45 protein-coding genes (1 of these 45 running past the window's edge) are annotated in these 57,671 nt (G+C 60.4%); 29 read left to right on the top strand and 16 right to left on the bottom strand.

The annotated features are described in order from the left end of the window. Both HX801_RS28870 and HX801_RS28865 read left to right on the top strand, forming a co-directional pair. Positions 1–1,151: the 3' portion of a M10 family metallopeptidase C-terminal domain-containing protein gene (locus HX801_RS28870; RefSeq protein WP_177008370.1), read on the top strand. It extends 346 nt beyond the left edge of the window; the window shows 1,151 of its 1,497 coding nt (coding positions 347–1,497); its start codon lies beyond the left edge, outside the window; its stop codon occupies positions 1,149–1,151. Between the two features lie 389 nt (positions 1,152–1,540). After that, positions 1,541–3,580: a M10 family metallopeptidase C-terminal domain-containing protein gene (locus tag HX801_RS28865; RefSeq protein WP_177023209.1), complete on the top strand. Its 2,040-nt coding sequence runs from the start codon at positions 1,541–1,543 to the stop codon at positions 3,578–3,580. Positions 3,581–3,737: 157 nt separating this feature from the next. On the opposite strand, the gene HX801_RS28860 is transcribed toward HX801_RS28865, so the two are convergent. Next, positions 3,738–4,934 carry an MFS transporter gene (locus HX801_RS28860; protein ID WP_032899318.1) on the bottom strand — a complete coding sequence of 399 codons (1,197 nt, stop codon included), beginning with the start codon at positions 4,932–4,934 and terminating at the stop codon, positions 3,738–3,740. 178 nt (positions 4,935–5,112) lie between these two features. Between HX801_RS28860 and HX801_RS28855 the strand changes: the two genes are divergently transcribed. Beyond that, complete coding sequence (locus tag HX801_RS28855; RefSeq protein WP_003210601.1) at positions 5,113–5,727, top strand: DUF5666 domain-containing protein; 615 nt, start codon at positions 5,113–5,115, stop codon at positions 5,725–5,727. A 177-nt stretch (positions 5,728–5,904) separates the two neighbouring features. Here the strand turns inward: HX801_RS28855 and HX801_RS28850 are convergent, their stop codons facing one another. From HX801_RS28850 to gcl, 8 genes are all read right to left on the bottom strand, one after another. Continuing rightward, complete coding sequence (locus tag HX801_RS28850) at positions 5,905–6,909, bottom strand: sulfate ABC transporter substrate-binding protein (protein ID WP_003210600.1); 1,005 nt, start codon at positions 6,907–6,909, stop codon at positions 5,905–5,907. Positions 6,910–7,016: 107 nt separating this feature from the next. Beyond that, positions 7,017–7,841 (bottom strand): ion transporter, encoded by an 825-nt coding sequence (locus HX801_RS28845; RefSeq protein ID WP_177008368.1) that lies wholly within the window; start codon positions 7,839–7,841, stop codon positions 7,017–7,019. Between the two features lie 31 nt (positions 7,842–7,872). After that, complete coding sequence (locus HX801_RS28840; RefSeq protein ID WP_177023208.1) at positions 7,873–8,748, bottom strand: urea transporter; 876 nt, start codon at positions 8,746–8,748, stop codon at positions 7,873–7,875. Between the two features lie 129 nt (positions 8,749–8,877). Then, positions 8,878–10,293 (bottom strand): pyruvate kinase, encoded by a 1,416-nt coding sequence (pyk, locus tag HX801_RS28835; RefSeq protein WP_003210597.1) that lies wholly within the window; start codon positions 10,291–10,293, stop codon positions 8,878–8,880. Beyond that, positions 10,283–11,578 (bottom strand): glycerate kinase, encoded by a 1,296-nt coding sequence (locus tag HX801_RS28830; protein WP_003210596.1) that lies wholly within the window; start codon positions 11,576–11,578, stop codon positions 10,283–10,285. Before HX801_RS28830 ends, pyk begins: the two co-directional genes overlap by 11 nt. 178 nt (positions 11,579–11,756) lie before the next feature. Continuing rightward, positions 11,757–12,647, bottom strand: a complete 891-nt coding sequence (locus HX801_RS28825; protein ID WP_003210595.1) for a 2-hydroxy-3-oxopropionate reductase — start codon at positions 12,645–12,647, stop codon at positions 11,757–11,759. Positions 12,648–12,823: 176 nt separating this feature from the next. Next, positions 12,824–13,606 carry a hydroxypyruvate isomerase gene (gene hyi / locus HX801_RS28820; protein ID WP_008432625.1) on the bottom strand — a complete coding sequence of 261 codons (783 nt, stop codon included), beginning with the start codon at positions 13,604–13,606 and terminating at the stop codon, positions 12,824–12,826. 10 nt (positions 13,607–13,616) lie between these two features. Beyond that, a complete protein-coding gene (gene gcl, locus HX801_RS28815; protein ID WP_003210593.1) occupies positions 13,617–15,392 on the bottom strand; it encodes a glyoxylate carboligase in 1,776 nt (591 codons plus the stop codon). Positions 15,393–15,659: 267 nt separating this feature from the next. Here gcl and HX801_RS28810 point away from each other — a divergent pair, with 267 nt between their 5' ends. Continuing rightward, positions 15,660–16,100 (top strand): heme-binding protein, encoded by a 441-nt coding sequence (locus HX801_RS28810; protein WP_003210592.1) that lies wholly within the window; start codon positions 15,660–15,662, stop codon positions 16,098–16,100. 115 nt (positions 16,101–16,215) lie between these two features. Here HX801_RS28810 and HX801_RS28805 read toward each other — a convergent pair whose 3' ends face one another. Continuing rightward, positions 16,216–16,674, bottom strand: coding sequence for a transposase (locus HX801_RS28805; protein ID WP_087694459.1), 459 nt, complete (start codon positions 16,672–16,674; stop codon positions 16,216–16,218). Between the two features lie 206 nt (positions 16,675–16,880). Then, positions 16,881–17,486: a TetR/AcrR family transcriptional regulator gene (locus HX801_RS28800; RefSeq protein ID WP_177023207.1), complete on the bottom strand. Its 606-nt coding sequence runs from the start codon at positions 17,484–17,486 to the stop codon at positions 16,881–16,883. Between the two features lie 241 nt (positions 17,487–17,727). Here HX801_RS28800 and HX801_RS28795 point away from each other — a divergent pair, with 241 nt between their 5' ends. From HX801_RS28795 to HX801_RS28765, 7 genes are all read left to right on the top strand, one after another. Next, a complete protein-coding gene (locus HX801_RS28795) occupies positions 17,728–18,855 on the top strand; it encodes an efflux RND transporter periplasmic adaptor subunit (RefSeq protein WP_177023206.1) in 1,128 nt (375 codons plus the stop codon). Between the two features lie 13 nt (positions 18,856–18,868). Beyond that, positions 18,869–21,931: an efflux RND transporter permease subunit gene (locus tag HX801_RS28790; protein WP_177023205.1), complete on the top strand. Its 3,063-nt coding sequence runs from the start codon at positions 18,869–18,871 to the stop codon at positions 21,929–21,931. A 5-nt stretch (positions 21,932–21,936) separates the two neighbouring features. Next, positions 21,937–25,062: an efflux RND transporter permease subunit gene (locus HX801_RS28785; protein ID WP_177023226.1), complete on the top strand. Its 3,126-nt coding sequence runs from the start codon at positions 21,937–21,939 to the stop codon at positions 25,060–25,062. Beyond that, positions 25,059–26,480, top strand: a complete 1,422-nt coding sequence (locus tag HX801_RS28780; protein ID WP_177023204.1) for an efflux transporter outer membrane subunit — start codon at positions 25,059–25,061, stop codon at positions 26,478–26,480. Before HX801_RS28785 ends, HX801_RS28780 begins: the two co-directional genes overlap by 4 nt. Positions 26,481–26,547: 67 nt before the next feature. Continuing rightward, the gene (locus HX801_RS28775) at positions 26,548–27,453 is read left to right on the top strand and encodes a DUF808 domain-containing protein (RefSeq protein ID WP_003210585.1); all 906 of its coding nucleotides are present in this window, start codon (positions 26,548–26,550) and stop codon (positions 27,451–27,453) included. 34 nt (positions 27,454–27,487) lie between these two features. Beyond that, positions 27,488–28,471 carry a GlxA family transcriptional regulator gene (locus tag HX801_RS28770; protein ID WP_134327091.1) on the top strand — a complete coding sequence of 328 codons (984 nt, stop codon included), beginning with the start codon at positions 27,488–27,490 and terminating at the stop codon, positions 28,469–28,471. 71 nt (positions 28,472–28,542) lie between these two features. Further along, positions 28,543–30,534, top strand: a complete 1,992-nt coding sequence (locus HX801_RS28765; RefSeq protein WP_177023203.1) for an FUSC family protein — start codon at positions 28,543–28,545, stop codon at positions 30,532–30,534. Positions 30,535–30,564: 30 nt separating this feature from the next. Here the strand turns inward: HX801_RS28765 and HX801_RS28760 are convergent, their stop codons facing one another. Together HX801_RS28760 and HX801_RS28755 are read right to left on the bottom strand one after the other, a co-directional pair. Then, positions 30,565–31,353 (bottom strand): VacJ family lipoprotein, encoded by a 789-nt coding sequence (locus tag HX801_RS28760; RefSeq protein WP_003210582.1) that lies wholly within the window; start codon positions 31,351–31,353, stop codon positions 30,565–30,567. Next, positions 31,346–32,644, bottom strand: coding sequence for a hypothetical protein (locus HX801_RS28755; protein WP_003210581.1), 1,299 nt, complete (start codon positions 32,642–32,644; stop codon positions 31,346–31,348). The genes HX801_RS28760 and HX801_RS28755 overlap by 8 nt, the downstream gene beginning before the upstream one ends. A 236-nt stretch (positions 32,645–32,880) precedes the next feature. Between HX801_RS28755 and HX801_RS28750 the strand changes: the two genes are divergently transcribed. Beyond that, positions 32,881–33,249 carry a hypothetical protein gene (locus HX801_RS28750; protein WP_003210580.1) on the top strand — a complete coding sequence of 123 codons (369 nt, stop codon included), beginning with the start codon at positions 32,881–32,883 and terminating at the stop codon, positions 33,247–33,249. Positions 33,250–33,347: 98 nt separating this feature from the next. On the opposite strand, the gene HX801_RS28745 is transcribed toward HX801_RS28750, so the two are convergent. Continuing rightward, positions 33,348–34,901: a glycosyl hydrolase family 17 protein gene (locus HX801_RS28745; protein ID WP_177023202.1), complete on the bottom strand. Its 1,554-nt coding sequence runs from the start codon at positions 34,899–34,901 to the stop codon at positions 33,348–33,350. Positions 34,902–35,231: 330 nt separating this feature from the next. On the opposite strand from HX801_RS28745, the gene HX801_RS28740 reads away from it, so the two are divergent. From HX801_RS28740 to HX801_RS28730, 3 genes are all read left to right on the top strand, one after another. Then, positions 35,232–36,083: a glycine betaine ABC transporter substrate-binding protein gene (locus HX801_RS28740; protein ID WP_008433997.1), complete on the top strand. Its 852-nt coding sequence runs from the start codon at positions 35,232–35,234 to the stop codon at positions 36,081–36,083. Positions 36,084–36,321: 238 nt separating this feature from the next. Next, positions 36,322–36,633 carry a DUF485 domain-containing protein gene (locus HX801_RS28735; protein ID WP_003210577.1) on the top strand — a complete coding sequence of 104 codons (312 nt, stop codon included), beginning with the start codon at positions 36,322–36,324 and terminating at the stop codon, positions 36,631–36,633. Further along, entirely contained in the window at positions 36,630–38,288 is a 1,659-nt protein-coding gene (locus HX801_RS28730; RefSeq protein ID WP_003210576.1) for a cation acetate symporter, read from the top strand. The genes HX801_RS28735 and HX801_RS28730 overlap by 4 nt, the downstream gene beginning before the upstream one ends. A gap of 165 nt (positions 38,289–38,453) precedes the next feature. Here the strand turns inward: HX801_RS28730 and gltA are convergent, their stop codons facing one another. After that, entirely contained in the window at positions 38,454–39,743 is a 1,290-nt protein-coding gene (gltA, locus tag HX801_RS28725; RefSeq protein WP_003210575.1) for a citrate synthase, read from the bottom strand. Positions 39,744–40,106: 363 nt separating this feature from the next. Between gltA and sdhC the strand changes: the two genes are divergently transcribed. The 10 genes from sdhC (at position 40,107) to brnQ (ending at position 53,234) form a co-directional block, all read left to right on the top strand. Next, complete coding sequence (gene sdhC, locus HX801_RS28720) at positions 40,107–40,481, top strand: succinate dehydrogenase, cytochrome b556 subunit (protein ID WP_008433998.1); 375 nt, start codon at positions 40,107–40,109, stop codon at positions 40,479–40,481. Then, complete coding sequence (gene sdhD / locus HX801_RS28715; protein WP_003210573.1) at positions 40,475–40,843, top strand: succinate dehydrogenase, hydrophobic membrane anchor protein; 369 nt, start codon at positions 40,475–40,477, stop codon at positions 40,841–40,843. The genes sdhC and sdhD overlap by 7 nt, the downstream gene beginning before the upstream one ends. A 3-nt stretch (positions 40,844–40,846) precedes the next feature. Next, complete coding sequence (gene sdhA, locus HX801_RS28710) at positions 40,847–42,622, top strand: succinate dehydrogenase flavoprotein subunit (RefSeq protein WP_003210572.1); 1,776 nt, start codon at positions 40,847–40,849, stop codon at positions 42,620–42,622. An 11-nt stretch (positions 42,623–42,633) separates the two neighbouring features. Continuing rightward, positions 42,634–43,338, top strand: a complete 705-nt coding sequence (locus HX801_RS28705) for a succinate dehydrogenase iron-sulfur subunit (protein WP_003210571.1) — start codon at positions 42,634–42,636, stop codon at positions 43,336–43,338. Positions 43,339–43,600: 262 nt separating this feature from the next. Next, entirely contained in the window at positions 43,601–46,432 is a 2,832-nt protein-coding gene (locus HX801_RS28700; RefSeq protein WP_003210570.1) for a 2-oxoglutarate dehydrogenase E1 component, read from the top strand. A 44-nt stretch (positions 46,433–46,476) separates the two neighbouring features. Next, complete coding sequence (gene odhB / locus HX801_RS28695; protein WP_008434003.1) at positions 46,477–47,709, top strand: 2-oxoglutarate dehydrogenase complex dihydrolipoyllysine-residue succinyltransferase; 1,233 nt, start codon at positions 46,477–46,479, stop codon at positions 47,707–47,709. A 95-nt stretch (positions 47,710–47,804) separates the two neighbouring features. Further along, the gene (gene lpdA / locus HX801_RS28690; RefSeq protein WP_003210568.1) at positions 47,805–49,241 is read left to right on the top strand and encodes a dihydrolipoyl dehydrogenase; all 1,437 of its coding nucleotides are present in this window, start codon (positions 47,805–47,807) and stop codon (positions 49,239–49,241) included. Positions 49,242–49,455: 214 nt separating this feature from the next. After that, positions 49,456–50,622: an ADP-forming succinate--CoA ligase subunit beta gene (gene sucC, locus HX801_RS28685; protein WP_003210567.1), complete on the top strand. Its 1,167-nt coding sequence runs from the start codon at positions 49,456–49,458 to the stop codon at positions 50,620–50,622. Next, a complete protein-coding gene (gene sucD / locus HX801_RS28680) occupies positions 50,622–51,503 on the top strand; it encodes a succinate--CoA ligase subunit alpha (protein WP_003210566.1) in 882 nt (293 codons plus the stop codon). Before sucC ends, sucD begins: the two co-directional genes overlap by 1 nt. A 417-nt stretch (positions 51,504–51,920) precedes the next feature. Further along, a complete protein-coding gene (gene brnQ / locus HX801_RS28675) occupies positions 51,921–53,234 on the top strand; it encodes a branched-chain amino acid transport system II carrier protein (protein WP_003210565.1) in 1,314 nt (437 codons plus the stop codon). 149 nt (positions 53,235–53,383) lie between these two features. Here brnQ and HX801_RS28670 read toward each other — a convergent pair whose 3' ends face one another. Continuing rightward, positions 53,384–53,626 carry a hypothetical protein gene (locus HX801_RS28670; protein ID WP_003210564.1) on the bottom strand — a complete coding sequence of 81 codons (243 nt, stop codon included), beginning with the start codon at positions 53,624–53,626 and terminating at the stop codon, positions 53,384–53,386. Positions 53,627–53,783: 157 nt separating this feature from the next. Between HX801_RS28670 and HX801_RS28665 the strand changes: the two genes are divergently transcribed. The 4 genes from HX801_RS28665 (at position 53,784) to HX801_RS28650 (ending at position 57,498) form a co-directional block, all read left to right on the top strand. After that, entirely contained in the window at positions 53,784–54,260 is a 477-nt protein-coding gene (locus tag HX801_RS28665; protein ID WP_003210563.1) for a PaaI family thioesterase, read from the top strand. Then, positions 54,257–54,709 (top strand): PaaI family thioesterase, encoded by a 453-nt coding sequence (locus HX801_RS28660; RefSeq protein WP_063028212.1) that lies wholly within the window; start codon positions 54,257–54,259, stop codon positions 54,707–54,709. The genes HX801_RS28665 and HX801_RS28660 overlap by 4 nt, the downstream gene beginning before the upstream one ends. An 89-nt stretch (positions 54,710–54,798) precedes the next feature. Continuing rightward, positions 54,799–56,703 carry a molecular chaperone HtpG gene (gene htpG / locus HX801_RS28655; protein WP_003210561.1) on the top strand — a complete coding sequence of 635 codons (1,905 nt, stop codon included), beginning with the start codon at positions 54,799–54,801 and terminating at the stop codon, positions 56,701–56,703. 66 nt (positions 56,704–56,769) lie between these two features. Beyond that, on the top strand, positions 56,770–57,498 hold the full coding sequence (locus HX801_RS28650) for a dienelactone hydrolase family protein (RefSeq protein WP_008434010.1): 729 nt from the start codon (positions 56,770–56,772) through the stop codon (positions 57,496–57,498). The last annotated feature ends 173 nt before the right edge of the window (positions 57,499–57,671 follow it).

Raw genomic sequence — 57,671 nt, 5'->3', positions numbered from 1 at the left:
CCACATCACCTACACGCTCCAACACCAGCACGACCGCGACGATAGGCACGCTGAAAGCAGGGAGCAGACCTGGCCTGGGCAGCCACTTTTCGGTGACCGCGGTACATGAAATCGGGCACGCCATCGGCCTGCAGCATCCAGGCAACTACAATGGTGGCGGCTCTACCTACAACAGTGGCGCGGTCTATGCCGGGGATACCAAGGCGCGCAGCGTCATGAGCTACTGGTCGGAGAAAAACCAGGCCGGCCACGACTTTCAGTCTTCGAATCCATCCGCTCCAATGATGGACGACATCGCGGCAGCGCAGCGGTTGTATGGGGCCAATCACCAAACCCGCAATACCGACACCACGTATGGTTTCAACTCCAACACCGAGCGGGAGGCGATGACGCTCAAGAGCGCCACGGACAAACCCGTTTTTTGCGTATGGGACGGCGGCGGTGACGATACGTTGGACTTTTCAGGGTTCTCACAGAACCAGAAGATCAACCTCAATGCCGAGTCGTTCTCTGACGTGGGCGGCTTGAAGGGCAATGTCTCGATTGCCAAGGGGTGCACAATTGAAAACGCAACAGGTGGGGCCGGTCGCGACACCCTGATCGGTAACGAGGCGGGCAATCGACTCAAAGGTGGAGCAGGGGCTGATACGTTGCGCGGTGGCGGCGGAGCGGACATGTTTATCTACGACAAGGCCAGTGATTCCACGCCCCAGGATCCTGACTTGATCGAGGACTTTACCAGCGGTACCGATAAGATCGACCTGTCGGGCGCATTGAAAGAAGCCGGGGTGGGCACCCTGGTGTTCACGGACCGATTCACGGGGCGCGCTGGCGAGGCCTTGCTCAAGTACGACGCCGCCACGGGCCGGTCAAGCCTTGAAGTTGACCTGAACGGCAGTGGCAAAGCCGAGTTGTTGATCAACAGTGTTGGCCAGATCAAGTCGACGGATGTGCAGTGGGCGGGGGCGACGCCTGGGTTCAAGCCGGTGCCATTACCCATGCCAAATGTAGTGCCGTCCCCGGCGCCGCCCCCTGCGCCTGATTCGAAAACGACCACGCTTGCAGTGTTGAACGAGATGATCGCCAAGACATTGTCGACGTTGCTGCAGCTATTGAAAGGTCTGCTTCAACAGCCGGGCGCCCCTGGGTAACCGCCAGAGTGAAGGCAGAGTCTGGCCCTGTTTCCAGTGCCTGGCTCTCAGCCATCAGCACCACGTGGTGCAGCAGCCGGATGTGTAGCAGATTGTTTTCATGCCCTGGTTAGGGCGATGGGTAATTGTAGGTTTATATGTCTCCGGTTTTCTTCGTATCGCATATTGAATGCAGAGCTGGCCTGATCTGAAACTTCTGAATATAAATATAGTGCGCTTGAAAAATTGGCGATGTGTTTCTGGCTGTTTGGGTATTTAAATTGAAACGTTCATAGGGGTGACATTCGGTTTTTTCATGTGAGATTTTAAGGCGGCTGTTAAGTGAAACAGTCGCATTGAAAGTCTGTTTCCTGATGAATCAAAGTCTCAACTAAAAGGATGTTGTTTGTATGAGAGTCACTGCTTCTTTTGTTAGTCCGCCTGTATCAAGTCATGAGCTATCTACGTTGAATGCGGCCACTACCAGTGATGGCGCAACCTCAAAAAAAACCTTCACCACGGATGATGCTGCAAAGCAGATCCTGCGAGAGGGTTCGAGGCATTACGATCGTAATGGCGATAACAAAATCGAGCTTTCCTTCACCCTTGACGATCAATTCTCTGTGCAACAGAAAGCGTCCTTGCGCAAAGCCCTGACGTCTTGGCAGGACGTGACAAATATTGTCTTCAAGGAGGGGGCGCCAGGTCCGGATGGTTCAATAACCATCAAGGCCAATCCCGATGACAATGGCGGGGTGTCGGGGCTGCCTAATCGCTGGTACGGTGATATGAGCACTACGGTTGGAACGAAAGGCGCTTCTGATGCCCCACGGCATGGCGATGTTTTTTTATCAACGGCCATACATGAGTTGGGACATGCCCTGGGGCTTGGCCACCCTGGGGACTATGGTGAAAGTGTGCACTCTTATGCAGATGCCCTATACACGCAGGACACCAGAGCCCACAGCGTGATGAGTTACTGGCGAGAAACCAATCATACGGGCCATGACTTCAAATCGCGCGAACCTTCAACGCCAATGAAAGATGATATTGCTGCCGTACAGAAACTCTACGGGGCCAATCTCAGTATTCGGAATACCGATACTACTTATGGCTTTGAATCCAATACTGACCGTGACCACTTCAGCCTTGAGTCCTCGAAGGACGCCCCGATATTTTCGGTATGGGACGGGGGCGGGAATGACACGCTGAACTTTTCGCTATTTTCCCAGAACCAGAAGATCAACCTGAATGCGGAGTCGTTTTCCAATGTGGGTGGCTTGAAGGGTAATGTGTCTATCGCCAAGGGCGTTGTCATTGAAAATGCCACAGGTGGCTCAGGTGACGATGAGCTCATAGGGAATGAGGCCGGCAACCGGCTCAAGGGTGGAGCGGGTTCAGACAGGTTGACAGGCGGCGCAGGCGCGGACGTGTTTGCTTACGATAGAGCGAGTGACTCGACACTCACCAGGCCTGACGAAATCCTGGATTTCACCAGCGGCACAGACAAGATCGACCTTTCGGGCTTATTGAAAAATACCTCAATCAAGCATTTCAACATTGTTGAGCGGTTTACGGGGCGTGCTGGCGAGATTGTCCTGAGCCATGACCCGCGCAGCGGAAACGGTAGTCTGGGTCTTGACACCACTGGCAGGGGCAAAGCGGATTTTCTGATTAAGAGCGTGGGTGGCATTCAGGCCAGTGACATAGTCACTGGCGGGGCATACGAACCTGGAGTTTCCAAGCCGGAGCCCCAACCAGAGCCCAAGCCAGAACCTCAACCGGACCCGAATCCGGACCCTTTTCCTGCTCCGCACGATACTGTCTATGGCTTCAACTCCAACACCGGTGATCCCTTCCTTAGCCTGCATTCCCAGAGTGGCGCTCCCAGGTTCCTGGTGAGGGACAAAGGTGGCGATGACACCCTGGACTTTTCGGGCTTCCGGCAGAACCAGACCATCGACTTGCGCGAGGGCGCAGCCTCCAGCGTAGGCGGCTTGCGCAATAACGTTGGTATAGCCAAAGGTGTCACCGTGGAGAATGCGATTGGCGGCTCAGGCCGTGACACGCTCATAGGCAATACGGTGGATAACGTTCTCACCGGCGGGGCAGGTGGAGATACGCTCTGGGGTGTGGGCGGTAGAAACACGTTCAGGTATGAGAAGGCCAGCGACTCGGCCTATGACGACGCTGACCTGATCATGGATTTCACCAGTGGCCAAGACACAATTGATCTGACGGGTTTAATGACAGAAGTCGGAACGCCCTTGCGGCTGGTGGATAGCTACACGGGCCGTATTGGAGATACCGTCGTCAAATACAACCAGCAGAGCGGGCGTTACTTTGTGGGCATCGACTTACTGGGACGGCGTCAGACAAACTTCCTGCTTAAAAGCACACGCTTGATCCGGCCAGAGGACGTGATCGGTCTGTCTACTCACCTGCGCTGAAAAGCAACGCGCCAGGGCGCTCGCCATCCTCCTGGAGGGGATACCGCCCATAAATCCTTGGGCGGTAATTCCCAATCAGTCAGCAAGCCCTTGACCTCGTCACTCGTCATTTCTGGCGGATGCGGCGTTGGAGCCGTTGATGCGGTTGTAAGGTGGGTCAGGCAGTCGCCACCGCCCCTTGCCGCGAGGCGCTCAAGAAGCGCAACAACGCCACCAGCGGGAATGCGCTGCCCACCAGCATCACCCCCAACCAGCCGCCGTGTTCGTACACGCTGCTGGCAATCGCCGAGCCGAAGGCGCCGCCGATGAAGATGCTGGTCATGTACAGCGCGTTCAGTCGGCTACGGCTGTTGGCGTCGAGGGCGTAGATGGCGCGTTGGCCAAGGACCATGTTCATCTGCACGCAGAAGTCCAGGACCACGCCGGTCACCGCCAGGCCGATCACGCTGTACAGCGGGTGCACGAAGGCCGGCAGGAAGCTCAGTGCGGCAAACAGCATCGCCAGCAGCGAAGCGCGGTGGGTGTGGCCGGCATCCGCCAGGCGCCCGGCGATGGGTGCAGCGATGGCGCCCAGGGCGCCGACCAGGGCAAACAGGGCGATCTGGCTTTGGCTCAGGCCGTGGTTGCGGGACAGTTCCAGCGGGGCGGCGGTCCAGAACAGGCTGAAGGTGGCGAACATGCAGCCCTGGTAAAACGCGCGCTGGCGCAGCACCGGCTGGCGGCGCAGCAAGGTGCCCAGCGAGGCGAGCAGCTGGCCATAGCTGGCCGCGTGATCCGGTTGGCGCTTGGGGATGGTCAGCATCAGCACCACGCTGATAAACGCCATCAGTGCCGCAGCGGCCATGAACATGGCGCGCCAGCCGAAGTGGTCGGCCACCACGCTGGACACCGGTCGCGCCAGCAGGATACCCAGCAGCAAGCCGCCCATGATGCTGCCGACCACCCGGCCACGGGATTCAGCCGGCGCCAGGTGCGCCGCCAGCGGAATCAGGATCTGTACCGACACCGAGCTGAAGCCGATCAGCAGCGACACCAGCAGGAACAGGTTCGGCTGTTCGGTGAACGCCGCACCCAGCAGGCTGGCGATGGCCACCACGGTGGTGATAATCATCAGCCGGCGGTTTTCCAGCAGGTCGCCCAACGGCACCAGGAAGAACAGGCCCAGGGCATAGCCGATCTGGGTCAGGGACACGATCAGGCTGGCCATGGCCGGCGTGAGGCCGATGTCCGGGGCGATCAGCTCGATGATCGGTTGCGCGTAGTAGATGTTGGCGACGATGGCGCCGCAACAGAACGCAAACAGCATCACCATGCCTCGGGTCATCGTGCTTGTAGCGGGGGGCGTGGCGTTCATGGCGTTCTCATAAAAGCGAAGGATTGTGGCGAGCGAGGATAAAGACTGGCCCCGGGCGCGAGTAGCCTGTCTGTGGTGATAACACTCATGCCGGGAATTAATGACTGAAACGTTAACTTTCGCGCTGAAGGTCGATGATACATTCAGTCACAACTGCATAAACAGGAAATCGACTGCCATGAAGACGACATTCAACAAGATGCTCCTGGCCTCCAGCCTGGCCGCGCTGATGACCGTGGGCGTTGCCCAGGCCGCAGATGCCCCGCGTGTCGGCGTGCGGGGTGCGATTACCGCGATGGACGGCGACGCGATGCACGTCAAGGTCAACAGCGGTGAAGACGTCACCGTGCACCTGACCAAGGACACGCAGGTGCGTGCGGTCACCCTGGCAAAAATCGAAGACATCAAGCCCGGCAGTTACATCGGTTCGGCGGCCATGCCCAACGCGGATGGCACCCTGACGGCGCTGGAAGTGCATGTATTCCCACCGGCGATGGCCGGTACAGGCGATGGGCACCGTGCGTTCGACCTGAAGGAAGGCAGCAGCATGACCAACGGCACCGTGGGTGACCTGGTGGTGAGCGATGGCCGCACGTTGACCGTCAAGTACAAGGGCGGCGAGCAGAAGATCGTGGTGCCGGATGATGTGCCGATCGTCAACCTGGAGCCGGGTGATCGCAGCTTGCTGAAGCCTGGGGTGAAGGTGGTGATGTTTGCGGCGAAGGGCGCGGACGGGAGCGTGACGGCCCAGGCGATTTCCGCGGGTAAGGATGGCGTGACACCGCCGATGTAACGGCTGTAGATAGATCGTTCCCACGCTCCGCGTGGGAATACATCCAGTGACGCTCTGCGTCCCCAGCACGGTCCAGGTCTTGCGGCGCGACCTGGACGCGGAGCGTCCTATGATGCATTCCCACGCGGAGCGTGGGAACGATCAGCGCGTGGGAACGATCAGCGATCAGGGTGCGGATTACTGCCCGGAGTAGATCTGGTCAAAAACCCCGCCATCATTGAAGTGGGTCTTCTGCACGGTGCGCCAGTCGCCAAAGGTCTTCTCTACCGATAGGAAGTCGACTTTCGGGAAACGGTCGGTGTACTTGGCCAGCACTTTCGGGTCACGTGGACGCAGGTAGTTGTTGGCGGCAATTTCCTGGCCTTCCGGCGACCACAGGTACTTCAGGTATTCCTCGGCAGCCACTTTGGTGCCTTTTTTCTCGACCACTTTGTCGACGATCGACACTGGCGGCTCAGCTTCTGCGGAAACGCTCGGGTAGATCACTTCGAACTGATCACGGCCGAATTCACGGGCGATCATTTCTGCTTCGTTCTCAAAGGTCACCAGCACGTCGCCGATCTGGTTGGTCATGAACGTGGTGGTAGCGGCACGGCCACCGGTGTCCAGCACGGGCGCGTGCTTGAACAGGTCACCCACGAACTTCTTGGCCTTCTCTTCGTCGCCACCGTTTTTCAGCACATAACCCCAGGCCGAGAGGTAGGTGTAACGGCCGTTACCGGAGGTCTTCGGGTTCGGCACGATGACTTGCACGCCATCCTTGAGCAGGTCCGGCCAGTCTTTCAGGGCTTTCGGGTTGCCTTTGCGCACGATGAACACCGTGGCCGAAGTGAACGGCGCACTGTTGTTCGGCAGGCGGGTAACCCAGTTGTCCGGCACCAGTTTGCCGTTGTCCGCCAGGGCGTTGATGTCGGTGGCCATGTTCATGGTGATCACGTCAGCCGGCAGGCCGTCGATCACCGAGCGCGCTTGTTTGCTCGAACCACCGAAGGACATCTGCAGGGTCAGCTTGTCGTTTGGATGCTCGGCGGCCCAGTGCTTCTGGAAGGCGGCGTTGTAGTCCTTGTAGAAGTCACGCATCACGTCATAGGAGACGTTGAGCAGGGTGACCGGGGCGGCCTGGACGACGCCAGCCAGTGCGAGGCCGGCGGCCAGGAGAGAGGCACTAACGAGTTTTTTCACTGCTCATTCCTTGTTGTTCGAGAAGGTTTTTGAAACGCATGGGGGCAATATGCCAGCGACTATAACGGGGGGGCGCATAGTCGCTTAAAGATTAAAAAGAACTTTGCTTATTCCAGTTTCTTGAAAAGCGCGCTGCCACACCGTGAGCAAAACGCTGCATTGGGCTCATGGCTGTTTTTCTTGCACACCGGGCAATCCGTTTGCAATTGCTCACCTCGCATGGCGTTGGCCAGTTCGGCGGTGAAGATCCCGGTGGGCACCGCGATGATCGAATAACCGGTGATCATCACCAGCGACGAAATCACCTGGCCCAGCGGGGTCTTCGGCACGATATCGCCAAAGCCCACGGTGGTCAGGGTGACGATCGCCCAATAGATGCCCTTGGGAATGCTGGTAAAGCCGTGTTCCGGGCCTTCGATCACGTACATCAAGGTGCCGAACACCGTGACCAGGGTGCAGACGCTGACCAGAAACACCACGATCTTCTGCTTGCTGCCCCGCAGCGCCGACATCAGGTAGTTGGCCTGCTTGAGGTACGGGCCGAGCTTGAGCACGCGGAAAATCCGCAGCATCCGGATGATTCGGATAATCAGCAGGTACTGCGCGTCGCTGTAGTACAGCGCGAGGATCCCGGGCACGATCGCCAGCAAATCCACCAGCCCATAAAAGCTGAAGGCATAGCGCAACGGCTTGGGCGAGCAGTACAGCCGCAGGCCGTACTCGATGGCGAAGATGATGGTGAAGCCCCACTCGATATAGGCCAGCACGTTGGCGTAGTTGTCGTGGACCTCCTGGATGCTGTCGAGGATCACGATCACCAGGCTGGCCAGGATGATCAGCAACAGGGTGCTGTCGAAGCGTCGGCCGGCCGGGGTGTCACTTTGGAAAACCATGACGTAGAGACGCTCACGCCAGTGCTTGTTGCTGTCCATGGAAGTCGCCTGAATCGAAGATCAGCGAAGCCTAGGGGGATTCGAAGGGGCTGTCCATGCGGGTTTTCTGCATCACCCGCTGACTGGCGCGCACCAGCCAGGTGGCGAGGATAAACGGCGCGGTCAGCGCGGGCAGGTTCAGGCCGGTGAAGCCGGGCGTGAGGATGATCGCCAGCAGGATGCCGATCAGCGGCAGCCAGGGTTGGCGACGATACTGGCTGAGGGCCAGGGCGGCCAGCGCCGGGTTATAGCTGTGCAGGCCGAGCAGGGCGCTGGCGGGCTCGTCCATCAACAGGGCGATCAACACGCCGAGGCTCGCGCCGGTCAGCGCCCACAAGGCCGCGCGGCGGCTGGCTATTAAAAGGCCGAGGGCGATCAGCAGGCCGGCGAGGGGTTGGTCCATCAGGATGACTTGGGCCAGACCTGTGAACGGCGCGCAGATTAGCGCCCAGGTGCCGGGTTCGCTGGCGGCAAATGCGGCGGGCGCGGTGGTGCCCAGCAGCAGCCAGCCGAGTACCACAAACGGTGCGGTGTAGGCGGGCAGGTCATCGGGGTTGGCGGCGCGTTTGAGCCACTGGCGAGTGAGGATTGCGCTGAGGCCACCGCAGGCGAGAATCAACGGCGGCAGCAGTGCCGACCAGCTGAAGTGCTGGCTGATCAGCAAGCCGAGCAGCACGCCGTTGTAGCTATAGAGACCGGCCTGGCGTTCGGCCTTGGGATAGCCGCGGCGTTGGGCGGTCAGCAAGCCGGCGACACCGCCCAGCAGCGCGCCGCCGAGCAGGGCCGGGGCGCCGACCAGGATCGCCAGCAGGCAGAGCAGGCCACACAGCGGGTAGCGCTGCAGGAATATCTGGCTGAAGCCGTTGAGCAGGGCTTCGGCCCAGTCGGGGCAGGGTTGGTTGGGCATGATCAATAATCTGCAGGAAAGCGCCGAATCTTGTGGCGAGGGAGCTTGCTCCCGCTGGGGCGCGCAGCGGCCCCAAAAGATGGGCCTGCTGCGCAGTCCAGCGGGAGCAAGCTCCCTCGCCACAGGGGATTAGATCAATGTCTCGATCCGCAACGAGTTGGTCGACCCCGGCTGCCCGAACGGCACCCCCGCGGTAATCACCAACGTATCCCCACGCTCCGCCATACCCTGTGCCTGGGCAATCTCCAACGCCGTGGAACACACCTCATCCACCTGCCGCAGCCGATCGTTCACCACCGAATGCACGCCCCACGCCACGCTCAAGCGTCGCGCCGTCGACAGGTTCGGTGTCAGGTTCAGAATCGGCACCGCCGGCCGTTCCCGCGCCGCCCGCAAGGTGGAACTGCCCGACTCGCTGTAGTTCACCAGCACTGCCACCGGTAGGATGCTGCTGATACGGCGGATCGCACAGCTGATGGCGTCCGACACCGTGGCATCCGCCTTGGGCCGGCTGACGTCCAGCTGGGTCTGGTAATCCGGGCCATTTTCCACCTGGCGAATGATCTTGCTCATCATCAGCACGGCCTCCAACGGGTATTCACCGGAAGCGGTTTCCGCCGACAGCATCACCGCGTCCGCCCCTTCCGCCACTGCGTTGGCCACGTCGGTGACCTCGGCACGGGTCGGCGCCGGGGAGAAGCGCATGGATTCAAGCATCTGCGTGGCCACCACCACCGGTTTACCCAACTGGCGGCACACACCAATGATGTCCTTCTGGATTTGCGGCACGCTTTCCGCCGGCACTTCCACCCCCAGGTCCCCTCTGGCGACCATGATCGCGTCGCTCAGCTCGGCGATTTCCTGCAGGCGCTGCACCGCCGAGGGCTTCTCGATCTTGGCCATCAGGAACGCCTTGTCGCCGATCAACTCGCGGGCTTCACGGATGTCTTCCGGGCGTTGCACAAACGACAGCGCCACCCAGTCCACTCCCAGCTCCAGGCCGAAGCTCAGGTCGCGGCGGTCCTTGGCGGTCAGCGGGCTGAGCTCCAGCAATGCCTGGGGTACGTTCACGCCTTTACGGTCCGACAGTTCGCCGCCATTGAGCACGGTGGTGTCGATGGCATCGGCGTGCTTGGTGATCACCCGCAGGCGCAGCTTGCCGTCGTCCAGCAGCAGGTCCATGCCGGGCTGCAGGGCCGCGATGATTTCCGGGTGGGGCAGGTTGACCCGCCGCTGGTCACCGGGTGTCGGGTCCAGGTCCAGGCGCAGGGCCTGGCCGCGAATCAGTTGCACTTTTCCTTCGGCAAAACGCCCCACCCGCAGCTTCGGCCCTTGCAGGTCCATCAGGATGCCGAGGGGATAATTGAGCTGGCGCTCCACCTGGCGAATCCACTGGTAGCGTTGGGCGTGGTCGGCATGATCGCCATGGCTGAAGTTCAGGCGAAAGATATTCACCCCGGCTTCCACCAGCTCGCGAATGTCGTCGATGCTGTCGGTGGCCGGGCCCAGCGTGGCGAGGATCTTGACCTTCTTGTCAGGCGTCATGTTCAGGGGACTCTCTTTCAGGACTTTCAAGAATCAGAATGGCGCGGAAATCGTTGACGTTGGTGCGGGTCGGCTCGGTGATGATCAAGCCGTCGAGGGCCGCGAAGTAGCCGTAGCCATTGTTGTTGTCCAGCTCGTCACTGGCGCTCAAGCCCAGGGCTTCGGCGCGGGCGTAGCTGGTGGGCGTCATGATCGCGCCGGCGTTGTCTTCCGAGCCGTCGATGCCGTCGGTGTCACCCGCCAGGGCGTAGACGCCGGGCAGGCCCTTGAGGCTGTCGGTGAGGCTCAGCAGGAATTCGGCGTTGCGTCCGCCACGGCCATTGCCGCGTACGGTGACGGTGGTTTCGCCGCCGGAGAGGATCACGCAAGGCGCCGCCAGGGGTTGGCCGTGCTGGATGATTTGCCGGGCGATACCGGCGTGCACCTTGGCCACGTCCCGCGCTTCGCCTTCCAGGTCGCCGAGGATCAGCGGGCTGAAACCGGCCTGGCGGACTTTCACCGCCACCGCTTCCAGGGATTGCTGCGGGCGGGCGATCAGTTGGAAATGGCTGCGGGCCAGCACCGGGTCCCCGGGCTTGACAGTTTCCGACTCCGGGCTTTGCAGCCAGGTGCGCACCGACGCCGGGATTTCAATCTGGTAGCGCTTGAGAATCGCCAGCGCCTGTTGCGAGGTACTGGGGTCGCCAACAGTGGGGCCGGAAGCGATGACCGTGGCCTGGTCGCCCGGTACATCGGAAATCGCGTAGGTGTAGACGGTGGCAGGCCAGCTTGCCTTGGCCAGGCGCCCGCCCTTGATCGCCGAGAGGTGCTTGCGCACGCAGTTCATCTCGCCAATGGTGGCGCCGGATTTGAGCAGGGCCTTGTTGATCGCTTGCTTGTCCGCCAGGGTGATGCCGGCGGCCGGAAGGGCAAGCAGTGCAGAGCCGCCGCCGGAGAGCAGGAAGATCACGCGGTCGTCTTCGCCCAGGTTGCTGATCAGCTCCAGCACACGCTTGGCCACGGCCTGGCCTGCGGCATCCGGCACCGGGTGCGCGGCTTCGACGACCTCGATTTTCTTGCAGGGTGCGCCGTGGCCGTAGCGGGTGACCACCAGGCCCGAGACTTCGCCTTGCCAGCAGTTTTCCACCACCAGCGCCATGGCGGCGGCGGCTTTGCCGGCACCGATCACGATGACCCGGCCGCTGCGGTCGGCGGGCAGATAGGGTTCGAGGACTTGCCGGGGGTGGGCGGCGTCGATGGCTGTGGCAAACAGCTCGCGAAGCAGGTGTTGCGGATCGACCGACATAAGCGGGCTCCCGGGGATTCTTGTTATTAGGGGTGCATCAAATTCGATGTGAAATGCGGTCAAAAATGTGGGAGCGGGCTTGCTCGCGAAAGCGGTCTACCATTCGACATCCATGCTGACTGATACACCGCTTTCGCGAGCAAGCCCGCTCCCACATTCGATCGCATTTCAACGGGCGTTATTTATCGCGAATCGAAAAATTCGCCATATGTTCCAGGCCCTTGATCAGCGCCGAGTGGTCCCAGTTGCCGCCACCGATGGCGGTGCAAGTGCTGAACACCTGCTGCGTGCCGGCGGTGTTCGGCAGGTTGATCCCCAGCTCCTTGGCACCGGCCAGGGCCAGGTTCAGATCCTTCTGGTGCAGGTTGATGCGGAAGCCCGGATCGAAGGTGCCCTTGATCATGCGCTCGCCATGCACTTCGAGGATTTTCGACGAGGCAAACCCCCCCATCAGTGCTTCACGCACCTTGGCCGGGTCGGCGCCGTTCTTCGAGGCGAACAGCAGCGCTTCCGCCACCGCCTGGATGTTCAACGCAACGATGATCTGGTTGGCCACCTTGGCGGTCTGGCCATCGCCATTGCCGCCCACCAGGGTGATGTTCTTGCCCATGGCCTGGAACAGCGGCAGGGCGCGTTCGAAGGTGTGCGGGTCGCCGCCGATCATGATGCTCAGGGTGCCGGCCTTGGCACCGACTTCACCACCGGACACCGGGGCGTCGAGGTAACGTGCGCCGGTCTCGTTGATCTTCGCGGCGAAGGCCTTGGTGGCGGTGGGCGAGATCGAACTCATGTCGATCACCACTTTGTTCGGCCCAAGGCCTGCGGCGACGCCGTCGGCGCGGAACAGCACATCGTCGACCTGCGGGGTGTCGGGCACCATGACGATGATGAATTCGGCTTCCTGGGCCACTTGCTGCGGGTTGGCCAGGGCCACCGCACCAGCGCTGATCAGTTCAGCCGGCGCCTTGCCGTGATGCTCGGAAAGAAACAGTTGGTGACCGGCCTTTTGCAGGTTGGCAGCCATGGGTTGGCCCATGATGCCGGTGCCGATAAATCCGATTTTAGCCATGACGAAAATCCTCTTATTGTTAGGTGTGCAGGCCTGGCGCGGCCTGCTAAACACAGGAGATCCACTGTGGGAGCGGGCTTGCTCGCGAATGGGGGCCGACATTCAGCATTGATGTCGACTGATCCACCGCTTTCGCGAGCAAGCCCGCTCCCACATTGGGTGCTGTGTTTGTTCAGTTAGATCGCGTTGTGGCTTTTGAGCCAACCCAAACCCGCCTCGGTGGTGGTCAACGGTTTGTACTCACAGCCGACCCAACCCTGATAACCGATGCGGTCCAAATGTTCGAACAGGAAGCGGTAGTTGATCTCACCGGTCCCCGGCTCGTTGCGCCCCGGGTTGTCCGCCAGCTGGATGTGGTTGATCTCACCCAGGTGCGCAGCCATGGTGCGGGCCAGGTCGCCTTCCATGATTTGCATGTGATAGATGTCGTATTGCAGGAACAGGTTGGCACTGCCCACCTGCTCGCGAATCGACAGGGCCTGCGCCGTGTTGTTCAGGTAGAAACCCGGGATGTCGCGGGTGTTGATCATCTCCATCACAAGCCGGATGCCCACCGCCTGCAACTTGTCGGCGGCGTACTTGAGGTTGGCGACGAAGGTTTTTTCAAGCGTCGCGTCATCCACGCCGGCAGGACGAATCCCCGCCAGGCAGTTGACCTGGGTATTGCCCAGCACCTGGGCGTAGGCGATGGCCAGGTTGACCCCGGCACGGAACTCCTCGACCCGGTCCGGGTGGCAGGCCAGGCCGCGTTCGCCCTTGGCCCAGTCACCGGCCGGCAGGTTGAACAGCACTTGGGTCAGGCCGTGGGCATCGAGTTGCGCCTTGATTTCAGCTGAGCTGAATTCATAGGGAAACAGGTATTCCACACCACTGAACCCCGCGTCGGCGGCGGCTTTGAAACGGGCAAGAAAGTCCTGTTCGGTAAACAGCATGGACAGGTTGGCGGCAAAACGCGGCATGGGGTTCTCCTTAATCGAGCAGTGAAATGGCAGTCGGCGCGTCGTTGCCCACCAGTGCCAGATCTTCGAATTCGTTGACGGCGTTGATCTCGGTGCCCATGGAAATATTGGTCACCCGCTCCAGAATAATCTCAACGATCACCGGAACCTTGAATTCTTCGATCATTTCCTGAGCCTTGCGCAGTGCCGGCTGGATCTGGCCCGGCTCGAACACCCGCAGGGCCTTGCAACCCAGGCCTTCGGCGACGGCCACGTGGTCGACGCCGTAACCGTTGAGTTCCGGTGCGTTGAGGTTGTCGAAGGACAGCTGCACGCAGTAGTCCATTTCAAACCCGCGCTGGGCCTGGCGGATCAGCCCCAGGTAGGAGTTGTTCACCACCACGTGGATGTACGGCAGCTTGAACTGTGCGCCCACGGCCAGCTCTTCGATCATGAACTGGAAGTCATAGTCGCCGGACAGTGCCACGACGTTGCGGGTCGGGTCCGCCTTGACCACACCCAGTGCCGCCGGAATGGTCCAGCCGAGCGGGCCGGCCTGGCCGCAGTTGATCCAGTGGCGTGGTTTGTAGACGTGCAGGAACTGCGCGCCGGCAATCTGCGACAGGCCGATGGTGCTGACGTAGCAGGTGTCTTTGCCGAACACCTGGTTCATCTCTTCGTACACCCGTTGCGGCTTGACCGGCACGTTGTCGAAGTGGGTCTTGCGGTGCAGGGTGGCCTTGCGCTGCTGGCAATCGTGGAGCCAGGCGCTGCGGTCCTTGAGCTTGCCGGCGGCTTTCCACTCGCGGGCCACTTCAATGAACATGGTCAATGCAGAGCCGGCGTCGGAAACGATGCCCAGGTCCGGGGTGAACACGCGGCCGATTTGCGTCGGCTCGATGTCCACGTGAATGAATTTTCGGCCCTCGGTGTACACCTCCACCGAACCGGTGTGACGGTTGGCCCAGCGGTTACCGATGCCCAGCACCACGTCCGATTTCAACATCGTGGCGTTGCCATAACGGTGGGACGTTTGCAGGCCGACCATGCCCACCATCTGCGGGTGATCGTCCGGGATCGTGCCCCAGCCCATCAGGGTCGGGATCACCGGGATGCCGGTCAACTCGGCGAACTCCACCAGCAGTTCGCTGGCGTCGGCGTTGATCACGCCACCACCGCTCACCAGCAATGGGCGCTCGGCCTGGTCCAGCAGGGCCAGGGCTTTTTCCACCTGGATGCGGGTCGCCAAAGGCTTGGCCAGGGGCAGTGGTTGGTAGGCGTCGATATCGAATTCGATCTCGGCCATTTGTACGTCGAATGGCAGGTCGATCAGCACCGGGCCCGGGCGGCCGGAGCGCATTTCATAGAAGGCCTTCTGGAAGGCATACGGCACCTGGCCGGGTTCCAGGACGGTGGTCGCCCACTTGGTCACCGGCTTGACGATGCTGGTGATGTCGACAGCCTGGAAGTCTTCCTTGTGCATGCGTGCCCGTGGCGCCTGGCCGGTGATGCACAGGATCGGGATCGAGTCCGCCGAGGCGCTGTACAGGCCGGTAACCATGTCGGTGCCCGCCGGGCCCGAGGTGCCGATGCACACGCCGATATTGCCGGCCTTGGTGCGGGTGTAGCCCTCGGCCATGTGCGAGGCGCCTTCAACGTGGCGAGCAAGGACGTGATCGATGCCACCGACCTTCTGCAAGGCCGAATACAGCGGGTTGATCGCGGCGCCCGGGATACCGAAGGCGGTGTCGACCCCTTCACGGCGCATCACCAGGACAGCGGCTTCGATTGCTCTCATTTTGCTCATGGTTTTGGTGCCTCTTGCGTTTTGTAATTGTATACAAGTGATGTTGGTCCGAAGTGTATTCACGGCGAGCGGGGCAGGTCAATCCATTTTCTTGGGTGGCCTTTACGTTCGTCGGAAGGCTTATGGACGGGAATATTTCGACGTGTGGTGCGTATGTTTCGAAATATTGTATACAAAAAATAAATCTATTGTGTTCTATTTGTTTGATCGAGCTTCTGATCAGACAGAGCCCCACGGCTTTCCCATAACAAGATAAGGACGGCACCCATGAGCGCTTTAACCTTGAAAGTCGCAGTCAACCTGGCCAGCCACGCCATCGCGGCAGGCCGTACCATTTCGGCGGCACCGCTGACCGTTGCGGTACTCGACAGCGGCGGGCATTTGATAACGTTGCAGCGCGAGGATGGCGCGAGCCTGCTGCGCCCGCAGATCGCGATTGGCAAGGCCTGGGGTGCGATAGCCCTGGGCAAGGGCTCGCGCTTGCTGGCGCTGGACGCACAGCAACGGCCGGCGTTTATTGCCGCGTTGAACAGCCTGGGGCAGGGCAGCGTGGTGCCGGCGCCGGGCGGGGTGTTGATCCGGGATCAGGCGGGTGTGGTGCTGGGCGCGATCGGGATCAGCGGGGATACGTCGGATATTGACGAGCAGTGTGCGATCAGTGCGATCGAGGGGTTGGGGTTGTTGGCGGATGCGGGGGTTACTGCTTGATGTGAGGTGACTGATGGATAGTCATCGCAGGCAAGCCAGCTCCCACAGTTGAATGTATTCACGAATCAAAATGTGGGAGCGGGCTTGCCCGCGATGGCGGCGACTCGGTCTCCAGTCAAAGCCAGATCGCATCCCACAGTGGGTAGTCGCCATATTTTTTCACCAGCCCCGCCCTCAAGGGATTGGCCACGATGTACCGAGCTATGCCCTCAAGGTTTTCTTCGCGCCGCACGGCATGATCATGGAAACCTGGTTGCCAAAGACGCCCTTTTCGCCCGGCAACGGCATTCACGACTCGAGTACTTTTGGATTTGACTTGGCGCATCAGGTCAGCCAGCGAACCGTTTTCCAGCGAAATCAACCAGTGGAAATGATCGGGCATCACTACCCAGGCGAGTGAGGTTGCCAGTCGCTGGTTTTGCGCAATTCTGAATTGCTGCACCACCAGTCTGCCTAGCTTGAAGTCGCTGAATATTGGTTCGCGATGCAGTGTGTTACTGGTCAGAAGATAAATTCGGTTGGGTTCGTTATAGCGGCCTGTGCGTAGACGACATGATGCGGGTAGATCAGGCATTCCGTTGCCCCTTTGCAGAAGTGAGTTCTGAAAGGCTAGACAGGAATATTTTAAGGGGGGGGCCAGCTTTTGGCAGGATGTGTCTGGGCGATAGCTATCGCGGGCAAGCCCGCTCCCACAGTGGATCTCCGTCGTTCATACATTCTGTGTCCGGCACAAATCCAGTGTGGGAGCTGGCTTGCCTGCGATGGCTACACCGCGGTCTATCAGTCCCGCTCACACCCCTTCAACACCAACCGAATAATCGTCTGCGCCGCCGCCTCATAATCCGCTTCATCCAACTTCGCCTTCCCGGTCACCGCCGAAATCTGCCAGTCAAAATCCGCATACGTCTGCGTCGCCGCCCAAATGCTGAACATCAGGTGATGCGGATCAATCGGCGCAATCAGCCCACGGTCCACCCAGCTCTGGATGCAGTCGATGTTGTGCTTGGCCTGGGCATTCAGCTGTTTCACCTGCTCGGGGCTCAAATGCGGGGCGCCGTGCATGATCTCACTGGCAAACACTTTCGAGGCAAACGGCAAATCCCGGGAGATGCAGATCTTCGAGCGGATGTACCCGCTCAGCACGGCCGAAGGGTCGCCATCAGGATTGAACGGTGTGGAGGCCGCCAGGATCGGCTCGATAATGCTTTCGAGCACCTCGCGATAGAGGTTGTCCTTGGACTTGAAGTAGTAGTAGACGTTGGGCTTGGGCAGCCCGGCCTTGGCGGCGATGTCGCTGGTTTTGGTCGCGGCGAAGCCCTTGTCGGCAAACTCCTCACTGGCAGCCCGCAGGATCAGTTCTTTGTTGCGCTCGCGAATGGTGCTCATAGACCAGGAGGTTCCTTGCCAAGACAGGCGGTCTGGCATGGTAGCACCGGCTTTGCGCAGGGCTCAAGAATCCCGCCGCAGCCCTTGCATGGCGGGGCGCCCAGCTGACTTTGTCTGTCTTGATGCTGAACGCATTCACGGTCGTACAGGCACAGCTCGAGCGCGCTGCTAGAGTTCAGGCAGCGAGCGGCCATTTAGCCTGGCCACCGCTTCCTGTTTTCGGCGTTCGAGAGAGAAACCCGTGGAGAAAAGCAGACGACGTACGTTCGCCTGGGCCGTTGGCACGTTGTTACTGGTAGCGTTGTTGATTGCCCTGGGTTTGCACTTCTTTGCAGGCGGGCACAAAGGCCGGCCTCCCGCCACCGGCGAACCGGTGGCCGTGGTGCCGGTGGTGTTGCAGGACGTGCCGGTGTATATCGACGCCCTCGGCACCGTCACCCCCACCCGCAGTGTGACCGTGGTCACCCAGGTCGATGGCATCCTCAGCAGCGTGGAATTCAAGGAAGGCCAGCACGTCAGCAAGGGCCAGGTGATTGCGCGGATCGATGACCGTGCTCTCAAGGCCCAGCTGGCCGTGGCCAAGGGTACCCTGGCCCACGACCAGGCTGTGTTGAGCAATGCCCAGCGCGATCTGGTGCGCTACCGCGAACTGGTCAAGGCCGGCTCTACCAGCCAGCAAACCGTCGACACTCAGGCCTCGTTGGTCCAGCAACAACTGGGCACCGTGGCCGCCGACCAGGGCAATGTGCAGAACCTTCAAGTGCAGGTCGGCTACTGCACCATCACCTCGCCGGTCGACGGTGTGGTGGGCCTGCGCCTGGTCGACCCCGGCAATTACGTCACCACCACCAGCACCACCGGCATCGTGGTGATTACCCAGATGAACCCGGCCACCGTGGTGTTCGCGGTCCCCGAGGACGACTTGGGCGCTATCAACCAGGCCCTGGGCCGTGGCGCCGTGACGGTGCTGGCCTACGACCGCAACAAGAAAGCCCTGCTGGCCACCGGCAGCCTGTTGGCCCTGGACAACCAGGTAGACACCTCCACCGGCACCATCAAGGTCAAGGCGCAGTTCGATGATTCGGGCAGTGCGCTGTTCCCCAATCAGTTCGTCAATGCGCGCCTGAAGGCCGACACCCTGGCCCAGGTTGCCGTGGTGCCCACCCGGGCGATCCAGCATGGCAGCAAGGGCGATTTTGTGTTCGTGGTGAATGGCGACAAGGCCAGCCTGCGCAACATCAAGACCGGCCCATCGATGGGCGATGTGTCGGCGGTGCTCGAGAACGGCGTCAAGCCAGGCGAGCAGGTGATCACCGAAGGCGCCGACAAACTGGATGACGGTTCGGCCGTGAAGGTCGTCGCCCAGTGAGGAGCTGCCGAGCATGAACATTTCGCGGCCCTTTATCGAACGTCCCGTCGCCACCACCTTGATGATGGTCGCGGTGCTGTTGCTGGGCATGTTGGGGTATCACCTGTTGTCGGTGTCGGCGTTGCCTGAAGTCGACTACCCGACCATCCAGGTCTTCACCCAATACCCCGGCGCCAGCCCGGACGTGGTCAGCTCCTCGATCACCGCGCCGCTGGAGCGCCAGCTCGGCGAGATGCCGGGCCTCAAGTCGATGAACTCCACCAGCTCCGACGGCGCTTCGGTGGTGACCCTGCAATTCGACCTGTCGCTGTCCCTGGACGTGGCAGAGCAGGAAGTGCAGGCCGCGATCAACGCCGCCGGCACCTTCCTGCCGGCCAACCTGCCGTACCCACCGGTATACAGCAAGGTCAATCCGGCGGATGCGCCGGTGCTGACCCTGTCCCTGACCTCCGATGTGTTGCCGCTGACCAAGGTCGAGGACCTGGCGGATACACGGCTGGCGCAGAAGATCTCGCAGATCACTGGCGTCGGCCTGGTGACCATCAGCGGCGGTCAGCGCCCGGCGGTGCGGGTCGAGGCGAATACCTCGGCGCTCAATAGCCTCGGCCTGTCCATTGATGACCTGCGCACCTCCCTCGGCACGGCCAACGTCAACCAGGCCAAGGGCAATATCGACGGCAAGTTCCAGGCGTATTCGATTGGTGCCAACGACCAGCTGCAATCGGCCGAGGAATACCGCGACCTGGTGATCGCCTATAAAAATGGCGCGCCGATTCGCCTGTCGCAGATCGCCAGTTCCACCCAGGGCCCGGAGAACCCGCGTCAGGCTGCGTGGACCAACAGCACGCCGTCGATTGTGCTGAACATCCAGCGCCAGCCAGGCGCCAACGTGATCCAGGTGGTCGACCGCGTGCAGCAATTGCTGCCCAAGCTGCGGGCCAGTTTGCCGGGTACCTTGAAGGTCGATGTGCTGACCGACCGCACGCAAACCATCCGCGCCTCGGTCACCGATGTGCAGTACGAACTGGCGGTGGCGGTGCTGCTGGTGGTGATCGTGATTTTCATTTTCCTGCGCGACGTTGCGGCGACGGTTATTCCGGCAGTCACCGTGCCGCTGACGCTGGTGGGCACCCTGGCGGTGGCTTATGCGCTGGGCTTCTCCCTGAACAACCTGACACTGATGGCGCTGACTATCGCCATCGGATTCGTGGTGGACGACGCCATCGTGATGATCGAAAACATCACACGCTATATCGAGGCGGGCGACTCGCCGCTGGAGGCGGCGCTCAAGGGGTCGGAGCAAATCGGCTTCACGATTATTTCGCTGTCGATTGCGCTGATTGCAGTGATGATCCCGCTGCTGTTCATGGGCGATGTAGTCGGCCGGCTGTTCCGCGAATTCGCCATGACCGTGGCCGTGACCATCGTTATCTCGGCGTTCATCTCCCTGACCCTCACGCCGATGATGTGCGCGCGGATGCTCAAGAATAAGCACCAGGAACGCCGCGCGGATTTCTTCGACCGCATCAACACCCACTACGTGCGTGGCCTTGACTGGGTGTTGGCGCACCGCACCTTGACCCTGATCTCGATAGCGCTCACCGCCGCGCTGACCCTGATGATTCTGGTGATCATGCCCAAGGGCTTTTTCCCCGACCAGGACACCGGGCTGATCCAGGGTATTTCCCAGGCGGCGCCGACGGTTTCATTCCAGCAGATGCAGACCGAACAACAGCGCCTGGCCGCGCGAATCCTCAAGGACCCGGCGGTGCAAAGCCTGTCGTCCTTCGTCGGGATCGACCAGACCAACCCGACCATCAACCAGGGCAACCTGCTGATCAACCTCAAGCCCCGCGGCGAGCGTGACAGTGCCACCGAGGTGATCCGCCGGCTCTCCGATGCCAACGCCGACGACGCCGGGATCCGCCTGTACCTGCACTCGGTACAGGACCTGACCCTCGACGCCACGGTGTCCACCACCAGCTACCGGCTGGGCCTGCAAGCCACCGATCCGGACGAGCTGGAAACGTGGACCACCAAGCTGCTGGCGGCGATCAAGCAAGACCCGATGTTCACCGACGTGCAAAGCCAGGCGATGCAGTTCGGCAACCAGATCCAGCTGACCTTTGACCGCGGCACTGCCTCGCGCCTCGGTATCACGCCCCAGGCGATCGACGACGTGCTGTACGACGCCTTCGGCCAGCGCCAGGTCTCGACGATCTACACCCAGCTCAACCAGTACCACGTGGTGATCGCCACCGACCATCCGCCGCGCAACTTGCCGGACCTGCTCACCGGGTTGTACGTGGACATTCCCGGTGGCGGTGTGGCGCCGCTGTCGAGCATGGCGACCCTGCAGGTGGTGCGGGCGCCCGTCACCATCAACCGGCTGGGCCAGTTTCCGTATGCCGACGTTTCGTTCAACCTAGCGCCCGGCCAGACCCTTGGCGCGGCGGTCACGCGGCTCAAGGACATCGAGGCCAAGGTCGGCTTGCCGCTGTCGGTGCAGGCCAACCTGGAAGGCGCGGCGGCGACGTTCGAACAGTCGCTGTCCAACCAGGTATTCCTGGTGGTGGCGGCGATTGTGGTGGTGTACCTGATGCTGGGGATTCTGTACGAGAGCTTCGTGCACCCGGTGACGATCCTTTCGACGCTGCTCTCGGCAGCACTCGGGGCCTTGCTGGCGCTGCTGGTGACGGGCACGCAGTTCGACATCATCGGCCTGATCGGCATTGTGTTGCTGATCGGTATCGTGATGAAAAACGGCATCATGATGGTCGACTTTGCCCTGGAGTTGTTACGCGAGGGCGGCCTGAGCCCCACGGCCGCGATCCGCCAGGCGGCAGAGTTGCGGTTCCGGCCGATCCTGATGACCAGCATGGCGTCGCTGTTCGGCGCGGTGCCGCTGGCGCTCGGTACGGGGATTGGTTCGGAGCTGCGTCACCCGCTGGGCATCGCGATTATCGGCGGGTTGTTGCTCAGTCAGTTGCTGACGCTGTTTTCCACGCCGGTGATCTTCCTCGCCATGCACGGCCTGGGGCAGCGCTTCAGCCGCCGCCCGGCTGAAGCGGTCTGATGGCAATGAACCTCAGCGCGCCGTTTGTTCGCCGCCCGATTGCAACCACCTTGATGGCGGCCGGCCTCGCGCTGTTTGGCGCGCTGGCCTTCATGCTGTTGCCGGTGGCGCCGTTGCCGGAGGTGGATTTCCCGACCATCAGCGTCAGCGCCTCGTTGCCCGGCGCCGATCCGACCACCGTCGCCAGTTCAGTGGCCACGCCCCTGGAGCGCCAGTTCGGGCAGATCGCCGGGGTCACGCAGATGACCTCATCCAGCAGCTTGGGCTCGGCGCGGATCATTTTGCAGTTCGACCTGAATCGCGACATCGACGGCGCCGCGCGGGATGTGCAGGCGGCGATCAATGCCGCCCGCAGCAACCTGCCCAGCGACCTGTCCGGCAACCCGACGTACCGCAAGGTCAACCCGGCGGATTCGCCGATTCTGATCATCAGCCTGACCTCCGACAGCGCCACGCCGGGGCAGATGTATGACGTGGCCTCGACCCTGCTGGAGCAGAAGTTGTTGCAGACTACCGGGGTCGGTGACGTGACGGTGGGCGGCGGCGCGCTGCCGGCGGTGCGGGTGGAATTGAACCCCGACCGGCTCAACCAGTACGGCGTGAGCCTGGAGCAGGTGCGCCAGGTGATCAACGCCTCCAACGTCAACTTGCCCAAGGGCAACGTGGCCATCGGTGATCGCAACTACGGCATTGCGGCGAACGACCAGTTGCTCGATGAAAAGGACTACGGGCCGCTGGTGGTCAAGGCCCACAACGGCGACCTGATCCATATCGCCGACCTGGGCTACGTGCGCGAAGACGTGCAGGACCTGCGCAACTTCGGCCTGTCCAACGGTAAGCCGGCAGTATTGCTGGTGGTGTTCAAGCAGCCGGGCGCCAACGTGATCGAAACGGTGGACGCGGTGAAAGCCTCGCTGCCGTTCCTGCAAAGCTCGATTCCGGCGACGATCAAGCTCAACCTGCTGATGGACCGCACCACCACCATTCGCGCCTCGTTGCATGACGTCGAGATCACGTTGCTGGTGTCGATCCTGCTGGTGACCCTGGTGACCTTCGGCTTCTTCCGCGACTGGCGCAGCACCCTGGTGCCGGCGATTGTGGTGCCGCTGTCGCTGCTCGGCACCTTCGGCGCGATGTACTTCCTCGGCTACAGCCTGAACAACCTGTCACTCATGGCGCTGACGATTTCCACCGGCTTTGTGGTGGACGATGCGATTGTGGTGGTGGAAAACATCATGCGCCACCTGGAGCGCGGCAAGACCCGGGTGGAAGCGGCGCTGGCCGGTGCCCAGGAAGTCGGCTTCACGGTACTGACCATCAGCGTGTCGCTGGTGGCGGTGTTTATTCCGCTGCTGCTGATGGGCGGGATTGTCGGGCGGCTGTTCCGCGAGTTTTCGGTATCGTTGTCGGTGGCCATCGTGATCTCGATGCTGATCTCGCTGACGGTTACACCGATGCTCGCCAGCGTGCTGCTGCGCGCGCCGAAAGTGATTCATGAAGGCAATGAACACCCGGACTCGCGCTTTCACCGCTTCTACGATCGCACCCTCGGTTGGGTGATCGACCATACGGTGCTGATGGGTTTTGTGACGGTGTTGGTGATCGTGCTCGCCGGCGTGTTGTACGTGCTGGTGCCCAAGGGTTTTTTCCCCCAGGAAGACACCGGGCGCTTGCAGGGCAGCATCCTGGCGAACCAGAGCATTTCCTATGGGGCGATGCAGAAGGACTTCACCGAGATCAACCGCAAGGTGATGAAAAACCCGAACGTCGAAACCGTCGCCGGGTTTGTCGGCGGTGGCGGAGGGGGCGGCGGGGCGGTCAACAGCGCGCAGATGTTTGTATTGCTCAAGCCCCTGGGCGAGCGCAAGGACAACGCCACCGAAATCATCGGCCAGATCCGCCGCAGCCTCGGCGACTTGCCGGGCACCAAGCTGTATTTGCAGTCGGCCCAGGACATCACCGTGGGTGGCCGGCAAAGTGGCGCGCAATACCAATACACCCTGACCGCCGATGACCAGGAGTCGCTGGACGAATGGGTGCCCAAGGTGGTGGCGGTGCTGCGCAAATTGCCGCAACTCACCGACCTCAATACCGACCAGCAAGACAACAGCTTGCTGGCCAATGTGCAAATCAACCGGGACACGGCGGCGCGCCTCGGGGTGAGTGTCTCGGCGGTCGACCAGACGCTGTACGACGCCTTTGGCCAGCGCCAGGTCGCGACCCTGTATCGCGCGGCCAACCAGTACCACGTGGTGATGGAAATCGCGCCGGAATACTGGACCGACCCTTCCGCGCTCAAGGGCATTTATGTGCCGACGGGCACCCAGGCCACGACCACCAAGGGCACCACGGCGGCGCCCAACCTGACCACCGGGCAGACCCTGGTGCCACTCTCGGCACTGGCGGATAACACGGTGGCGCGCACCGCAATTTCCATCAGTCACCAGGGCACGTTCCCGGCGGTGACAGTCTCGTTCAACCTGGCGCCCGGCACGTCCATCGGCCAGGCCACGGCGATGGTGGACGATGCGGTGAAGCAACTGCGCATGCCCGCCAGTGTGGTCGGCCAGTTTGCCGGTACGGCCCAGGTGTTCCAGTCGTCGGTGGCCAGTGAGCCACTGCTGATCGTCGCTGCGTTGCTGTGCGTGTATATCGTGCTGGGCATCCTCTACGAAAACCTGACGCACCCGCTGACCATTCTTTCGACCCTGCCCTCGGCCGGCGTCGGTGCGTTGATCGCCTTGCTGCTGACCGGCACCGAGCTGTCGATCATTGCGCTGGTGGGGGTGATTCTGTTGATTGGTATCGTGAAGAAAAACGCGATCATGATGATCGACTTCGCGATCACCGAGCGGCGGGAGTTCGGCCTAACGGCCAAGGAAGCGATTCGCCGGGCGTGCCTGATCCGTTTCCGGCCGATCATGATGACCACCCTGGCGGCGATCCTTGGCGCGCTGCCGCTGGTGCTCGGCACCGGTTATGGCTCTGAGTTGCGCCGGCCGTTGGGGATTTCGATTATTGGTGGCCTGCTGTTCAGCCAGGTGCTGACGCTGTACACCACCCCGGTGATCTACCTGTGGCTCGACCGGGCGTCACAGCGCCTGGGTCGGCGTAAGGAAGCAAGGTTATGAACGTGAAATACAGCGTGCTTTGCATCAGCTTGCTGCTCGGCGGCTGCATGGTCGGGCCCGATTACCAGAAGCCCGCCATGGAGCTGCCGCAGTCGTTCAAGGAAGGCGCGCAGTGGCAGCGCGCGGCGGCCAACCCCCAGGGGGCGATGGACAGCCAGTGGTGGCTGGCCTATCAGGACCCGGTACTGAACGATTTGGTGGCGCGCTCGGCCAAGGCCAACCAGTCGATCATCGCGGCGGAGGCGGCTTATCGTCTGGCCCAGGCGCAGGTGGCGTCCAGCCGGGCAGGGTTGTGGCCCACCGTTGGCGTAGGGTTGTCGGGTTCGCGGGGAACGGCAGGCAGTGGTAGCGGCACGTCCACCACCGGCACCACGGCGGGCGGCGTGCAGAACAGTGTCAGCGCCACCTTGACCGCCAGTTGGGAGCCGGACCTGTGGGGCCTGGTGCGGCGCGGGATAGAGTCCAGCCAGGCGACGGCCCAGCAATCGGATGCGTTGCTGGCCGGGGTGCGGCTGTCCATCAGTTCCAGCGTGGCGAGTAACTACCTCGCCCTGCGGCAGATGGACATCGACGTGCGCCTGTTGCAGCAACAACAGAAGATCAACCAGCAACTGCTGGACATGATCCAGGTGCAGTTCACCCAGGGCGTCGCCACCAACGACCAGTTGCTGGTGGCGCAGGACCAGTTGACCACTTCGATTGCCGACTTGCAGACCTCCCTGCGCGACCGCGAGCAATACGAACACGCGCTGGCGGTGCTGGTGGGTGTGGCGCCGAGTGAATTCAGCGTGGCAGTGCGCAATGACTACAGCTTCGTGGTCCCGCGGCCACCGTTGACCTTGCCGTCGACCCTGCTGCAACGGCGTCCCGATGTGGTGGCGGCGGAGCGCTCGGCAGCGGCGGCCAACGCGAAAATCGGCGTGGCCGAAGCTGCGTTCTTCCCTACGCTGGATCTGACTGCCGAGGCCGGTTACCGCGGCAGTGCGTTGGGCGGGTTGTTCTCCCTGCCCAATCGCATCTGGACGTTGGGCCCGGCGCTGGCGGAAACCCTGTTTGACGGCGGCGCCCGCGAAGCGGCGGTCAAGCAGGCCGAGGCCAGCTATGACCAGATCGCCGCGACCTACAAGGGCACCGTGCTCAGCGCCTTGCAGAACGTTGAAGACAACCTGTCGGCAATCAACCACCTGCAAACCCAGGCCGATGCGTTCCAGCAGGTGTACCAGCGTAATCAGCAACTGTTCGGCAGCCAGGAAGCGCAGATGCGCGCCGGGACCGTGAGCCGGGAGAATGTGCTGACCCAGCAACTGGTGTTGCTGCAAGCCGAGCAGAATCTTCGCGACACCCAGGGCCAGCTCAGCCAGGGCAGTGTGGCGCTGATCCAGAGCCTTGGCGGGGGCTGGCAAACGCCTGCGCGCTGAACGGCTCGCTAACCCGGTGTGCGCCGCGTTATTCTCGGCGCACTTTGAATCACGGGAAGCCTGAGCCATGGCAGGAAGCAGTTTGCTGGTATTGATCGACGACATCGCCGCGGTGCTCGATGATGTGGCGTTGATGACCAAGATGGCCGCGAAGAAAACCGCCGGCGTGCTGGGGGACGACCTGGCGCTGAATGCCCAGCAAGTCTCCGGGGTGCGCGCCGAGCGGGAAATTCCGGTGGTGTGGGCGGTGGCCAAGGGCTCGTTCGTCAACAAGCTGATTTTGGTGCCGGCTGCGTTGCTGATCAGCGCGTTTGCGCCGTGGGCGGTCACGCCGTTGTTGATGCTGGGCGGCGCTTACCTGTGTTTTGAAGGTTTCGAAAAACTCGCCCATAGCTTCTTCCACAAACGCACCGAAGAGCAGGCGCACCTGGTGGAAGCCGTGGCGGATCCGGCCACGGACCTGGTGGCCTTCGAGAAGGACAAGATCAAGGGCGCGATCCGTACCGACTTCATCCTCTCCGCCGAAATCATCGCCATCACCCTCGGTACCGTGGCCGATGCACCGCTGATGCAGCAAGTGATCGTGTTGTCGGGTATCGCCATCGTCATGACCATCGGCGTCTACGGCTTGGTGGCCGGTATCGTCAAACTCGATGACCTGGGCCTGTGGCTCACCCAGAAGCCCGGCCAGGCGGCGCGCAGCATCGGCGGGGCGATCCTGCGGGCGGCGCCGTACATGATGAAAAGCCTGTCGGTGATCGGTACGGCGGCGATGTTCATGGTCGGCGGTGGCATCCTGACCCATGGTGTGCCGGTGGTGCATCACTGGATCGAGACTGTGAGCCAGAGTACTGGCGGCCTGGCGTGGTTGATGCCGACGTTGCTCAATGCAGTGGCGGGGATCATTGCCGGGGCCGTGGTGTTGGCGGTGGTCAGTGCGGTGGGTAACCTCTGGAAGCGGGTGAGGGCATAGGCATTTGATCGAGCGACGGCAATTCAGCGGGGGCATGAAAGGCAAGAACCTCCGTTACCTGAATGAAAATCCCGGCGAGGCCCGCCAGACGGTGCGTGCGGGATTTGTGTTGCTCGAACATTTTTCGCTGCCGGCGTTTACCCAGGCGCTGGATACGCTGATCACCGCCAACCTGCTGCGGCCCGCTTCTTTTTCTACCTCGACCTTCGGCTTGCGGGAAGGCGAGGTGATCAGTGACCTGGGGCTGGTGATCCGGCCCGATGCGCGGCTTGAGTCTTCGGTGCTTAAAGAGTTGGACCTGTTGGTGATATGCGGTGGCTATCGCACTGAACTGAAGGCTGCGGAGGAGTTTATCCACCTGCTGAAAAGCGCCTCGGAGCAGGGTGTGAGCCTGGCCGGTTTGTGGAATGGTGCGTGGTTCCTGGGGCGTGCAGGATTGCTGGGCGGCTACCGCTGCGCCGTGCACCCGGAACATCGCCCGGCCCTCGCTGATTTTTGCAAGGCGACGCAGGTCAGCAGCGAACCCTATGTGATTGATCGCGACCGGCTGACGGCATCGAGCCCTTCCGGTGCGTTTCATATGGCGCTGGACTGGATCAAGGGGCTGTACGGCAAAGCGCTGGTGGAGGGGATCGAGGACATCCTGGCGTTTGAGGAGTCGCGCTACCGGCGGGTGAAACCCACGGAAAACGTGTGCTTGAGCGCACCCCTGCGCGAGGTGGTCAACCTGATGGACGCCAACCTCGAAGAGCCTCTGGAGCTTGAGCAACTGGCCGTTTATGCGGGCCGTTCCCGACGCCAGTTGGAGCGTTTGTTCAAGGAGCAGCTTGGCACCACGCCCCAGCGTTATTACCTGGAACTGCGCATCACCGAGGCCCGTCGGCTGCTGCAACACACCGAGCTGTCCCAGGTGGACGTGCTGGTGGCCTGCGGGTTTGTCTCGCCGAGCCATTTCAGCAAGTGCTACAGCGCCTACTTTGGCTACAGGCCATCCAAGGAAAAGCGCCTGGTCAAATAGCCTGAGATTGGCATTCGCCACAAATATAGATACGATGCTAATCATTAGCTTGCTATCTATATGTGGGTTTAATGAAATCCTCCACCTTCCAGCTCCCTGATTTCTGGCAGGCGACGTTGACCCCGTCCCGTAGCGATCTGCTGTTTGCCTTGCGCAACATGATCGCCGGCGGGGTCGCGTTGTACCTGGCCTTCTGTTTTGACTTGCAGCAACCGCAATGGGCCCTGACCACCGTATTTATCGTGGGCCAGTCCACCAGCGGCATGGTCCTGGCCAAAGGCGCCTATCGGCTGGTGGGTACGTTTGTCGGGGCCATGGTTTCCATCGCGATGATCGGTGTATTTGGCCAGGCGCCGCTGCTGTTCCTGCTGTGCATGGCGCTGTGGCTGGCGTTCTGCACCACGGGGGCATCCTTGCTGCGCAATCATGCGTCCTATGGGTTTGTGCTGGCGGGTTACACCACGGCGATTATTGCGCTACCCGCTACGGCGGCACCGCTGGGAGTGTTCGATGAGGCGGTGGCACGCTGCCAGGAGATCAGCCTGGGGATTCTTTGTGCCTCCATCGCCAGTACGATTCTGTGGCCGCGCCGGGTCGAGCAGGTGCTGGCGGTTCAGGCGCGCGCCGCCTGGCAGGCCGGGGTGCGGGCTGCCGCTTCGGAGCTGTTGGGTACCGACCAGCGTAAAGGCTTGCTCGAAGCATTGAGCCGCCTGGTGGCGGTGGACAGCCAGCGCGACCATGCCTGGTTTGAAGGGCCCAAGGGCCGGCGCCGCTCCCAGGCCTTGCGGGTGCTCAGCCGTGATCTGCTTAGCCTGCTGCGGGCGGCGCGGGGCGTGGCGCGCCAGCGGATGATGCTCGATGAAACGGCGGCGGTCGGGCCACTGATTGAAGCGGTGGCTTCGGCGTTGCAGCAGGAGCGTCTTGATGAACTGCCCGAGTTGTCACAACGGCTTGGCCTGGCGTTGCAGGATCCGCAGCTTGGCCAGGAGGCGCACTTTTGCCTGGTGCAACTGGCGCAGGTGTTGCGCTTGATTGAGCTGGGTGAATTGACGCTGTCGGCGGTCGAGCAGGGCAGGGTGCCGCCCGGCGCACCGGGGGCGATGTCCTGGCACCGGGATATCGAGCAGGGGGTGCTAGGCGGGCTGCGCAGTGCGTTGGCGTTTCTGGCGGTCGCGGCGTTCTGGATCTTTACGGCATGGCCTTCGGGTTTGGGCGCGGTATCGATTTGTGGCGTGGTGTTGAGCCTGTTTGCAGCGCGGGAAAACCCGTCGGCTTCCAGCCTTAACTTCCTCAAGGGCATAGCGCTGTCGATCCCGGTGGCCGGTTTTGTGTGCTTCGTGCTGTTGCCCGGCTTCGATGGCTTTCCCTTGTTATGCCTGGCGTTGGGAGTGCCGCTGTTTTTCGCCTCGTTGTGCATGAGCCGCCTCAAGCTGGCGGCCACGGCCTCGGCGTTCTGCATCTTTTTCGTCAACAACGTAGGGCCCAGCAATGTGATGACCTATGACTTCGCCGCGTTCCTCAACAAGGCCATCGCGACGCTGGTGGGGGTCGGGATTGCCGTGGTGGTGTTTCGGCTGATCCAGCTCAATCCCGGCGAGCATCACTATCGGCGGATGTTCAAGGCTTCATTGTTCGACCTGGCGCAATTGACTTCCCGTCCCCTGGAGCAGGCTGAAAGCTGGTTTGGCGGGCGCATGGCGGACCGGCTGATTCGCCTGTCGCGCTACAGCGAAACCTTGCCTGCCGATCGCCGTGTCCACTGGGATAACGGATTGCTGGGGCTGGACCTGGGGGATGAGTTGCTGGAGTTGCGCGCCTGCCTGGCGGACAGCCGGGGTGCGTTGGCGATTGAGCGCGATCGCTATTTGCGGGCATTGGAGTCGGTGTTGGAGGAGGGTGGACCGAGCGTGGCGAATGAGTCGCTGATGGATGCGGCCAGCGTTGCGATGCTTGAAGCGCTTGAACAGCCTTCGGGATTGGCGGAGCAGGATCGGGAAATGGCCAGGGCGGCCGTGCTGCAACTGCGGTTTACGTGGCGTAAGTGGTGTCGGCGGGGGATGTAGGCGCTGGCAAGCCAGCGCCTACACGGGGCATTACTCGGCGATCTGCAACTTGCGCGCCTCGGTGTACACGTAGCGCACCTTTTCATACTCGAACGGCGAGTTCATCTGGCCGTAGCGGAAGCTGGTCTGGTAGCGCTTGTCGACGGCGCGCAGGGCCCAGATTTCCGGGTGGTTTTCGCTGACCTTGGACACGTTCAGGAAGTTGATCTCGGTCTCGGCGCCGTAGTCCACCAGCAGGCCGGTGGTATCCCGCAGGTTCGACGGACCAAACAGCGGCAGCACCAGGTAGGCGCCGCCCGGTACACCGTAGAAGCCCAGGGTCTGGCCGAAGTCTTCGCTCTGGCGCGGCAGGCCCATGGCGGTGGCCGGGTCCCACAGGCCGGCGATGCCGATGGTGGTGTTGAGCAGCAGGCGCCCGGTGGTTTCCAGGGAACGATGGCCCTTGAGCTGCAGCAGGCTGTTCAGCAGGTTGGGTACATCCCCGAGGTTGTTGAAGAAGTTGCTGACGCCGGTACGCAGGAAGCTTGGGGTGACATAACGGTAACCGTCCACCACCGGCAGGAACACCCACTGGTCGAAGCGGTAGTTGAAGTGGTAGACCCGGCGGTTCCACGACTCCAGCGGGTCGTAGACATTCAGGGCGTTGACCGACGAACGCTCAAACTCACGCTGGTCCAGGCCGGGGTTGAACTTGAGATGGCTCAGTGGCTCCTTGAAGCCGTCGGAGTCCACTACGGTCGGCGTGTGAGCCTTGCTGTTGTCGGCATTGGCCACGCCCGCGCACATCAGAGCAGCGAGCAGCAGAAGATATTTAGCCACGGAAGAACTCCAGCATGGCGTCGGCGTTGACGCGGTAATTGAGGTTGCCGCAATGGCCGCCCAGGGGGTAGACGGTCAAGCGATCGCCGAAGGTTTTACGCAGGAAGCCAAGGTCGCCCGGGCCCAGGATCACGTCGTCGGCGTTGTGCATGACGGCGATTTTCGGGCTGTCGTGCAGGTAGTCCTTGAGGGCATACAGGCTGACCTGGTCAACCAGTTGCAGCAGGCTGCCGCCGTCGGAACGGGCGCGCCACATCGGGATCACCTGTTCGGTGAGGTAGCAGTCGAAGTCGCACTGCAGCGCACGCTTGAGGAACGGCGTGAGGCTGGTGCCTTCGCTGATCGGGTACTTGGGCGGGATGATCAGGCCGCGACGGTTGATCAGGTCCGAGGTGAAGGCAATATCGGCCGCCGAGAAGCGGAACGAAGTGCCGATCAGCATCGCCATCTGTTCGTTGGTCAGGTGTTCCTTGGAGTTCTGGAAGTCGTAGAGCAGGGCATCGTTGAGGTCGATGTAGCCCTTTTGCTGGAAGTAGCGGGTCAGCTTGTTCAACACCAGCTCATAGAAGGTGGTGCTGTTGTTGATGCCCTTGACCTCGGTCTGCACCAGCTTGTCGAGGTTGGTGATCGAGGTATAGAGGTTGACCGGCGGGTTCAGCAGCAGGACTTTCTTGAAGTTGAAGCTGCGACGGGTTTCATCCAGCTTGCTGACAAAGGCTGCGTCGAGGGCGCCGAGGCTGTAGCCGGTGAGGTAGAAGTCGGTCACGGGCAGCGTCGGGTTTTGCGCGCGTACGGCCTGCATCACGCGGTACATGTCTTCGGCGTCTTCCTGGCTGATGCCGGGAGTGGCGAAGCGCGAGGCGGCGGCGATGAAGTCGAAGCTGGTGGGGGACGACAGCTGGACGACGTGGTAGCCGGCCTTGTAGTAGAGCTTTTTCAGGTATTCGTTGATGGTGCTGTCAAAGCGTGCGCCGGTGCCGGCGATCAGGAAGATCAGCGGTGCGGCACGGTCCTGCTTGGCGATGCGGTAGGTGAGTTTCTTCACCGCCCAGAAGTTGTCAGGCAGGCTGAACTCGCGCTCGGGGCGCATCGTCAGGGTGTAGTCGGACTGATTGATTTGATCGTCCGATGGCAGTTCCGGCCGCAGGTTCGGCGGGGTGGTGGCGATGGTCGCTTCAAACGGGTTGGTCAAAGGGTAGCCATAGCTGGCCTGGTCGATATCGACCGCCAGTGCTGACGCACTCAGAAAAAGGCTGCCCAACAGGGCCGCACAGCGCAAGGAACGGAGCATGACTAAATCCCTAAGAGGAAAACGTGCTGAAGTGGAGTTCGCAGGCTATGACCACCGCGTTGCTGCCGAAGTGCCAGCCTTCGGCACTAAAAGTCGGAAAAAACGTCGGAATCGGGGTAATAGTAGCGAGACGATACACTTTGGCACGCCTTAATGAACACTTATCTGTTTGCAAAACTTGCCAACGGCCACCGGGGGATTAAGCTGGGCGCCGTTTTCGCCTATCGGAGTGCCCCATGTCCCGCCGTTTTCCGCTGATCCTGTTGCTTATTGCCCTGCCGCTTTGGCTGGCCGCCAGTTATGGCGCGCGTTACGGATTCATGGAGGATGGCCGTTGGGTGGGCATTTGCGCTGACGAAGCCAGCCGCTGGGAATGCCAGGTGCGTTCCAACCTGGGGTTGATGATTCACTTCAAGGTGCTGGGCTGGGCGGCGCTGGTCACGGCGGTGCTGGCGTTTTTCGTGCCGGGCCGGGCCGGGTGGGGTTTGGCGGTGTTGGCGCTGGTGTTCGGGTTTCCGGCGTTGGCGTTGTACAACACGACCTTTGCGGTGTTTGCGGTGGTGATTGCGGGGTTGCGGTTGGTCCGTAAGCCTCGCGTTGCCTGACAGGGCCTCTTCGCGAGCAAGCCCGCTCCCACATTTGACCGAGTACATCCCTTGGAATGCGGTCGAGTGTGGGAGCGGGCTTGCTCGCGAAAGCGGTCTTAAGCCTTGCGCACCCGTAAGCAACGCCACAATGCTAGGACCATGAGCAGGCTAACCACCGCCCAACCCCACGCCTGCTGGTTCATCACCCCTTCACGGAACAACTGCGGCGCAATACCGGCACCGATGATGAACGCCAGCAACGCAATCTCCCGCCGCAGCCCGCTCACCGGACGCACCAGGTACACCAGCGCCGGCAGCACCAGCGCGGCACTCGGGAAGCTGCGGTAACGCGGGTCAAATACCAGCGCCAGCATCATGACCGCACCGGCAAACCCGGCGATTGCCACCAGCCAGCCAGCGCGCTGCTCCAGCCAGTTGAAGGCGCGTTCGCGCCAACCTTCTCGCGTACTCAACGCCAGGGCGGCGTGAGCCAGTACCGCAAGGTTCAAGGCCACCAGCAATCCAGCCCACACCCACTCATCCGTGAAGCGCGCGGTGACCCGGTTCAACTCGGCCCAGGTGCCGATCGAGCAGGCCGCCACGGCGCCCAGCAATGGCAACAACAACGCAGCCCGGGTCGTGCGCACGCGGCCACCCAGCAGCAGCGTGCCCAGCAGGATGATCCCGCCAACCCCCAGCCACAGCGGCCAGTACGGCACATTGGTCACCGGGCCGGCGAGCACGCCCTTGTCCTGGCGATCCGCATCAAACAGGCCCCAGTAACCCCCCACCGCCCCTTCACTGGCGCGTTTCCACGGCTGGTCAAAGGCTTCGATCAGGTTGTAGTGCCAGCCATTGGCTTCGGCCATGGCCACGAACCCGCGCATGAATTTCGCTTCGTTGACCCGGCTCGGCACCGCCGTTTCCCGCTGGCGGCCTTCGCTCGGCCAGCCGGTCTCGCCGATCATCACGTCCTTGGGGGCGAACTTGTTGCCGAAGGTCTGGCGCACATCGCCCACGTGCTTGAGCGCCTGGTCGATGCCCGAGGGGTCATCTTCCCAGTACGGCAGCAGGTGGATGGTCAGGAAGTCCACGGCCGGGGCGATTTCCGGGTGTTGCAGCCAGAACTCCCACACATCGGCATAGGTGACCGGTTGCTTGATATGGTCCTTGACGTGATGGATCAACTTGACCAACTGCCCGGCGGTGACTTCCTTGCGCAGCAGGGTTTCGTTGCCGACGATCACCGAGGTGACGACGTCGGGGTTGGCATTGGCCGAAGCGATCAGTGCCTCGACTTCCTTGGCGGTGGCCACCGGATCACTGCTGACCCATGCGCCGCTCATCAGCTTCAGGCCGTGTTTGCGCGCCAGTGCAGGCAAGTCTTCAAGGCCGGTCTGGGAGTAGGTGCGAATGCATTCGAAACGGGTGGCCAGCAACGCCAGGTCGGCGTCCATGCGCTCGGGGCGCAGTTTGAACGGCTGGTCGAACGGCGACTGGTCTTTGTCGAAGGGCGTGTAGGACGCACATTGCAGCTTGTGGCTGGCGCTGGCCACGTCCGGCAGCACCACCGGTTGGCCAAGGCCGTACCAATAGCCGCCGAGGGCCAGCACACCGAGGATCAGGGCAAATAAATAGGGCAGGAGCGGGAAACGTGCAGTCGCGGGCATGATCAGGCCGTCTGGGGGCAAAGGCGCGCATCTTACCCGGATTTGAGCCGTCCCAGTGGGGCCGCATAATTTTGACATGCAAAGTTCGGGCGGGATCGTCGGTGAATGTCCTACAAATCATCCTGCTGGCGATGTGATGTCGTTTCTTGCTTACCTGAGGTCGCAGTCAGAGCAGGTCGCTTGTGGCAGCAGGTTGATGATCGAAGTGTCAGCCCTCCACTGATGAGGCACCCACGTGATCGATGCGCGTGAAGGGGGCGCGGTGCACCACATAACAACAGGTTGACGTCGCTCGGCATCCGCCGGGCGCAGCACTTTCGGGGAAGCACTATGAAGATGCGACGACTCTTGGGCGCAGCTGCCACTCTGGTAGTTGCGATGAGCTCCACACTGGCCAGCGCCGACAGCAAAACCCTGAGCATCGGCTATGTGGATGGCTGGTCGGACAGTGTCGCCACCACCCACGTGGCGGCAGAAGTGATCAAGCAAAAGCTCGGTTATGACGTGAAACTGCAAGCGGTCGCCACCGGGATCATGTGGCAAGGCGTGGCCACCGGCAAACTCGACGCCATGCTCTCCGCCTGGTTGCCGGTGACCCACGGTGAATACTGGGCCAAGAACAAGGACAAGGTGGTCGACTACGGCCCCAATTTCAAGGACGCCAAGATCGGCCTGATCGTGCCTGAGTACGTGAAAGCCAAATCCATCGAAGACCTCAAGACCGACACCACCTTCAAGAACAAGATCGTCGGTATCGACGCCGGTTCAGGCGTGATGCTCAAGACCGATGAAGCGATCAAGGCCTATGGCCTGGACTACAAGCTGCAAGCCAGTTCGGGCGCGGCGATGATCGCCGAGCTGACCCGTGCCGAAGACAAACAGGAATCCATTGCGGTCACCGGTTGGGTGCCACACTGGATGTTCGCCAAGTGGAAACTGCGTTTCCTGGACGACCCAAAAGGAATTTATGGTGCTGCTGAGACCGTCAACAGCATCGGCAGCAAAGGCCTGGAAAAGAAAGCCCCGGAAGTCGTGGCGTTCCTGAAGAAATTCCAGTGGGCCTCCAAGGATGAAATCGGCGAAGTCATGCTGGCGATCCAAGAGGGCGCCAAGCCTGAAGCGGCGGCCAAGGACTGGGTGGCCAAGCACCCTGAGCGCGTCGCCGAGTGGACTGCTAAGTAAGTCTCTTGTGGGAGCTGGCTTGCCTGCGATGCAGACGCCTCGGTGCACATGATGTATCGAGGTGATCCCATCGCGGGCAGCCCGGCTCCCACATTATTTCGCCCCCGCAATTATTCCTGCGCCTTCAATATCCCTCGCTACACTCCTTCTACTACTAAGGTCGTCTGGAACCTGTTCCTCAGCCGCATACAGTGGATATGTTCCAATAATAAAAAGCTGTGCTGCGAGGATAAAAACAATGAACGACAGCATTTACCTCTCGATTCAAAACAGCCCGCGTTTCAAGGAGCTGGTTAGTAAAAGGGAAAGATTCGCCTGGATTCTCTCGGCAATCATGCTTGGGCTTTACTCCGCTTTCATTCTTCTGATTGCCTATGGGCCGCAAATACTGGGGGCCAAGATCAGCCCCGGTTCGTCCATTACGTGGGGGATCCCGATCGGGGTCGGGCTGATTGTGTCGGCCTTCGTCCTCACCGGCATCTATGTACGACGCGCCAACGGCGAATTCGACGACTTGAACAATGCGATTCTCAAGGAGGCTGCGCAATGATCCGTCGTCTATTGGCTGTACTCGGCGCTTCGGCCTTTGCACCTGCCGTTTGGGCGGCCGATGCACTGACCGGCGAAGTGCATAAACAACCGCTGAATATCGCAGCGATCCTGATGTTCGTGGCCTTCGTCGGCGCGACCTTGTGCATCACCTACTGGGCGTCCAAGCGCAACAAGTCGGCGGCCGACTACTATGCGGCCGGCGGCAAGATCACCGGGTTCCAGAACGGTCTGGCGATTGCCGGTGACTACATGTCGGCAGCCTCCTTCCTGGGAATTTCCGCGCTGGTGTTCACCTCCGGCTACGATGGCCTGATCTACTCCATCGGCTTCCTGGTGGGCTGGCCGATCATTCTGTTCCTGATCGCCGAGCGCCTGCGTAACCTGGGCAAATACACCTTTGCCGACGTGGCGTCCTATCGCCTGGGGCAAACCCAGATCCGCAGCCTGTCGGCCTGTGGCTCTTTGGTGGTGGTGGCGTTCTACCTGATCGCGCAGATGGTAGGCGCGGGCAAGCTGATCCAGCTGCTGTTCGGCCTGGATTATCACGTCGCGGTGATCCTGGTAGGCATCCTGATGTGCCTCTATGTGTTGTTCGGCGGCATGCTGGCGACCACCTGGGTGCAGATCATCAAGGCAGTGCTGTTGCTGTCCGGTGCCTCGTTCATGGCGCTGATGGTGATGAAACACGTCAACTTCGACTTCAACATGCTGTTTGCCGAGGCGATCAAGGTTCACCCTAAAGGTGAAGCGATCATGAGCCCGGGCGGCCTGGTGAAAGACCCGATTTCGGCGTTCTCCCTCGGCCTGGCACTGATGTTCGGTACCGCCGGCCTGCCGCACATCCTGATGCGCTTCTTCACTGTGAGTGACGCAAAGGAAGCGCGCAAGAGCGTGCTGTATGCCACTGGCTTCATCGGCTACTTCTATATCCTGACCTTCATCATCGGCTTCGGCGCGATCCTGCTGGTCAGCACCAACCCGGCGTTCAAGGATGCTGCAGGTGCCTTGCTCGGCGGTAACAACATGGCGGCGGTGCACCTGGCCAACGCGGTGGGCGGCAGTATCTTCCTGGGCTTCATCTCGGCCGTGGCGTTTGCCACCATCCTGGCAGTGGTTGCCGGTTTGACCCTGGCGGGTGCTTCGGCGGTGTCCCATGACCTGTACGCCAGCGTGATCAAGAAAGGCAAGGCCAACGAGAAGGATGAGATTCGCGTATCGAAGATCACCACCATCGCCCTGGCAGTGCTGGCGATTGGCTTGGGCATCCTGTTTGAAAGCCAGAACATCGCGTTCATGGTGGGCCTGGCGTTCTCCATTGCGGCCAGCTGTAACTTCCCGGTGCTGCTGCTTTCCATGTACTGGAAAAACCTCACCACCCGCGGTGCGATGATTGGTGGCTGGCTGGGCTTGATCAGTGCCGTTGGCCTGATGATCCTCGGCCCAACCATCTGGGTCTCGATCCTGCACCATGAGAAGGCGATCTTCCCTTACGAGTACCCGGCGCTGTTCTCGATGATCATTGCGTTCATCGGCATTTGGTTCTTCTCCATCACCGACAAGTCGGCGGCGGCAGAGAAGGAACGTGCGCTGTACTTCCCGCAGTTTGTGCGTTCGCAGACTGGCCTGGGGGCGAGTGGGGCGGTTAGCCACTAAACCTGTAACAGTTACAAAAAAAATGCCCCGGTCGTGAGATCGGGGCTTTTTTTTGCCTTTATTGGTAACAGATACGACAAAACTGTTTCTCAAATCCGGCACAAATAAAAACGGCCTCCCTATCACAAAGGAGGCCGTCTTCGGTGTAGCCAAGTAGCGATCAGCTTACTTGCGGTCTTCCAGCTTGGTGATGTCACGCGACTCGTAGCCGGTGTACAGCTGGCGCGGACGGCCAATCTTGTACGGGCTGGAGAGCATTTCTTTCCAGTGGGAGATCCAGCCCACGGTCCGCGCCAGGGCGAAGATCACGGTGAACATGCTGGTTGGAATGCCGATCGCCTTGAGGATGATCCCCGAGTAGAAGTCGACGTTCGGGTACAGCGAGCGCTCGATGAAGTACGGGTCGGTCAGGGCGATCTCTTCCAGGCGCATGGCCAGTTCGAGTTGCGGATCGTTCTTGATGCCCAGTTCCTTCAACACTTCGTCGCAGGTCTTCTTCATTACGGTGGCGCGCGGGTCGCGGTTCTTGTAGACCCGGTGACCGAAGCCCATCAACTTGAACGGATCGTTCTTGTCCTTGGCCTTGGCGATGAACTTGTCGATGTTCGAGACATCGCCGATTTCATCGAGCATGGTCAATACGGCTTCGTTCGCACCGCCGTGGGCAGGGCCCCACAGTGCGGCGATACCGGCGGCGATACAGGCGAACGGGTTGGCACCCGAGGAGCCCGCCAGGCGCACGGTAGAGGTCGAGGCGTTCTGTTCGTGGTCGGCGTGGAGGATGAAGATCTTGTCCATCGCGGCGGCCAGCACCGGGCTGATCGGTTTGATCTCGCACGGGGTGTTGAACATCATGTGCAGGAAGTTTTCCGCGTACGTCAGGTCGTTGCGCGGGTACATCATCGGTTGACCCATGGAGTACTTGTAAACCATTGCGGCCAGGGTCGGCATCTTGGCAACCAGGCGGATCGCGGAGATTTCGCGATGCTGCGGGTTATTGATGTCCAGGGAGTCGTGATAGAAGGCCGACAGGGCGCCGACTACGCCGCACATGACGGCCATCGGGTGGGCGTCGCGACGGAAGCCGTTGAAAAAGGTCTTCAACTGCTCGTGAACCATGGTGTGGTTCTTCACGGTGCTGACAAACTGGGCCTTTTGCTCAGCTGTTGGCAATTCGCCATTAAGCAGCAGGTAGCAGGTTTCCAGGTAGTCCGACTGTTCAGCAAGCTGTTCGATCGGGTAGCCGCGGTGCAGCAGGATACCGTTATCACCGTCGATATAGGTGATCTTCGACTCGCATGAGGCGGTCGACATGAAGCCTGGGTCGAATGTAAAACGGCCCGTGGCCGTCAGGCCCCGTACGTCGATAACATCGGGACCAACGGTGCCGGTTAAAATGGGCAGCTCGACGGGGGCTGCGCCCTCGATGATCAACTGCGCTTTTTTGTCAGCCATGTGGCCTCCTATTTATGCTTCAAATCATCAGACAGACCCCCCACGCAGGGCCCGCACCACTATAGTGAGATAAATTCAGATGTCAATTTGCCTAAAGTCTTGCTCCAGAAGGCTTTAACCGTACTTTTTCCTCGAAATTACCTGCCATTTACGCCTTTTATGCCGCCAGCGCAATGCGCTATTAGGGTGAGGAGTGCGCGTTGTCATTAGTTGCCTAACTGTCTATACTCGGCCTCCGACCGCCAGGGGCTTTTGGGCCCGTTTTGATGGGGGTCGCACTCCCTGGGTGGTGGTTACCTGACCAGTGCACTCCCCAACAACTTTGCCCTGATTGTTAGGGGCTCTTCAGTGTGAAAAAAAGCCGTGAATAGCCAACGACCTGTAAACCTAGACCTAAGGACCATCAAACTCCCCATCACCGGCGTAACGTCGTTCCTGCACCGTGTATCCGGCATCATCCTGTTTCTTGGCCTGGGCATCATGCTTTATGCATTGAGCAAATCCCTGGGTTCGGAAGAAGGGTACGCCGAGGTGAAGGCATGCTTGACCAGTCCGCTGGCCAAATTCGTCGCCTGGGGCCTCCTGTCCGCTCTGCTTTATCACCTTGTGGCCGGTATTCGCCACTTGATCATGGACATGGGTATCGGTGAGACGCTGGAAGGCGGCAAGCTGGGCTCGAAAATCGTCATCGCCATTTCCGTGGTGCTGATCGTTCTGGCGGGAGTTTGGATATGGTAACCAGCGTTACGAACCTGTCGCGTTCGGGCCTCTATGACTGGATGGCGCAACGTGTGTCTGCGGTTGTTCTCGCGGCTTATTTCATCTTCCTGATCGGGTACCTCGCGGCGAACCCTGGCATTGGCTACGCCCAATGGCACGGCCTGTTCGCTCACAACGGGATGCGCATCTTCAGTCTGCTGGCCCTTGTAGCCCTGGGCGCTCACGCCTGGGTTGGCATGTGGACCATCGCGACCGACTACCTGACGCCGATGGCGCTGGGCAAGTCCGCGACAGCAGTACGGTTTCTCTTCCAGGCAGTATGCGGCGTCGCGATGTTCGCTTACTTCGTCTGGGGTGTGCAGATTCTTTGGGGTATCTGATTCATGGCTAACACAGTTAATACGCTTTCATTCGACGCCATCATCATTGGCGGCGGCGGTGCCGGCATGCGCGCTGCGCTGCAGCTGGCCCAGGGCGGTCACAAGACTGCCGTGATCACCAAGGTGTTCCCGACCCGTTCCCACACCGTTTCGGCCCAGGGTGGCATCACCTGCGCCATCGCCTCCGCCGATCCAAACGATGACTGGCGCTGGCACATGTACGATACCGTCAAGGGTTCCGACTATATCGGTGACCAGGACGCTATCGAATACATGTGCTCCGTAGGCCCGGAAGCGGTCTTCGAGCTGGAACACATGGGTCTGCCGTTCTCCCGTACCGAACAGGGTCGCATCTACCAGCGTCCGTTCGGCGGCCAGTCGAAAGACTTCGGTAAGGGTGGCCAGGCCGCTCGTACCTGTGCCGCAGCCGACCGTACCGGTCACGCGCTGTTGCACACCCTGTACCAGGCCAACCTGAAGGCCGGCACCGTATTCCTCAACGAATACTACGGCGTCGACCTGGTGAAGAACGAAGACGGTGCCTTTGTAGGCATGATCGTTATCTGCATCGAAACCGGCGAAACCTCTTACGTGCGGGCTAATGCCACCGTATTGGCGACCGGCGGTGCAGGCCGTATCTACTCTTCGACTACCAACGCCCTGATCAACACCGGTGACGGTATCGGCATGGCCCTGCGTGCAGGCGTTCCGGTACAAGACATCGAAATGTGGCAGTTCCACCCGACCGGCATCGCCGGCGCCGGTGTACTGGTTACAGAAGGTTGCCGTGGTGAAGGTGGTTACCTGATCAACAAGAACGGCGAGCGCTTCATGGAGCGTTATGCTCCGAACGCCAAAGACCTTGCCGGTCGTGACGTTGTAGCCCGTTCCATGGTTAAAGAGATCATCGCCGGTAACGGCTGTGGTCCCGATGGCGACCACGTGATGCTGAAGCTCGATCACCTCGGTGAAGAAGTGCTGCACAGCCGTCTGCCAGGCATCATGGAGCTGTCCAAGACCTTTGCCCACGTTGACCCGGCTGTTGCGCCGATCCCGGTTGTTCCAACTTGCCACTATATGATGGGCGGCGTTGCCACCAACATTCATGGCCAGGCGATCACCCAGGACGCCGACGGCGTTGACCAGATCATCCCTGGTCTGTTCGCGGTAGGTGAAGTAGCTTGTGTATCGGTTCACGGTGCCAACCGTCTGGGCGGCAACTCGCTGCTTGACCTGGTGGTATTCGGTCGTGCCGCCGGCCTGTTCCTGGAACAGACCCTCAAGGAAGGCGTTGATTACGCGCGTCCACGCCAGTCCGACATCGACGCTGCCCTGGCACGTCTGGATGGCCTGAACTCGCGTACCGATGGCGAAGACGTTGCCTCCCTGCGCAAAGAGCTGCAAAGCTGCATGCAGAACTACTTCGGTGTGTTCCGTACCGGCGAATACATGCAGAAAGGTATCGCCCAGCTGGCTGACCTGCGTACGCGCATCGCCAACGTCAAGATCAACGACAAGAGCCAGGCGTTCAACACCGCTCGAATCGAAGCCCTTGAGCTGCAAAACCTGCTGGAAGTGGCTGAAGCGACTGCGATCGCCGCCGAGGTTCGTAAAGAATCCCGTGGTGCTCACGCTCGTGAAGACTATGAAGACCGCGACGACGAAAACTGGTTGTGCCACACCCTGTACTTCCCGGGTGACAAGCGCGTAACCAAGCGTGCCGTGAACTTCTCGCCGAAGACGGTTCCGACGTTTGAACCGAAGATTCGGACTTACTAAGGGTGGCTGCCATGTTGAAAGTCAGTGTTTATCGCTACAACCCTGATCAGGACGCTGCGCCGTTCATGCAGGAATTCCAGGTCGATACCGGTGGTAAGGACCTGATGGTGCTGGACGTGCTGGCCCTGGTTAAAGAGCAGGACGAAGGTTTCTCCTATCGTCGCTCTTGCCGTGAGGGTGTCTGCGGCTCCGACGGCATGAACATCAACGGCAAGAACGGCCTGGCGTGCATCACGCCGCTGTCTTCCGTGGTGAAAGGCAACAAGTTGGTTGTTCGTCCGCTGCCAGGTTTGCCGGTTATCCGTGACCTGGTCGTCGATATGAGCATCTTCTACAAGCAATACGAGAAGGTTAAGCCATTCCTGCAGAACGACACGCCGGCTCCGGCCATCGAGCGTCTGCAGACTCCGGAAGAGCGCGAGAAGCTGGACGGTCTGTACGAGTGCATCCTGTGCGCTTGCTGCTCGACTTCCTGCCCGTCCTTCTGGTGGAACCCCGACAAGTTCCTGGGCCCAGCTGCCCTGCTGCAAGCGTACCGCTTCCTGGCAGACAGCCGTGACACCAAGACTGCCGAGCGTCTGGCTTCGCTGGATGACCCGTTCAGCGTATTCCGCTGCCGCGGGATCATGAACTGCGTCAACGTATGTCCCAAAGGCTTGAACCCGACTAAGGCCATTGGTCACGTACGTAGCATGCTGCTGCAAAGCGGCGTGTAACCGACGTTGTAGTAAAAGCAGGACCGTTGTGCCCGTAGATGCTACGGCGCAGGCTTCAACCGGCGCCGTAGTTTTAACTTGAGCAGCGACTTACAAAGACGCGGCTCTTATTTTGAAGAAATGAGACAAGCAGGGGCATTCGGGTTGGTACCCGAACTATCAGCGTGATCCTAAGTGGCTTGTTTTGGTCGCTGCACTTGGCCTTTTGCAAGCAAACTCGGTGTTTTCGCCGGTGGTGTCCCCAAATCGAGGGTGACCAAGCATGCAAGAAAGCGTGATGCAGCGCATGTGGAACAGCGGCTATCTTTCAGGTGGTAACGCTGCCTATGTGGAAGAGCTTTATGAGCTCTACCTGCACGACCCTAACGCTGTGCCAGAAGAATGGCGCACCAAATTTCAGACGTTGTCTTCAGACGGCAACGCTGCCACCGATGTATCGCACGCAACAATTCGCGATCAGTTCGTGCTGCTGGCAAAGAACCAGCGCCGCGCCCAGCCGGTTTCTGCCGCAAGCGTGAGCAGTGAGCACGAGAAGAAGCAAGTTGAAGTACTGCGACTGATCCAGGCCTACCGTATGCGTGGCCACCAGGCAGCCCAGCTTGACCCGCTGGGGCTGTGGCAGCGTCCTGCACCTGCAGACCTGTCGATCAATCATTACGGCTTGACCAATGCCGATCTTGATACGACCTTCCGTGCCGGCGACCTGTTCATCGGCAAAGAGGAAGCGAGCCTACGCGAAATTCACGAAGCGTTGCAGCAGACATATTGCCGCACCATCGGTGCCGAATTTACGCACATCACTGATTCCGAGCAGCGCCACTGGTTCCAGCACCGCCTTGAAGGCGTGCGTGGTCGCCCGGTGCTGTCTGCGGACGTCAAGAGCCACTTGCTCGAGCGCGTCACTGCAGCGGAAGGCCTGGAAAAATACCTGGGCACCAAATACCCGGGCACCAAGCGTTTCGGCCTGGAAGGCGGCGAAAGCCTGATCCCGATGCTCGACGAGCTGATCCAGCGTTCCGGTTCCTACGGCACCAAGGAAATCGTGATCGGCATGGCCCACCGTGGCCGTTTGAACGTGCTGGTCAACACCTTCGGCAAGAACCCGCGCGAGCTGTTCGACGAGTTCGAAGGCAAGAAGAAGGTCGAGCTGGGTTCCGGTGACGTTAAATATCACCAGGGTTTCTCGTCCAACGTAATGACCACCGGCGGTGAAGTTCACCTGGCCATGGCGTTCAACCCATCCCACCTGGAGATCGTTTCTCCAGTGGTCGAGGGGTCGGTACGTGCGCGCCAGGATCGTCGTAACGATTCCACCGGTGAGAAGGTCCTGCCGATTTCCATCCACGGTGACGCGGCGTTCGCCGGTCAGGGCGTGGTCCTGGAAACGTTCCAGATGTCGCAGACTCGCGGCTTCAAGACCGGCGGTACCGTTCACATCGTCATCAACAACCAGGTGGGCTTCACCATCAGCAACCCGCTGGACGCACGCTCTACCGAGTACGCGACCGACGTTGCCAAGATGATCCAGGCGCCGATCCTCCATGTGAATGGTGATGATCCGGAAGCCGTGTTGTTCGTGACCCAGTTGGCCATCGATTACCGCATGCAGTTCAAGCGTGACGTGGTCATCGACCTGGTCTGCTACCGTCGTCGCGGTCACAACGAAGCGGATGAGCCTAGCGGCACCCAACCGTTGATGTACCAGCAAATCACCAAGCAGCGCACCACCCGTGAGCTGTATGCCGATAGCCTGATCAAGGCCGGCGTGGTGGACGATGCACGTGTTCAGGCGAAGATCGATGAATACCGCAACGCGCTGGACAACGGCCTGCATGTCGTGAAAAGCCTGGTTAAAGAGCCGAACAAAGAGTTGTTCGTTGACTGGCGTCCGTACCTGGGCCACGCCTGGACTGCGCGTCACGACACCTCGTTCGATCTGAAGACCCTGCAGGAACTGTCGGCCAAGCTGCTGGAAATTCCAGATGGCTTCGTGGTACAGCGCCAGGTTGCGAAGATCTACGAAGACCGTCAGAAGATGCAAGCCGGCGGCCTGCCGATCAACTGGGGTTACGCTGAAACCATGGCGTACGCGACCCTGGCGTTCGAAGGTCACCCGATCCGCATGACTGGCCAGGACATCGGCCGCGGTACGTTCTCGCACCGTCACGCTGTGTTGCACAACCAGAAAGACGCGGGCACCTACATCCCGTTGCAGAACCTGTACGAAGGCCAGCCACGTTTCGACCTGTACGATTCGTTCCTGTCCGAAGAAGCCGTACTGGCGTTCGAATACGGTTACTCGACCACCACGCCTCAGGCGCTGGTGATCTGGGAAGCCCAGTTCGGCGACTTCGCCAACGGTGCCCAGGTGGTTATCGACCAGTTCATCACCAGCGGCGAGCACAAGTGGGGCCGTCTGTGCGGTCTGACCATGCTGCTGCCACACGGTTATGAAGGTCAGGGTCCGGAGCACTCCTCGGCCCGTCTGGAGCGTTACCTGCAATTGTGCGCCGAGCACAACATCCAGGTGTGCGTGCCGACTACCCCGGCCCAGATCTACCACTTGCTGCGTCGCCAGGTGATCCGCCCGCTGCGCAAGCCGCTGGTAGTGCTGACGCCGAAATCGCTGCTGCGTCATAAATTGGCCATCTCGACCCTGGAAGATCTGGCGGATGGTTCGTTCCAGACCGTTATTTCAGAAATCGATACCCTCGACGCGGCCAAGGTCACTCGCCTGATCCTGTGCAGCGGCAAGGTTTACTACGATTTGCTGGAAAAACGCCGTGCCGAAGGCCGCGAAGACATCGCCATCGTGCGGATCGAGCAGCTTTACCCGTTCCCGGAAGACGACCTGATGGAGGCCATCGCGCCTTACACCAACCTCACCAATGTGGTGTGGTGTCAGGAAGAACCGATGAACCAGGGCGCGTGGTACAGCAGCCAGCATCATCTGCGTCGCAGCATCGGCAATCACAAACAGGCACTGGGCCTGGAGTACGCCGGTCGTGATGCTTCTGCTGCACCTGCGTGTGGTTATGCGTCGATGCACGCCGAGCAGCAGGAAAAACTGCTGCAAGATGCTTTCACTGTTTAACGCCTTCGCGCTGACTGAAACCGAATTTTAAGGACCCACAGATAATGGCTATCGAAATCAAAGCCCCGTCATTCCCGGAATCGGTTGCCGATGGCACCGTTGCAACCTGGCACAAGAAACCAGGCGAGGCCGTCAAGCGTGACGACCTGATCGTCGACATCGAAACCGACAAGGTCGTGCTCGAAGTGTTGGCTGAAGCTGACGGCGTGCTGGGCGCAATCGTTGCCGAAGAAGGCGCTACCGTCCTGTCGAACCAGGTACTGGGCTCGATCGAAGAGGGCGGTGCTGCTGCCGCTGCTCCTGCTCCTGCCGCCGCTGCTGCACCGGCTGCTGCCGCAGCTCCAGCTGCTGCACCGGCTGCGGGTGGCGAAGATCCAATCGCTGCACCGGCTGCGCGTCAGCTGGCTGACGAAAACGGTATCAACCTGGCGTCCATCAAGGGCACCGGCAAAGATGGCCGTGTGACCAAGGAAGACGTGGTTGCCGCCGTTGAAGCCAAGAAAAACGCTCCAGCTGCTGCGCCTGCCAAGGCTGCCGCCCCGGCTGCCGCTGCTCCTGTGTTCGCCGCTGGCGACCGCACCGAGAAGCGCGTACCGATGACCCGCGTGCGTGCCACCGTGGCCAAGCGCCTGGTTGAAGCACAGTCGAACATGGCGATGCTGACCACGTTCAACGAAGTCGACATGACCGAAGTCATGGCCCTGCGTTCGAAGTACAAGGACCTGTTCGAGAAGTCCCACAACGGCGTACGCCTGGGCTTCATGTCGTTCTTCGTGAAAGCGGCCACCGAAGCGCTGAAACGCTTCCCGGCAGTCAACGCTTCCATCGACGGCGGCGACATCGTTTACCACGGTTATGCTGACGTCGGCGTTGCCGTCTCCAGCGACCGTGGCCTGGTGGTACCGGTTCTGCGTAACGCCGAGCTGATGAGCCTGGCTGAAATCGAAGGCGGCATCGCCAACTTCGGCAAGAAGGCCCGTGACGGCAAACTGACCATCGACGAGATGACCGGTGGTACCTTCACCATCACCAACGGTGGTACTTTCGGTTCGATGATGTCGACTCCGATCGTCAACCCGCCACAAGCTGCGATCCTGGGCATGCACAACATTCTGCAGCGTCCTATGGCGATCAACGGCCAAGTGGTTATCCGCCCGATGATGTACCTGGCGCTGTCGTACGATCACCGCCTGATCGATGGTAAAGAAGCCGTGACTTTCCTGGTGACCATCAAGAACCTGCTGGAAGACCCGGCTCGTCTGCTGCTGGATATCTGATAAAGCGGCGGTGCGCCGTACCACCCGGTCTGCCGCGAGGCAGGCCGGAGTGCGGCTCACGGCTTGAAGCTTTTAGCTAAAGAGGATTTTTTTTCATGTCGCAGAAATTTGACGTTGTAGTGATTGGCGCAGGCCCTGGCGGCTACGTTGCCGCCATCAAGGCCGCACAACTGGGCCTCTCGACTGCTTGCATCGAAAAATACACCGACAAGGAAGGCAAACTGGCGCTGGGCGGTACTTGCCTGAACGTTGGCTGCATTCCTTCCAAGGCGCTGCTGGACAGCTCCTGGAAATTCCACGAAGCGCAAGACGGTTTTGCCATCCACGGCATCAACCACGCTGGCGTGACCATGGACGTGCCAGCGATGGTCGGCCGCAAGGCCAACATCGTTAAAGGCCTGACTTCCGGCGTTGCTACCCTGTTCAAGGCCAACGGCGTTACTTCCCTGCAAGGCCACGGCAAACTGCTGGCCGGCAAGAAAGTTGAAATCACCAAGCCTGACGGTTCGACCGAAATCATCGAAGCCGAGAACGTGATCCTGGCTCCAGGTTCGCGTCCAATCGACATTCCACCGGCTCCGGTCGACCAGAACGTGATCGTTGATTCGACCGGCGCCCTGGAATTCCAAGCGGTTCCAAAACGTCTGGGCGTGATCGGCGCTGGCGTGATCGGCCTGGAACTGGGTTCGGTCTGGTCCCGCCTGGGTTCCGAAGTGACCGTGCTGGAAGCCCTGGACACGTTCCTGCTGGCTGCCGACACCGCAGTGTCCAAAGAAGCGCTGAAAACCCTGACCAAACAAGGTCTGGACATCAAGCTGGGCGCTCGTGTTACCGGTTCCAAGGTTAACGGCGAAGAAGTTGTCGTGACCTACACCGACAAGGATGGCGAACAGACCATCACTTTCGACAAGCTGATCGTAGCCGTTGGTCGCCGTCCGGTGACCACTGACCTGCTGGCTTCCGACAGCGGCGTGAACATCGACGAGCGTGGTTTCATCCACGTTGACGATCACTGCGCTACCACCGTGCCGGGCGTCTACGCCATTGGCGACGTGGTTCGCGGCATGATGCTGGCGCACAAGGCTTCCGAAGAAGGCATCATGGTTGTCGAGCGCATCAAGGGTCACAAGACCCAGATGAACTACGACCTGATCCCGTCGGTTATCTACACCCACCCGGAAATTGCATGGGTCGGCAAGAACGAACAGCAGTTGAAAGCTGAAGGCGTTGAAGTTAACGTCGGCACCTTCCCGTTTGCCGCTTCTGGCCGTGCCATGGCAGCCAACGACACCGGTGGTTTTGTCAAAGTCATCGCTGATGCCAAGACTGACCGCGTATTGGGCGTCCATGTGATCGGCCCAGGCGCAGCAGAACTGGTTCAGCAAGGCGCAATCGGTATGGAATTCGGCACCAGCGCCGAAGACATCGGCATGATGGTTTTCTCCCATCCGACCCTGTCCGAAGCGCTGCACGAAGCCGCGTTGGCAGTGAATGGCCATGCCATCCACATCGCCAACAAGAAGAAGCGCTAAGCGAGATAATAAGAAACCACGGCGGTTGCCCGTCGTGAGCCTTGTGCGCAAGACTCACCGCGGAATATCCGCTGGACGCAGTCTTGCGCAGTTTCACCACCCAGGGTTCAGGCCTTTGGTGGTTTGACTGTGCAAGCAGCAGTCACAGGTGGCGCGGCACTCAATAAAGAGCGCAGCGCCGAATGCGCAGTACCTAACGAAGACGGTAATAAGCATGAATCTTCACGAGTATCAGGGTAAGCAGCTGTTCGCTGAATACGGCCTGCCAGTATCCAAGGGTTACGCAGTAGACACCCCGGAAGCAGCAGCAGAAGCTTGCGACAAAATCGGCGGCACCGAGTGGGTTGTCAAAGCCCAGGTTCACGCTGGTGGTCGCGGTAAAGCGGGCGGCGTTAAGCTGGTTCGCAGCAAAGAAGACGCCAAAGCCTTCGCTCAGCAGTGGCTGGGCAAGCGTCTGGTGACTTACCAGACTGATGCCAATGGCCAGCCAGTCACCAAGATCCTGGTTGAATCGTGCACTGATATCGCTAAAGAGCTGTACCTGGGCGCTGTCGTTGACCGTTCGAGCCGTCGCATCGTGTTCATGGCCTCCACCGAAGGTGGCGTGGACATTGAGAAGATCGCTGAAGAAACCCCAGAAAAAATTCTGAAAGCCACTATCGATCCACTGGTTGGCGCTCAGCCATTCCAGGGTCGCGAGCTGGCATTCCAGTTGGGTCTGGAAGGCAAGCAAGTTGCCCAGTTCGCCAAGATCTTCGTAGGTCTGGCCAAACTGTTCCAGGATCACGATCTGGCCCTGCTGGAAGTGAACCCGCTGGTGATTAAGGCTGACGGCGATCTGCATTGCCTCGATGCCAAGATCAACATCGACGCCAACGCCATGTACCGTCAGCCTAAGCTGAAGACTTTCCACGATCCGTCGCAAGACGATCCGCGCGAAGCGCACGCTGCCAAGTTCGAACTGAACTACGTAGCCCTGGAAGGTAACATCGGTTGCATGGTCAACGGTGCTGGCCTGGCCATGGGTACCATGGACATCGTCAACCTGCATGGCGGCAAACCAGCCAACTTCCTCGACGTAGGCGGCGGTGCCACCAAAGAACGCGTTACCGAAGCGTTCAAGATCATCCTGTCCGACTCCAACGTCGCTGCAGTACTGGTCAACATCTTCGGCGGCATCGTTCGTTGCGACATGATTGCCGAAGGCATCATCGGTGCAGTGAAAGAAGTCGGCGTTAAAATCCCGGTTGTTGTGCGCCTTGAAGGTAACAACGCTGAACTGGGCGCTAAAGTACTGGCAGAAAGCGGTTTGAACATCATCGCTGCTACCAGCCTGACCGACGCTGCTCAACAAGTTGTCAAAGCTGCGGAGGGCAAATAATGAGCGTCCTGATCAATAAAGACACCAAGGTTATCTGCCAGGGTATTACCGGTTCCCAAGGTAGTTTCCACACCCAGCAAGCCATCGAATACGGCACCAAGATGGTGGGTGGCGTTACTCCTGGTAAAGGCGGCACCGAGCACCTGGGCCTGCCAGTGTTCAACACCGTGAAAGATGCTGTAGCTGCCACTGGCGCCACCGCCAGCGTGATCTACGTTCCAGCTCCTTTCTGCAAGGACTCCATCCTGGAAGCAGCATTCGGCGGCATCAAGCTGATCGTTTGCATCACCGAAGGCATTCCTACCCTGGACATGCTGGACGCTAAAGTTAAGTGCGACGAGCTGGGCGTAGTCCTGATCGGCCCTAACTGCCCAGGCGTGATCACTCCAGGCGAATGCAAGATCGGCATCATGCCAGGTCACATTCACTTGCCAGGTAAAGTCGGTATCGTTTCCCGTTCCGGCACCCTGACCTACGAAGCTGTCAAGCAGACTACTGACGCCGGTTTCGGTCAGTCGACTTGCGTCGGCATCGGCGGTGACCCGATCCCAGGCTCGAACTTCATCGACATCCTGAAGCTGTTCCAGGAAGACCCGAAGACCGAAGCGATCGTAATGATCGGTGAGATCGGCGGTTCGGCTGAAGAAGAAGCGGCTGCCTACATCAAGGCACACGTGACCAAGCCGGTTGTTTCCTACATCGCTGGTGTGACTGCCCCTGCTGGCAAGCGCATGGGCCATGCTGGCGCAATCATCTCTGGCGGCAAGGGTACTGCAGACGAGAAGTTTGCTGCCCTGGAAGACGCAGGCGTTAAAACCGTGCGTTCGCTGGCAGACATCGGCAAGGCTTTGTCCGAGCTGACCGGTTGGGCTGTCAAGTAAGCCTCGCGCTTAACTGACGCTTCACCCCACAAAGGCCACCTTCGGGTGGCCTTTGTGCATTCTGAAGGTTGGTGGAGATCAACATGTGGGAGCGGGCTTGCTCGCGAAAGCGGTGTGTCAGTCAGCTCATGAGTGGCTGATACACCGCTTTCGCGAGCAAGCCCGCTCCCACATTCGATCGCATTTCAAAATTTAGATATAAAAACGCGACATAAAAATGTCGCTTATCGGACAGTTCGCCCCGCAACAGTGCGTTTGACCCGCAAATTCGTTAGGCTAGCCGCCTCTTTATGCGTGTGCCTCCCAAAAGGAAGCCTCGCGCCAGACCGGTCGGTCCCCATCCGGACCGGCAGTATTTCCCTCATCCATAGGGAAGCCCTCTCTAAATTCCGATTCAGTAGTGTGGTATTTCCTCAAATGAAAGTGTTGAAAAGCCAGGACATCCTGGCGTTGGGCTTTATGACTTTTGCCCTGTTCGTGGGCGCCGGCAACATCATCTTCCCGCCAATCGTCGGTTTGCAGTCCGGGCCTCATGTCTGGATGGCAGCGCTGGGCTTCCTGATCACCGCGGTCGGTTTGCCGGTGATCACCGTTGTCGCCCTGGCCAAGGTCGGTGGTGGCATGGACGCGTTGAGCAGTCCGATCGGCAAGATCGCCGGTGGCTTGCTGGCAGCGGCGGCCTACCTGGCTGTCGGCCCGTTGTTCGCCACCCCGCGAACCGCCACCGTTTCCTTTGAAGTGGGCCTGGCGCCGCTGACCGGTGAAAGCCCGCTGGCGCTGTTCCTCTACAGCTCGGTGTACTTCCTGTTGGTGTTCTTCATCTCCCTGTACCCGGGCCGCCTGCTGGATACCGTCGGTCGTTTCCTGGCACCGTTGAAGATCATCGCCCTGGCCGTCTTGGGCATTGCTGCCTTTGCCTTGCCGGCCGGCGATGTGGGTGTTGCCACCCCTGAGTACGTGGCGGCACCGTTCTCCCAGGGCTTTATCAATGGTTACCTGACCATGGATACCCTCGGCGCGCTGGTATTCGGCATTGTGATCGTCAACGCGATCCGCTCCCGTGGCGTCGAGTCGCCGAAGCTGATCACCCGCTACGCGATCATCGCCGGGCTGATTGCCGGTGTGGGCCTGGCGCTGGTGTACATCAGCCTGTTCCGCCTCGGTTCAGGCAGCCACGAAGTGGCGGCCGGTGCCGCCAACGGCGCCGCCGTGCTGCACGCCTACGTCCAGCACACCTTCGGCTCCCTGGGCAGCGGTTTCCTCGCCGTGCTGATTTCCCTGGCGTGCCTGGTAACCGCGGTGGGCCTGACCTGCGCCTGCGCCGAGTACTTCAGCCGCGTACTGCCGCTGTCCTATAAGACCCTGGTGGTGATCCTGGCGGTATTCTCTCTGTTTGTGTCCAACCTGGGCCTGACCAAGCTGATCGCGTTCTCGATCCCGGTGCTGACCGCCATCTATCCGCCGTGCATCGTGCTGGTGGCCCTGAGCTTCTGTAAGGACTTCTGGCAGGAGCAGGGCCGGATCGTTGGCCCGGTGATGCTGGTGTCGTTCATCTTCGGTTGCATTGACGCGCTGAAGGGCGCGGGCCTGGCTGACTGGATGCCATCGCAACTGGCTCACCTGCCGCTGAGCGAGCAGGGCCTGGCGTGGCTGGTGCCTTCGGTGATGACGCTGGTGGTTGCGGTGGTGATTGACCGCCTGCTGGGCAAACGCAGTGAAGCGATGGCTTAAACGTTTAGCCACTAACTTGTGCCGAGGTTTAGTTCGAAGTTTCGAGCTGCCCGGCCGGGTTAAAAGCACCGGACAAAGTAAAGCCCGCTATTAAGCGGGCTTTCTTTTGCAACATGACTTTTCAAGTCACAGTGTTCAAGTCGTCAGACTCAAGAACCGGTTGCAGGTGTTGCTTCTTTCGCTGCAGCTTCGTTCGATTCAGCCTGAGCTTTGGCAGCATCGGCGTTTTCTTTCGCAGCGTCGTTCACTTTATCCTGTGCTTTCGCCATGTCTTTTTGAGCTTGCTCAGAGTGGGCTGCGGCGTCTTGGGCTTTGTCTTCGGATTTTTTGTCGCAGGCAGCGAGGCCGAGGGCAGCAGCCAGCATCATGGAAATAGCTAAAGTCTTGCGCATGGGGTGTTTCTCCTTATTGAAGATATCTACTGGCCTTTCGAGCCTATGCCCAACGCTTAGTTCCTTAAATCTCACAGATATATAAGGCTTTTCCCTAGGGAACTTTCAGCAAGGTTGTCTACTCCGCCGGCTCCACACTAATAAGAGTCTTTAACGAATGACCGAAAATCCTCTTTTATCCCGTGCCACGCGCTTTGTTTCAGCCTTGCGCCACTGCCAGGTGCTGGGCATCCAGGTGCACGCCGCCAGTGAGGACGGCATGACGCTGGTGTTGCCCTATGCTCCGCATATCGTCGGTGACCCGCAGACCGGCGTGATCCACGGCGGCGCCATCACATCCTTGATGGACACCGCCTGTGGCATGGCTACCTTGTGCGTACTGCCGGAGTTCGAGGTTTGCCCGACCCTGGACCTGCGCATCGACTACATGCACCCGGCCGAGCCCCATAAACCGGTATTCGGCTTTGCCCAGTGCTACCGGGTGACCACCGACGTGATCTTCACCCGCGGCTTCGCCTACCAGGACGATCCGCAGCAACCGATTGCCCACGTGGTGGGCACGTTCATGCGCATGGGCAAGCGCCTCAAGGGCAGCCAGGGCCTGGGCAATGCAATCAAGGGAGAACAGGCATGAAACATCAGTTCAAGACCCGTCTGCAGCAAGCCCACGAACGGGGCAACTATGAGGCGCTGCTCAACCTGATTCCCTACGCCAAGCTGATTGGCATCGAATGCACGCGGCTGGGGGATGAATTGCTGTTTCGCATGCCGGCCAACAAGGACAACATTGGTAACCCGATATTGCCGGCGATCCACGGCGGGGTGATCGCGGGCTTCATGGAGCTGTCCGCAGCCTTGCATTTGTTGGTATTCACCGGTGCGCCTGGCGTTCCCAAGATCATCGATTTCTCCCTGGATTACCTGCGCGCCGGCCAGTTTCGCGACACCTACGCCAAATGCCAGGTGTGGCGCCAGGGCCGACGGGTGGCCAATGTGGCGATTACCGCCTGGCAAAGCACCCCGGCCGAACCGATTGCCACCGCCCGCGCGCATTTCAAGATTGAGGAACCGGCCCGCCCTTGAAATCCTGGTCTTAGCCCCCAACTTTGATGACAACCCGCCGCCAACCCTCAAGGGCGCGGCCACTGCCATCCAATTGGAGTTTGATGACCATGAGTGTGGAAACTCAAAAGGAAACCCTGGGCTTCCAGACCGAGGTGAAGCAACTGCTGCACCTCATGATCCATTCGCTGTATTCCAACAAGGAAATTTTCCTTCGCGAATTGATCTCGAACGCCTCTGACGCTGTCGACAAATTACGTTTCGAAGCCCTGTCCAAGCCTGAGTTGCTGGAAGGTGGCGCGGAACTGAAAATCCGTGTGAGCTTCGACAAGGACGCGAAAACCGTCACCCTCGAAGACAACGGTATCGGCATGAGCCGTGACGATGCGATCACCCACCTGGGGACCATCGCCAAATCCGGTACCGCTGATTTCATGAAGAACCTGTCGGGCGACCAGAAGAAAGATTCGCACCTGATCGGCCAGTTCGGCGTGGGCTTCTACTCGGCCTTCATCGTTGCCGACAAGGTTGAAGTATTCAGCCGCCGTGCCGGCCTTGCGGCCAGCGAAGGCGTGCATTGGTCTTCCAAGGGCGAGGGCGAATTTGAAATCGCCACTGTCGACAAGGCTGATCGTGGTACCCGCATCGTCCTGCACCTGAAGTCCGGTGAAGACGAGTTCGCCGATGGCTGGCGTCTGCGCAATATCATCAAGAAGTACTCCGACCACATCGCGTTGCCGATCGAGTTGCCGAAAGAACAAGCGGCGGCCGAAGGCGAAGAAGCCCCAGCCCAGGAATGGGAAGTGGTCAACCGCGCCAGCGCCCTGTGGACCCGTCCTCGTACCGAAGTCAAGGACGAGGAATACCAGGAGTTCTACAAGCACATCGCCCACGATTACGAAAACCCGCTGAGCTGGAGCCACAACAAGGTCGAAGGCAAGCTGGAATACAGCTCGCTGCTCTACGTACCGGCCCGTGCTCCGTTCGACCTGTACCAGCGTGAAGCGCCGAAAGGCCTGAAGCTGTATGTGCAGCGCGTATTCGTGATGGACCAGGCGGAATCGTTCCTGCCGCTGTACCTGCGCTTTATCAAGGGCGTGGTTGACTCCAACGACCTGTCGCTGAACGTGTCGCGGGAAATCCTGCAGAAAGACCCGATCATCGACTCGATGAAGTCGGCGCTGACCAAGCGTGTCCTCGACATGCTGGAAAAGCTGGCGAAAAACGAGCCTGAGCAATACAAGGGCTTCTGGAAAAACTTCGGCCAGGTCATGAAAGAAGGCCCGGCAGAAGATTTCGCCAACAAGGAAAAAATCGCCGGCCTGCTGCGTTTCGCATCGACCAACGGTGACGACGGCGAGCAGAACGTTTCCCTGGCTGAATACCTGGCTCGCGCCAAGGAAGGTCAGGACAAGATCTACTACCTGACCGGTGAAACCTACGCTCAGGTCAAGAACAGCCCGCACCTGGAAGTCTTCCGCAAGAAAGGCATCGAAGTGCTGCTGCTGACCGACCGCATCGACGAGTGGCTGATGAGCTACCTCAGCGACTTCGACGGCAAGAGCTTTGTTGACGTCGCCCGCGGCGACCTGGACCTGGGCAACCTGGATTCCGAAGAAGACAAGAAAGCCGCTGAAGAAGTGGCCAAGTCCAAAGAGGGTCTGGTTGAGCGAATCAAGACCGCCTTGGGCGATGCCGTCAGCGAAGTGCGGGTTTCCCACCGTCTGACCGATTCCCCGGCGATCCTGGCCATCGGCGAGCAGGACCTGGGCATGCAGATGCGTCAGATCCTGGAAGCCAGCGGTCAGAAGGTTCCGGATTCCAAGCCGATCTTTGAATTCAACCCGGCGCACCCGCTGATCGAGAAACTCGACGGCGAGCAGAGCGAAGAGCGGTTTGGCGACCTGTCGCACATCCTCTTCGACCAGGCAGCCCTGGCTGCCGGCGACAGCCTGAAAGACCCGGCCGCTTATGTGCGCCGACTGAACAAGCTGTTGGTTGAACTGTCGGTTTAACACCGTTGTAGAAAAACCCGCTTCGGCGGGTTTTTTCGTTCTGGAGCCTTTCACCTGGAGTAAATGATGAGCCAAATCACCGTGCGTTCCGTGGTCTATCAGATTGATGGCCAGTCTTATGAAAGCCGCCTGGCATTTGATGCCAGTCATAAGGGCCCGCTGCCAGGGTTGTTGATGGCGCCGAACTGGATGGGTGTCAGTGCCGGCGCTGAAGAGATCGCCAAGAGCGTGGCCAGCAAGGGCTACGTGGTGCTGCTTGCCGACCTGTACGGGCAAACCGTCCGCCCTTCGAACGGCGATGAAGCGGGTGCGGCGATGATGCCGTTGAAGAATGACCGGCCGCTGTTGAACAAGCGCATGCAGGTCGCGCTTGATCACCTGAAAACCCAGACTGAAGCGGCGGTGGATACCTCGAAGCTGGCGACCTTTGGTTTCTGCTTCGGTGGTTGCTGCTCCCTGGAGCTGGCACGTACCGGTGCACCGTTGAAAGCTGCCGTTTCGTTCCACGGCAGCCTCGACACGCCGAACCCGGCCGATGCAAAAAACATCAAGGGTTCCGTGCTGGTGTTGCACGGTGCTTCCGACCCGTTGGTGCCGAAGGAGCAACTGCCGGCGTTTGAAGACGAAATGAACGCCGCCGGTGTGGATTGGCAATTGCTGAGCTACGGCGGTGCGGTGCACTCGTTTACCGACCCGCACGCGAATGTGCCGGGCAAGATGATGTATGACGCGAAGACCGCTGCGCGGGCCTTCCAGTCGATGCATAACTTGCTGGATGAAGTGTTCAAGGGCTGATAGTTCGGTTGCCTGAGCTGGCCCCTTCGCGAGCAAGCCCGCTCCCACATTTCGACCGCGTAAATCCTGAAGGAACGCGGTCGAAATGTGGGAGCGGGCTTGCTCGCGAAGGGGCCAGCTCAGGCAACCGAACTATCAGCCCTTGAACACTTCATCCAGCAAGTTATGCATCG

The sequence above is a fragment of the Pseudomonas sp. G1002 genome, from assembly GCF_013385455.1.
In the GTDB taxonomy this organism is placed as follows: domain Bacteria; phylum Pseudomonadota; class Gammaproteobacteria; order Pseudomonadales; family Pseudomonadaceae; genus Aquipseudomonas.
This window is presented reverse-complemented; position numbering and strand designations above follow the sequence as displayed.

Excerpts from the sequence above, each read along its gene's own strand:
- HX801_RS28865 (WP_177023209.1), top strand. The coding sequence starts at position 1,541 with ATGAGAGTCACTGCTTCTTTTGTTAGTCCGCCTGTATCAAGTCATGAG.
- HX801_RS28860 (WP_032899318.1), bottom strand. The coding sequence starts at position 4,934 with ATGAACGCCACGCCCCCCGCTACAAGCACGATGACCCGAGGCATGGTG.
- HX801_RS28855 (WP_003210601.1), top strand. The coding sequence starts at position 5,113 with ATGAAGACGACATTCAACAAGATGCTCCTGGCCTCCAGCCTGGCCGCG.
- HX801_RS28845 (WP_177008368.1), bottom strand. The coding sequence starts at position 7,841 with ATGGACAGCAACAAGCACTGGCGTGAGCGTCTCTACGTCATGGTTTTC.
- HX801_RS28840 (WP_177023208.1), bottom strand. The coding sequence starts at position 8,748 with ATGCCCAACCAACCCTGCCCCGACTGGGCCGAAGCCCTGCTCAACGGC.
- pyk (WP_003210597.1), bottom strand. The coding sequence starts at position 10,293 with ATGACGCCTGACAAGAAGGTCAAGATCCTCGCCACGCTGGGCCCGGCC.
- HX801_RS28830 (WP_003210596.1), bottom strand. The coding sequence starts at position 11,578 with ATGTCGGTCGATCCGCAACACCTGCTTCGCGAGCTGTTTGCCACAGCC.
- HX801_RS28825 (WP_003210595.1), bottom strand. The coding sequence starts at position 12,647 with ATGGCTAAAATCGGATTTATCGGCACCGGCATCATGGGCCAACCCATG.
- hyi (WP_008432625.1), bottom strand. The coding sequence starts at position 13,606 with ATGCCGCGTTTTGCCGCCAACCTGTCCATGCTGTTTACCGAACAGGAC.
- gcl (WP_003210593.1), bottom strand. The coding sequence starts at position 15,392 with ATGAGCAAAATGAGAGCAATCGAAGCCGCTGTCCTGGTGATGCGCCGT.
- HX801_RS28810 (WP_003210592.1), top strand. The coding sequence starts at position 15,660 with ATGAGCGCTTTAACCTTGAAAGTCGCAGTCAACCTGGCCAGCCACGCC.
- HX801_RS28805 (WP_087694459.1), bottom strand. The coding sequence starts at position 16,674 with ATGCCTGATCTACCCGCATCATGTCGTCTACGCACAGGCCGCTATAAC.
- HX801_RS28800 (WP_177023207.1), bottom strand. The coding sequence starts at position 17,486 with ATGAGCACCATTCGCGAGCGCAACAAAGAACTGATCCTGCGGGCTGCC.
- HX801_RS28790 (WP_177023205.1), top strand. The coding sequence starts at position 18,869 with ATGAACATTTCGCGGCCCTTTATCGAACGTCCCGTCGCCACCACCTTG.
- HX801_RS28785 (WP_177023226.1), top strand. The coding sequence starts at position 21,937 with ATGAACCTCAGCGCGCCGTTTGTTCGCCGCCCGATTGCAACCACCTTG.
- HX801_RS28780 (WP_177023204.1), top strand. The coding sequence starts at position 25,059 with ATGAACGTGAAATACAGCGTGCTTTGCATCAGCTTGCTGCTCGGCGGC.
- HX801_RS28775 (WP_003210585.1), top strand. The coding sequence starts at position 26,548 with ATGGCAGGAAGCAGTTTGCTGGTATTGATCGACGACATCGCCGCGGTG.
- HX801_RS28770 (WP_134327091.1), top strand. The coding sequence starts at position 27,488 with ATGAAAGGCAAGAACCTCCGTTACCTGAATGAAAATCCCGGCGAGGCC.
- HX801_RS28765 (WP_177023203.1), top strand. The coding sequence starts at position 28,543 with ATGAAATCCTCCACCTTCCAGCTCCCTGATTTCTGGCAGGCGACGTTG.
- HX801_RS28755 (WP_003210581.1), bottom strand. The coding sequence starts at position 32,644 with ATGCTCCGTTCCTTGCGCTGTGCGGCCCTGTTGGGCAGCCTTTTTCTG.
- HX801_RS28750 (WP_003210580.1), top strand. The coding sequence starts at position 32,881 with ATGTCCCGCCGTTTTCCGCTGATCCTGTTGCTTATTGCCCTGCCGCTT.
- HX801_RS28745 (WP_177023202.1), bottom strand. The coding sequence starts at position 34,901 with ATGCCCGCGACTGCACGTTTCCCGCTCCTGCCCTATTTATTTGCCCTG.
- HX801_RS28740 (WP_008433997.1), top strand. The coding sequence starts at position 35,232 with ATGAAGATGCGACGACTCTTGGGCGCAGCTGCCACTCTGGTAGTTGCG.
- HX801_RS28735 (WP_003210577.1), top strand. The coding sequence starts at position 36,322 with ATGAACGACAGCATTTACCTCTCGATTCAAAACAGCCCGCGTTTCAAG.
- HX801_RS28730 (WP_003210576.1), top strand. The coding sequence starts at position 36,630 with ATGATCCGTCGTCTATTGGCTGTACTCGGCGCTTCGGCCTTTGCACCT.
- gltA (WP_003210575.1), bottom strand. The coding sequence starts at position 39,743 with ATGGCTGACAAAAAAGCGCAGTTGATCATCGAGGGCGCAGCCCCCGTC.
- sdhD (WP_003210573.1), top strand. The coding sequence starts at position 40,475 with ATGGTAACCAGCGTTACGAACCTGTCGCGTTCGGGCCTCTATGACTGG.
- sdhA (WP_003210572.1), top strand. The coding sequence starts at position 40,847 with ATGGCTAACACAGTTAATACGCTTTCATTCGACGCCATCATCATTGGC.
- HX801_RS28705 (WP_003210571.1), top strand. The coding sequence starts at position 42,634 with ATGTTGAAAGTCAGTGTTTATCGCTACAACCCTGATCAGGACGCTGCG.
- HX801_RS28700 (WP_003210570.1), top strand. The coding sequence starts at position 43,601 with ATGCAAGAAAGCGTGATGCAGCGCATGTGGAACAGCGGCTATCTTTCA.
- odhB (WP_008434003.1), top strand. The coding sequence starts at position 46,477 with ATGGCTATCGAAATCAAAGCCCCGTCATTCCCGGAATCGGTTGCCGAT.
- lpdA (WP_003210568.1), top strand. The coding sequence starts at position 47,805 with ATGTCGCAGAAATTTGACGTTGTAGTGATTGGCGCAGGCCCTGGCGGC.
- sucC (WP_003210567.1), top strand. The coding sequence starts at position 49,456 with ATGAATCTTCACGAGTATCAGGGTAAGCAGCTGTTCGCTGAATACGGC.
- sucD (WP_003210566.1), top strand. The coding sequence starts at position 50,622 with ATGAGCGTCCTGATCAATAAAGACACCAAGGTTATCTGCCAGGGTATT.
- brnQ (WP_003210565.1), top strand. The coding sequence starts at position 51,921 with ATGAAAGTGTTGAAAAGCCAGGACATCCTGGCGTTGGGCTTTATGACT.
- HX801_RS28670 (WP_003210564.1), bottom strand. The coding sequence starts at position 53,626 with ATGCGCAAGACTTTAGCTATTTCCATGATGCTGGCTGCTGCCCTCGGC.
- HX801_RS28665 (WP_003210563.1), top strand. The coding sequence starts at position 53,784 with ATGACCGAAAATCCTCTTTTATCCCGTGCCACGCGCTTTGTTTCAGCC.
- HX801_RS28660 (WP_063028212.1), top strand. The coding sequence starts at position 54,257 with ATGAAACATCAGTTCAAGACCCGTCTGCAGCAAGCCCACGAACGGGGC.
- htpG (WP_003210561.1), top strand. The coding sequence starts at position 54,799 with ATGAGTGTGGAAACTCAAAAGGAAACCCTGGGCTTCCAGACCGAGGTG.
- HX801_RS28650 (WP_008434010.1), top strand. The coding sequence starts at position 56,770 with ATGAGCCAAATCACCGTGCGTTCCGTGGTCTATCAGATTGATGGCCAG.